The organism is Cupriavidus sp. 01T418, assembly GCF_056398885.1.
The window spans coordinates 110,175-167,845 of sequence record NZ_JBFTQG010000012.1 but is presented as its reverse complement, the minus strand read 5'-3'; the positions used below and the strand labels follow the sequence as shown (position 1 = coordinate 167,845).

Here is a 57,671-nt window from a genome sequence, read left to right as displayed (position 1 = left end):
CCCAGGCATGCTCGATTCCAATCCATCTGGCCACGCTGATCCCGGCGGTGAGGGCGATGCTGGACACCTATCCGCTCGAGAGCATGCAGGAGGGTGACACCTATATCCTCAACGATCCCTATTGCGGCGGCACGCACCTGCCCGATATCGCGATCATGTCGCCGGTCGTGCATCGCGGCCAAGTGATTGCGCTTGCCGCTGCCATGACGCACCACGGAGACGTGGGCGGCATGTCGGCCGGGTCGGTGCCGACCAACGCGACCGAAATCTACCAGGAGGGCGTGCGCATTCCACCGCTCAAGCTGCGCGAGGCAGGAGTTTACAACGACACCCTGGTGCGGCTTCTGCGCCAGAATGTGCGCATGCCCGACACCTTTATGGGGGACATCAACGCGCAGATTGCCGCGTGCACTGTCGGGGCCCGGCGTCTGGTGGAACTGGCGGATGGGTATGGTAAAGCGATGCTTGCGGCGATTTTCCACGATTTGCTGACGCGCTCCGAGATCATGACACGCAAGGCGCTCGAGGCGATTCCGAGCGGCACCTATCGTTACGTCGATTATCTGGATAACGACGGAATCGAACTGGACAAGCCCATCCGTATTGAGGTTGCAGTCACCATCAAAGATGGTGGCATCGAGTTCGACTTTGAGGGTACCAGCCCGCAAGTGAAAGGGCCACTGAACTGCGTACGCTCGGGAACGCTAGCGGCCGCGTGCTTTGCGGTACGCGCACTCACTGACCCATCCATTCCCAGCAACGGCGGGTGCTTCCGGCCACTGTCGCTGCGTCTGCCCGAGGGAACCATCGTCAACCCGGTTGAGCCGGCACCCGTCAATGCGCGCACCGCGACCATCAAACGCATCACAGGATGCATGATCGGCGCGCTGGCGCAGGTGATGCCGCAGAACGTCCCGGCCGCGTCGGCAGGGGAACTGCTGGTGATGGCGTTTGGCGGCCGCAAGTTGTCGGGCGAAAAGTTCATCGTCGGCGAGCTGATCGCGGGCGGCAGCGGCGCATACGCCGGCGGCGACGGGGTGGACGTGATTGAGACCGATGCGACCAACTGCATGAACCTGCCTGCCGAGGCGATGGAAATGGAGGCGCCGATCCGCATACATCGCGTCGCGCTGCGCCGCGATTCGGGTGGGCCTGGCACGTTCCGCGGCGGCCTGGGGGTGGTGCGCGAGTATGAGGTTCTGGATGGCGAGATGTCCTTCTCGCATCGAGGCGAACGTCACTTCAGTGCGCCCGCAGGCATCGCCGGCGGTGGCGACGGCGCCATGGCGTGCTCGATCATCCGGCGCGTCGATGGCTCGGAGGAAACCATCCCGTCGAAGATCGCGACGGTACTGCGCAAAGGCGACCGGCTGACGGTCGAAACCGCGGGTGGCGGCGGCTACGGCGATCCCAAACAACGTGCTCGGGAGCGGGTTCTGGCCGATGTCAGCGATGGCAAGGTCAGTGCCGAGGCGGCGCGGGAGAGATACGGCTTCACCGGACCGCTGAATCCGGCATGACACCAGCCACCACTGGCCTGGCAAATCCGTTCACATCACTGAACACGGCGTTATGAAACCACTGGATCATCCTCCATCCGTCTGGGCAGCGACCGCCAACCCGCGGCCCGCATTCCCCGCACTAAAGGGAGACATCGACACCGAAGTCGCGATCATCGGCTGCGGCTTCAGCGGTTTGTCAACCGCACACCATCTGCATCAGGCGGGGAGCGATTGCGTCATCCTCGAAGCCAATGACGCCGGCTGGGGCGCCAGCGGGCGCAACGGCGGCATGGCTGTGCTGCGGTACAAGGACGCGTATTCGACCATCGCCGCGACGCATGGCAACCAGGTGGCACTGCACCTGTATCGGTTGGTGCAGGAGGCCGTCAATACGCTCGAAGCAATTGTCACTGAATACCACATCGACTGTGATTTCAAGCGCTGCGGCCACATCACGGCGGCCAATAGTCGTAATGCAATCCGGACGCTGGAGGCCGATATTCGCTGGTTGTCCGAGCAAGCGAATGACATGACGCCGTCACTGCTAGACGGCATAAAAATGCGCGAACTGGTTGGCACAGACGTCTATCCAGGCGGCTACCTTGATCCGCGCTCGGCCGGTATTCATCCACTCAACTATTCGCGCGGGTTCGCTGCGGGGCTGGCGAGGAAGGGTATTCGGATCTTTGTCGGCAGTCCGGTCATCGACATGCGTCAGGATGCGAACGGCGTCACGCTGCAGACGCCGAACGGGAAGGCCCGCGCCAAACGGGTTGTGATTACCACCAATGCCTATACGGATCTGGCCAAGCTCGGGGTCAATCTGGAGAGGCGCGTGGTGCCAGTTTCCACGTCGGTCATTGCCACCGTACCGCTACCCGACGAGATTGCCGCGACCATCTTGCCGCAGCGGCATCTGGTGACAGATACCCGGCATCTCGTCAATTACTTTCGGGTACTGCCGGATAAGCGGGTGCTGTTTGGCGGACGCGGCGACATCACCGGCTATGAATCGCCGGAAATTTACCTTGGTCTCGAACAACAGCTGGTGGAGACGTTTCCGGCGCTTGCCCATGTACCGATCGAGTTCAGGTGGTCGGGCAAAGTAGCGGTGACGCTCGATGATTTCCCGCATCTCGGGCGCGTTGGCGACCGCATCTGCTACGCCATGGGCTGCGGCGGCCGCGGCGTCGCGCTGACCAATCTGTTCGGCAAGCTGGTGGCGCGGATGGTGCAGGGCGGGGAGGTGGACGCGGGACCGATGAATCACAATCGTTTCGCGCCGATCCCATTTCATGGGTTGCGTGTGCCGGTGATGCAAATGGTGGCCGGCTGGTACAAGCTGCTCGACCATTTGGCGCGCTAACCGTGGCCGCATTACCAGCCACGCTGCAATCGGCAGGCAAGGTGCCGCCGCCTGGCAGGACCTATTTGTTGCTGGCAGTCATGATCTTTGCCTGGGGCAGCAACTATCCCCTGATGAAACTGGCAATCGCCGACATGCCGCCGCTTGCATTCACCGCGGTGCGGCTGGTGGGTGCCGCCGGGGTGCTCATTGCCATTCTCCTAGTCTCCCGACGCAGATCGTTGTTGCCGGCACCCGGGGAGCGCGTGCCGCTGGCAGTGGTCGGGCTTTTCCAGATCGCGGCGATGCTCGGCTTTACCATCATCGGCCTCACCGTCGTGCCGCCCGGACGAGCAGGATTGCTGGTGTACACCATGCAACTGTGGTCGGTGCCCTTGGGGCTGTGGTTGCTGCGTGAGAGGCCCGGTCCTGGCGCGCTGGCCGGAAGTGCGGTGGGATTCGCCGGCATCCTGGTGTTCTTCAATCCCGCCGCGTTCAATTGGCATGACCACCATACCCTGGTGGGGAGCGGCCTGATCCTGCTCGCTGCAATCTCATGGGCATTCGGCTCCTGCCTGTACCGCAAGCGCGCGTGGCGGTCCGGTTTCATGGAGCAAACCTTGTGGCAAATGGGATGTTCGGCATTGCCCATCGCCGCGCTTAGTCTCCTGTTCGAACGCGATGCCGCGTTGCATTTGACCGCACGGCTGGTAGCGATCGTCATATTCAACTGGCTCGTTCCGACCGCGCTGGCGCTATGGTGCTGGGGCAAGGTGCTGTCTGTGATGCCGGTATCGACCGCCGGTCAATGGCTGTTATTGACGCCGATGGTCGGTTTTGCGCTCAGCGCGCTATTCATGAACGAGCCGGTGACAGCGCCGCTGATTGCAAGCGCCGCACTCATCGCGGCTGGCATTTTTCTCACGATGCGAAGGGAAGCTGCGGTATCCCAGCAACGAGGTCCGGCAAGAGCGCCTGACTGATTCCCAGCCAAGATGTCGTGTGCTGGATTGTGGGGGCCCGCAACGCTTCGGAAGGCGCACTGAGTTGTGTGCTAATCTGCCCTTTAATGAACCAAGAGCTTTTCCATGTCTACCGTGAATTCGCCCTTATTCATCCAGTCGCTTTCCACCGGCCTGGAGGTGCTGCTAGCGTTCGATGCCGAGCGTACTTCAATGAATCTCCGGGAGATTGCAGAGGCGGCGGGCATCACCAAGAGCGCCGCCCAGCGGTTTGCTTTCACCCTTGAGATCCTGGGGTTTCTCCGCAAGGATCCCGTCACCAAGCGCTACTCGCTAGCACCGAAGTCGCTCAATTTCGCCTACCGGTATTTGCTATCCAGCCCGCTGATCGACCGCGCCAATCCATACCTGCTTGAGCTCAATCGCCGTTCCAAGGAAACCGTCAACCTGTCCGAACCCGACGGACTGGAGATGGTTTTCATCGCGCGGTTCCCAAGCCCAACGCACAGTATTGTTCATATGCCACTGGGCCGAAGATTGCCAATATTTTGCACCGCGTCCGGTCGCGCCTATCTGTCCTCGCTCGGCGAAGACGAGGCGAGGGCGATCCTGGAGGCATCCGACCGCGTCAAATACACGCCGACGACGGAAACCGATATCGGGAAAATCATGGCCATGCTGGACGACGTCAGGGAAAACGGCTACGCCTATGCGTATGAAGAGTACTACCGGGGAGACCTCAATCTGGCAGTGCCGCTGCTCAACGTCTCCGGACGTCCGGTGGCGGCGATCAACATCTCCGCGGCTGCCAGCCGTTGGGCGCGAGAAAAGCTGCGCGAGGAAGTGGCGCCGCTGCTCATCGAAACCGCCCGCCTGATTTCAACCACACCCGCGACACCTACTGCATTGGAGCCTTTCCGGCGCGGTTACGGCGTGGGCGAACCTCACAACAATCGGAAGGTGAAAAGGCCGGCGGCATGAATTTGCGGCCGTGGGCCGGCCTGGCTTGGAGAGCGCGCCAAAGCGGAGGCTGGGATCAGTCTTTCCTCAAGAGGATAAAGAGCCACCTACAATGTGCTCAAGGCCCGCACAGGTGGCGCGGCGRCACCGTGGTCGTATCGTATCAAGGGCACTTCGGACCGGTTGTAGACCAGGACGGCAGCTTTTGCGAGTCTGCCAACATGGCCGGCCTGATCAAGGCGGTCGAATCGGGCATGCCGTTCCACGCTCACGGCGATCACGGCTGAGCCCCGCCGCAGGCCAACTCAGCCGTGATCGCTCCGACGCGCTTTTTCCAACGGGTGCTGCACTCCTCTCCGACACCGCGCAAGATCGTCACTGACCAGTTACGTCGTGCCGCCAACCGATGCACGGATTGTGGCCGCGATCATGGAAACGATGCTGGATCTTGCGGCGCATTTGGTCGCACCGATCCAAGCGCTGGCGTTGCAGGGGCTGGAAACAGCTACCAGAACGACGTCTTTATAGCGAGATGGGTCTGATACCTTCACTCAATCTGCGATGAAGGCGCATCTTTGTGAAAGCCGTGTGCGGGAGAACTGCACGCACGGTTTGAGCGGCGGACGGAGGCCAGCGCGCAAGCGCGCCTCCTCCGACCCGACACTGTCGATGGGCGTGCAGCAAAACGCGCCCGGAGGGAAGGGCCCGGACCGGTGAGTATTCCGTCCAACAATGTGAGGCAGGGATGAAATGACAAAGGCATCCGGCAGTCTGCAGGAACTGAGAAGGCGGATATATCGCAAGGCGAAGTCTGACAAGACCCATCGCTTCTGGGGGCTTTTCGTGCATATTGCGAAGAGTGAAACCCTAGACGAGGCCTACCGTATCGCCAAGAGGAACGGCGGTGCACCGGGAATCGATGGTCTGATTTTTAATGACATCGAGGCATCGGGACGCATTGTATTCCTTGCGGAGATTCAGGCAGACCTCAAAACAGGCAGGTATGAACCCAAGCCGAACCGCAGGGTAGAGATCCCGAAGAGCAAGACCGAAGCGGTCCCCACACCGCGCGCTGGCGGAAGTCAGACGCAGTGTGCTGCGGCGCATGTCGACGGTGGTTGACGTGGATTTGTCGCGTTACTTTGACACAATCCAACACTCAACCCTGTTGGGCAAGATCGCGAAGCGCATCAGGATCCTCAGGTCATGGGTCCGAACTCTGCTAACGCGGCGCAAGAAGAGGAGCGTCGGGTGGCGACGATGGAGTAACGAGTACCTCTACGGAGTCCTGGGACTGTATTGGGACTGGAAAATGCGCCCGCTGTCGGGCGCGGAGGAGTTCGCGTGAAAGTGGCCGCCATACGACAGGACACATAACCCTTGCGATGAATCTCACTGGGTGAGCTGCTTGAGGGAAAACCTCACGATCAGTTCTTATGGGGAGGGGCTGGAAACGGGCCGGGTTCGCCGCGCACCGCGCCAGTTCCTTACCCGACAAGTCTTCTTCCATGTGCTCAAGAATGGCTGCCGGATTGAAGCCCTGCAACTGTCGGCCATCGATCGACTGGAGCGTGCGCTGGCGTTGTTCATGATTGTGGCCTGGCGCATCGCCTACCTGATGCGGCTTGGCAGGACCTGCCCGGATCTAGATGCAGCGTTGTTCCTCGATCTGGATGAAATCCGCGGTGCTTATCTGCTGACGAAAAAGCGCGTCCCTGATCGGTCCCCACGGCTTAACGAGGTGTTGCGACTGATTGCGCGACTCGGCGGCTTCCTGGCTCGCACGGGCGACGGCGAGCCAGGAGCAAAGGCTATCTGGACCGGGCTGCAGCAAGTAATGATCGCCGCTCACACTTTACAGGCGCTTCGGGATCGAAGACCTGTCGTTCTGTTCTGTATAAGGAGATGGGCCAAGCTTGGTAAGGCTTTGGGCGAGATTTTCTATTTTCGGGGGATGGGCAAAAATATCCAAGATGATCTTCCAAGCCCCCCTCGTAGTCCTGCCACGTCAGGCCGTCCACCCCAGGCGCCGCCTTGCGCTTGAGCGCGAAGAATGCCTCCCGAAGCAACTGACGTGGTGCAGAAGCGCGGTGACCAGCCGTCCCCTGCAACTTCGTTTCGCTGGTTCGTTGTGCTGGCAATGGACGATGCAGCCGGGGGCCAGGCGATCCATCGAACATCCGTACCGGATACGCGAAAATCAATCTCGAGTTCCACGGGAACCGAGCGGCCTGCAGTCTCTCAATGCGAACGTACGGCCTTGGTAATTGCGCCCGCGCATTCCAGGACCATCGGCCCGAGCTTGCCGAGCAAGTCTTCACGCGTCCAACGGCTGGTCGGCGCCACCACATGCACGGCCGCTATCGCGCGTCCGTTGTTGTTGTAGACCGGGGCACCAACATTCATATGCCCCAGGTAGTACTCCTCGAAGTTCGAGGCGAATCCGCGCGCGCGCGCCTCCGTCACGCAACACATGATCTCGTCGACCTCAGTCAGCGTGTTGACCGTATACGAGGTGTGTTCAGTGCGCTCAAGCAGTGCCTGGACTTCGTTGTCCGGCAGTCCCGACAGATACGCGCGGCCGGCCGATGTGCAATACATTGGCATGCGGCTGCCGATGGCCATGTGGGCGACGATGGGCTTGCGGCTGGTGAAGGAGGCCACATAGACCATATTGGTGCCACACGGCTCCGTCAGAGAAACCGTCTCGTCGCACGCACTGTTCATCGCCGAAAGGAAGGGGTTGGCGCTGTCGATCAGTGAGTTGGTCTCCAGGTAGTTGCAGCCGATCTCCATCACCTTGTTGACTAGCTCATAGCGGCGGGTGAAGGGATCCTTGGCCAAGTAGCCGAGCGCTTCCAGCGTAAAGACGATGCGCTGCGCGGAACTGCGCGTGATACCCACGGCGACCGCGATCTCGCTCAGGCTCATGCGGCGGCTCCGGGAGCCAAATGCGGCAAGAATCGCCAGCCCTTTCTCCACCGACTGGTTGAACATCGGGGCGTCCCTTGCAGCCTCTTTCATGTTGTCTCTTCGCATCTTTTTTGTTACAAATTGATCGTATATCGATTGTAGATGATCATTTACCGATTGTGCTAATCGTTCTAGACTTATTTCACTCAGTAAACGTTAAGAACGTATCGCATATCGATTTTTATTTGCGGATTTTCTGAGTGGTTGCATCGAAACTGCACTCCGCGCACCACCGCGGGTCGGCTCGCATCTTCCTTGGGACGCGAGCACTGAATCAGGGAGAATCATTGTGAAAGTTGGTGTAGAAGTCGGCGGGACATTTACAGACCTCGTCGCGCTCAGCCAGGGCGACGTCCGTGTCGTCAAGGTACCGAGTACGCCGGCATCGCCTGAACTCGGGGTGCTCAATGCCCTACGTGCCGCTCAAATCGATTTCGCTTCCATCGAGGATTTCGCGCACGGCTCTACGGTGGCGACGAACGCCGTGCTGGAGCGCAAGGGCGGCCGGGTTGCCTTTATCGCGACCGAGGGGTTTCGCGACATCCTTTTCCTGCAGCGGCACGACCGCAAGCGCATCTACGATCTCTTCTATAAAAAGCCGGAGCCGCCCGTAAAGCGCCGGGACTGTTATGAAGCGAACGAGCGGGTGCTGGCCAGCGGTGCGGTGGAAACGGCGCTGGATGAAGACAAATTCCGCGCCGAGGTGCTTCCGCAACTCGAAGCCGGCACCTACGATGCGGTTGCCATCTGCCTGCTCAACGCCTACAAGTCCCCCGAGCATGAACTGCGCCTGGCAGCCATCATCCGCGCCGCGCTGCCCCGCATCGTGGTGACGTGCTCCCATCAGGTGGCGCGTGAATTCCGCGAGTACGAACGCGCCAGCACGGCCACCTTGTCGGCCTTCGTGCAGCCGGTGATCGCGGGCTACCTTGGCCGCCTGACGGAGTCTCTGACCCGTGACGGCTTCAAGGGCCGCTTCTCCGTGATGCAGTCCAACGGCGGGCGCCTGCCGGCCGATGCGATGCGAGAGAACGCCATCAGCGCCTTGTTCTCCGGGCCGGCCGCCGGTGTGGTCGGCGCAGTGCGCCAGGTCCTGCGCTCGGGCTACGCCAATATCATTACCTTCGACATGGGTGGCACCAGTTCGGATGTCTGCCTGGTGCAGGACGGCAAGCCGACGCTTGCCGCCGAGACCGAGATCGATGGCTTGCCGGTGCGCACGCCCGTGCTGGATATCGTCACCGTCGGCGCCGGCGGCGGCAGCCTGATCTGGCTCGACGACGGCGGCATGCTGCGCGTGGGTCCGGAAAGCGCCGGCGCGCAGCCAGGTCCCGCCTGCTACGGCCGCGGCGGCACGCTGCCGACGATCACCGACGCCCATGTGGTGCTCGGCACCGTGCGGCCGGAGGCCTTTCTCGGTGGCCAAATGGCCCTGGACGTGTCGGCCGCGCATCGCGCCTTCGATGCGCTGGCCGCGCATTTCAAGCTGCCTGTGGAGGCGGTAGCCTACAACGCCGTGCGCCTGGCCAATGCCAATATCGTGCGCGCCATCCAGCTGGTGTCCACCCAGCGCGGACGCGACCCGCGTGACTACGTGCTGGTGCCGTTCGGCGGTGCCGGCCCCATGCAGGCCGCGCAGATTGCGGAAGAACTCGGCATCGAGAAGGTGGTGGCGCCGCCCAACCCCGGCGTCACCTCCGCCTATGGCCTGCTTGCGTCGGACTTCATCAAGTACGAGACCCTGACCAACCGTGCGCAAGTGAACGGCGATACCTGCGGCGACCTGCGCACGCGCTTCGAAGGCATGCGATCGGATCTGGAAGCGCAGTTCCGGGACATGCAGTTCAGCGAGGCGCTGGACTTCAGCTACACGCTGGAGATGCGCTATGTGGGCCAGGCCTTCGAGGTGCCGCTGGAGATGGACCAGCAAGCGCTGTCCACGCTGGACGAGGCGGATCTGCAAGCGCGCTTCGTGGATGCGCATCACCGCATCTATTTCCACAGCGACAAGAGCGGACGTCCGATCGAGGTGGTGGCGCTGCGGGTAGGCGCGACCCTGTCCACCGACTATGTGCCGGCCGTTTCGTCATCGGCCGCGAGCCAGCAAGCGGCGCCGGGCCAGCCGGCGCTGTACGACGGCTCGGCATGGTCGGCCTGCCGCAGGAAAACCATTGCCGCGCTGGAAGCCGGGCAAGCTTCGCTCACCGGCCCGGCTGTCCTGGAGGACTACACCACCACGGTGCTGGTCCCCGCCAACTGGAGCGCCAGTGTCGACGCCCAATCCAATCTGATTCTTGCCAAGGAAGGTGCAGCATGCCGGTAAATCCGTTTGACAACGCCATCATCAGCCAGAGCATTCTTGCTGCTGCAAGGGAAATGGGGATCAAGCTGATCCGGTCGGCGTACTCCACTATCCTGCGCGAAGCCAGCGACGGCTCCGCCGCCATCGCCAATGTGCACGGCGATATCGTGGCGCAGGCGGAGCTGATCCCGATCCAGCTCGGACCGATCGGCATCACGCTCAAAAGCTGCCTGGAGCGCCATCCGGTCGAGACGATCGGCCCCGACGATTTCATGATCACCAATGATCCGTATTCCGGCGGCCAGCATCTTCCCGACGTCTATATTTTCTGCCCGATCTTCTACCAGGGCGCGCTGATCGGCTTCTCCGCGAGCGTTGCGCACCAGATCGACTTTGGTGGCGGTGCGCCCGGGCTGGACCCCGGCGCCACGGATATCTACCAGGAAGGCCTGCGCCTGCCGCCGACCCGCTGGTCGCGATCCCGCGACTGGGATGGCGGGCCGCTCGAGCAACTGGTGCGGGCCAACATCCGCGTGCCGGACCTGACCATCGGCGACATGAACGCGATGTTCGCCGCCAACGCCATCGCCGCTGCCCGCCTGGTGCAGCTGTGCGACAAGTACGGCAGCTGCATCGTCGCTGAAGTCATGGCGGAGATGGTTGACTATTCCGAGCGGCGTTTCCGTGCCGCGATCGCGCAGTTGCCGGACGGCGTGTACTACGGCGAGGACATGATCGACGACGATGGCGTCACCGACGAGCCACTGCTGATCAAGGTCAAGGTGAGCGTGGCGGGCGACACCATCGACATCGACTTCGCCGGCAGCAGCCCTCAGGTCCGGCGCAACCTCAACTCGCCGTTCTCGTGCACGGTGTCCGCCGCCGTGACCTGCGTGAAATCGGTGCTGACCTCTCCGGATATTCCGTTCAACGACGGCATCCTGCGCGCCGTCCGTATCACGGCGCCTTACGGGTCGATCCTGAACCCCGCGCCACCCTCGCCGGTGCGTGCGCGGCTGGAGGCGAACTACCGCATCTACAACGCGATCATGCGCGCACTGTCCGACGTCGTGCCCGAGAAGGTCATCGCAACGGGGTTCGATACCTTGACCGCCGCCTGCTTCTCGCTGCAGCGCGACGAGGGCTATAGCGTGTACCTGGAGATCTTCGGGGGCGGCTATGGCGCGTCGCATCGCGGCGACGGCTGCGACGCGGTCGATTCGCCGTTGTCCAATTGCGCCAATACGCCCATCGAGGCGCTGGATATGGAATATGACTTCTTCCGGCTGGAGCGCTATGCGCTGGAAGCCGATTCCTTCGGGCAGGGCAAGTTCCGGGGCGGCGCAGGGTTCAGCCGCGAGTACTCCGTACTGCAGGACGGGGTGGTCTTTGCGATCTATGCCGACCGGCATCGCTACGCGCCAAAGGGACTGTTTGGCGGCGAGGAGGGCAAGCGCGGCTACTGCGAAGTCACGCGAGGTGGGGTGACGGAGCGGCTGCCCTCCAAGTCCATGGTGACCATGAACCGGGGCGATCGCGTGAAGGTCTTCATGGGCGGCGGCGGCGGCTACGGCGCTGCGAGCGAACGCGCCACGGCGCTGCTGCAGGCTGACGAAAGCGACGGCATGGTGGCGCGGGCCGCGTTGGCCAACTGACTACGACTTGACTATCACGGAGGAAAAGCATGTATTCCACTTTCAAAAGCGCGACTTTCAAAAGCGTTCTGCGTCGTTCACTTCCGGCGCTGGCTGCAGCGCTTGCGGTCACCGGCGCGCACGCGGAGATCTCCGATGGCGTGGTCAGGATCGGGCTGCTGACCGACATGAGCGGCGCGTTCTCGCAGTTCTCCGGCCAGGGTTCGGTCGTGGCCGCGCAGCTTGCCATCGATGACTGCCTGGCCCGCGAGTGCAAGGGGATGAAGATCGAGCTGCTGTCGGCGGACCACCAGAACAAGACGGACATCGCGCTAGCCAAGGCGCGCGAATGGGCCGACGTCAACAAGGTGGATGCCTACGCGGACATGGTCAACTCGGCGGTGGCGCTGGCCATGCAGACCCTGGCGGTGCAGAAGGACAAGGTGGCATTGTTCGCCGGCGGGCCGCTGCGCCTGACCAACGAGGATTGCCAGCCGGAGCGCACTGTGCAATGGATGTGGGACACCTACTCGCAGACCGCCGCCGCCATCAAGGGTCTGGCCAAGCCAAAGCAGAGCTGGTACTTCGTCACCGTCGACTACGCCTATGGCAATGCCGCAGTGGCCGAAGCCAGGAAGCAGCTCGATGCCATCGGCGCGCGCACCGTGGGCGAATCCAAGCATCCGCTCAACAGCAGCGACATGTCTTCCCAGATCATTGCCGCGCAGCAGTCCAAGGCGGACGTGGTTGCCTTTGCCAATTCTGGCGCGGACTCTGCCAACGCGATCAAGACGGCACAGGAGTTCCAGGTGGGCGCCAAGCAGATGCAGGCGGCGTTCTTCCCCACGGTGTATGAAATCAAGGGCATCGGCCTGGCCCAGGCCAAGGGGCTGCGCTTCCCGGAGAGTTTCTACTGGGATATCGACGATGGCACCCGCAGGTTCAGCAAGCGGTTCATGGACGTCTATAAGAAGGGGCCGCCGTCCCTGACCCATGCCGGGGTGTATTCGTCGGTCTATCACTACCTGAAGGCCGTGGCCGCCAGCCAGTCGGACGACGCCAGGACGGTGGTCAAGAAGATGCACGAGCTGCCGATCAAGGATGACGTCGTGCGCAACGCCAAGCTGCGCCCGGATGGCCGGATGGTCCACGACTACTACTACTTCCGCGTCAAGTCGCCGGAAGAGTCGAAGGGCCCGTGGGACCTGTACACGCTGGAGAAGACGCTGCCGGGCGACCAGGTGTTCCTGCCCGTGAGCGAGAGCCAGTGCCGGGTCTTCAAGACTGTCTCGCGCTGATCGATGCGCGGTGGCGGCAGCCAGCCGCCACCGCCGTGATCCGTCTCCCTGCGTTGTTCACTTCGTTTCTAATCCATGTGGAACTGTATGAGCGGTGACGACACATTGATTCTCCAGACCGAGTCGCTGACGAAATCCTTCAAGGGATTCACCGCGGTCAGCGACGTCAACCTGCGCGTGCGCCGAGGATCGGCCCCAACGGCGCGGGCAAGACCACGTGCTTCAATTTGCTGACCAAGTTCCTGGAGCCCACAGCGGGCAGGATCCTCTTCAACGGCATCGATGTCACGGGCGAGGCGCCGGCGCAGATCGCGCGGCGCGGCGTGATCCGCTCGTTCCAGATCTCAGCGGTGTTCCCGCACCTGACGGTGATGGAGAACGTGCAGATCGGCCTGCAGCGCCAGCTCGGCACCACCTATGACTTCTGGCGCAGCGCGCGCACGCTCGATGCGCTGAACGGTCGCGCCATGGCGTTACTGGACCAGGTTGGGCTGGCCGAACTCGCGGATACGGTAACGGTGAACCTGCCCTATGGCCGCAAGCGCGCGCTGGAGATTGCCACCACGCTGGCGATGGACCCGGAGTTGATGCTGCTGGACGAGCCCACCCAGGGCATGGGCCACGAGGACGTGTATCGCGTCACGAAACTGATCCGTAAGGTGTCGGCGGGACGGACCATCCTGATGGTCGAGCACAACATGAACGTGGTGTCGTCGATCGCGGACAGGATCACGGTGCTGCAGCGCGGCCTGATCCTGGCGGAGGGGCCTTACGCCAAGGTGTCGAAGGACCCGCGGGTCATGGAGGCATACATGGGCACTGTGGAAGACGGCGAGCCATTGGGCGAGCGCGGCATCTTCTCCTGCCTGTCTTGCGAGGAAAACCTGCTGGTGCCGCCCGTGCTCAAACGCGCGGGTGCGGGCAATGCGATGAGCGAGGCCGAGATCTACCAGATGTTCCCGAACCTGGCCGAGCGCCGGCAGAGCCAGGGCACGCGCCTGTCGGGCGGCGAGCAGCAGATGCTGGCGGTCGGGCGCATCCTGCGCACCGGGGCCAATCTGCTATTGCTGGATGAGATCTCGGAGGGCCTTGCACCGGTGATCGTGCAGGCGCTGGCGCGCATGATCCTGATGCTCAAGAAGAAGGGCTACACCGTAGTGATGGTGGAACAGAACTTCTGTTTTGCCGCGCCGCTGGCGGACCGCTTCTATGTGATGGAGCACGGCGCGATCGTCGAAACCTTCGGTGCCGCCGAGTTGAAATCCAAGATGCCGCTGCTCAATGCACTGCTTGGCGTGTAGGGGAGGGCCGCCATGAACGTGAACCTGAACTTTGGCGTGCCGCTGCCTGCGCTGCTGTCGCAACTGCTGCTCGGGCTGGTGAACGGCTCGTTCTACGCCATGCTGAGCCTTGGCCTTGCCGTCATCTTCGGCCTGCTCAACGTCATCAATTTCGCGCACGGCGCGCTCTTCATGCTCGGCGCGGTGCTGGCTTGGATGGGGATGGACTACTTCGGGCTGAGCTACTGGATGATGCTGGTGCTCTCGCCGCTGATCGTCGCGGTGCTCGGCGTGGTTATCGAGAAGACCATGCTGCGCTGGATCTACAAGCTCGACCACCTGTACGGCATGTTGCTGACGCTTGGCATCACGCTGGTGATCGAGGGCGTGTTCCGCTCGGTCTATGGCGTGTCCGGTCTGCCCTATTCGGCGCCGGAGCAGCTGTCCGGGGCGACGGATGTGGGCTTCATGGCGTTGCCAAACTACCGCGCCTGGGTGGTGATGGCATCGTTGACGGTGTGCTTTTCCACCTGGTTCCTAATCGAGGAGACGAAGCTGGGCGCGTATTTGCGGGCGGGCACCGAGAACCCGAAGCTGGTCGAGGCGTTCGGGGTCAATGTGCCACGGATGGTGACTCTGACTTACGGCTTTGGCGTGGCGCTGGCGGCCTTTGCCGGCGTGCTCGCGGCGCCGGTGATCCAGATATCGCCGCTGATGGGGCAAAACCTCATCATCACCGTGTTCGCCGTGGTGGTGATCGGCGGGATGGGATCCATCCTCGGGTCGATCGTCACCGGTCTCGGGCTGGGCGTGATCGAAGGCTTCACCAAGGTTTTTTATCCCGAGGCCTCGTCGACGGTGGTCTTCTTCGTCATGGTGATCGTGCTGCTGCTGCGTCCCGCAGGGCTCTTCGGCAAGGAAAAATAGGAGATCGATGTGGAAAGAATGCTGCTGCCCGCGCTCGCGCTGGTTTGCCTGGCGTTGGCCCCGTTTGCCGGAGCCTACCCGGTGTTCATCCTGAAGGTGCTGTGCTTCGCTCTGTTTGCCAGCGCGTTCAACCTGCTGATCGGCTATGTGGGCTTGTTGTCGTTCGGTCATGCCGCCTTGTTTGGCGGCGCGGGCTACGTGGCCGGCTATGCCATGAAAGCCTGGGGCGTCACGCCCGAGCTTGGCCTGCTGCTCGGCACGGTGACCGGGGCTGCGCTAGGCGCGGGCATGGGCGCGCTGGCCATCCGGCGGCACGGCATCTATTTCGCCATGATTACGCTGGCGCTGGCGCAGATGCTTTACTTCGTGTTCCTGCAGGCGCCCTTCACCAATGGCGAGGACGGCCTGCAAGCCGTGCCGCGCGGCAAGTTGCTCGGCCTGCTGCCGCTCGACAACGACCTCACGCTCTACTACGTCGTCCTTGCGATCGTTGCCGCCGCGTTTGCGCTGATCGTACGGATCGTGCGTTCGCCCTTCGGGCAGATTCTTGCGGCGATCAAGGAAAACGAGGCAAGGGCGGTTTCGCTCGGCTATGACACCAACCGCTTCAAGCTGCTGGCCTTTACGCTATCGGCCGCGCTGTCCGGGCTGGCCGGCGCATTGAAGGTGCTGGTGCTGGGGTTCGAGACCCTGACGGACGTCCATTGGTCGATGTCCGGCACGGTGATCCTGATGACGCTGGTCGGCGGGCTCGCCACGCGCTCGGGTCCCATCCTGGGGGCGCTGGTCATCGTCATGCTGGAGAACAAGCTGGGCGATATCGGCGCTGTCCTGACGTCGCTCACCGGCGTCGCGTGGTTTCAGTCGCTGGGAGACTCCGTCACCGTGGTGACCGGTGTGCTGTTCGTGTTCACGGTCCTGTTCCTGCGCGATGGCCTGGCCGGTGCGCTGGGCATGGCGGGCAGGTGGCTGCGGCTGTCGCGCCTGCCGGCGCAGCGGCGTGCGCAGCGTGCCGTGTAGAAGCCGCGAGTGAATACGATGACGGATCTACAGCAGGTTGCGGATCGAGTTGCTGACCGAGCGGGCGCACTCGATGACCATCGACGCCAGGCGTTGTTCGGCTTCTTCCAGGCTCCATCGGCTGGTTGGGACCACCAGGTGGACTGCCGCCACGGCCTTGCGCTGGTTATTGAGGACGGGCGCGGCAATGGCGCAATCGCCAAGGAACAGTTCCTCGCGGTTGCTCGCGTAGCCACGCTGGCGCGCCTGCGCCAGCAGTTCCTGCACCTTGTCCGAACTGGTGACTGTGTGCGGCGTATGCGGGTCCATCTGCGTGCGCGCGAGGATGGCGGCGACTTCCTCCGGCGGCAGGGCGCTCAGGTAGGCGCGGCCCGATGCCGAGCAGTACATCGGGATGCGGCTGCCGATCGGCATATGGATCGGGATGAACTTGGGGCTGGAGAACCGCGCGACGTACACCATCGAGGTGCCATCCGGTTCGGTCAGGTTGCAGGTCTCGCCGGTGATATTGGTCAATTCGGACAGGAAGGGGTTGGCGGCATCGATCACCCTGTCCACCGCAAGATAGTTATAGCCCACCTGCATCACGCCCAGCGCGAGCTGGTAGCGCCGTGTTTGCGGTTGGCGCGTGATGTAGCCCAGCTTTTCCAGCGTGTACACCATGCGCTGGGCGGAGCTTTTCGTGATGCCGACCGCTTCGGCAATCTCTGGCAGCGTCATGGTGCGGCGCTCGGCATTGAATGCCCGCAGCACGCCAAGCCCCTTTTCCAGCGACTGGTTGAACAGGGGCGACATCTCCGGTTCCGTTCCCGCTTCCAATCCCGGTCCCGTTCCCGATCCCTTGTCCCCGATCATGTTTTTCACCCATGAAAATAGCGAGCAGCGAGCATAACATGCAGCAATTTTGTTCCGTCGAGGCGCCGATAGAAGGGGCGCGCCATGGCCGCATGAGCACGCAGGGCCAGGCACTGCCACCATCGCTCTGGGCGGCTACCGCAAGTCCGGCGATCGAGACGCCGCCCCTGGCCGCCTCCTGCGAAGTCGACGTGGCTATCGTGGGCGCCGGCTACACGGGCCTTTCCACCGCGTTGCACCTCACGGAGCGCGGGGTCGACGTTTGCGTGTTGGAGGCGTCCGAGCTCGGTTGGGGCGCATCCGGCCGCAATGGCGGCCAGGTGATTCCCGGCCTGAAATACGATCCGGACGAACTGATCCGCATGTTCGGCCCGGAGCGTGCCGAGCCGCTGATCGACATGGTGGCGAAGGCTGCCGACAATGTGTTCGACCTGATCCGGCGCTATGGCATCGACTGCGATGCCCGGCGCAGTGGCTGGATCCAGCCGGCGCATTCGCCAACCATGCTGGAGGCGCAGCTGCGCCGCGTGCGCCAATGGCAGGCGCGCGGTGCCCATGTCGAAATGCTGGATCGCAGCGAAGTCGCCAGGCGCATCGGCACCGAGGCGTATATCGGCGGCTGGATCGACCACCGCGCCGGCAGTATCCACCCCTTGAACTACGTGCGCGGCATGGCACGGGCTGCGGCGGCCAATGGCGTGCGGATCCACGGCAATACCGGCGTCACCGGACTGGCGCGGAAAGGCAGCCGCTGGCGGCTTGTCACGGCAGGCGGCGCCACCGTCACCGCGCAACGGGTGGTGATTGCAACCAACGGCTACACCGGCGACCTGTGGCCGGGGCTCAAGCGCACCATCATCGCGGCAAACAGCTTTATCGTGGCGACCCGCCCGTTGCCGGCCGGGGCAGGCGACACGATCCTGCCGGGCGGCGTGGTCGGATCCGATTCGCGGCGGCTGCTGCTGTACTTTCGCAAGGACACGCAAGGGCGTCTCTTGCTGGGCGGCCGGGGCTCGTTCGCGGAGCCGACTTCGCCGCAGGCATGGCGCCATCTCGAGCGCTCCGTCGACTTTCTCTTTCCACAGGTGAAAGGCATTGGCTATGAGTATCGCTGGGCAGGTCGCGTGGCGGTGACGCCGGACTTCATGCCGCATGTCCATGAACCAGCGCCCGGAATGACGATCGCGCTGGGCTACAACGGCAGGGGCATCGGCATGGCGACCACGCTGGGATGCGCTCTGGCGGAGCACTTGGCCAGCGACTCGCCATCGCCGTTCGTTTATCCGCTTAGCGCGATCAAGCCGATTCCCGGACACTCGCTGCAGCGGCTTTATCTTGCTGCTGCCGTGGCTTACTTCCGGCTGCTAGACAAGCTGATGTAGTGCGCGGACCGGAGTCGGGGAGGCAGATCTGCCTGTAAATCCTGCCCCGCCGACTGAGGCGCCAGATCCACGCGCGGTGTGGGCGTCACACTTCGCGCTTCCACCCAATCCTGTGGCGCTCCTGCGTGGCCTCATGCCGCGCGTCGTCTTCCGTATGCAGGTAGGCGCTGGTCGTGGCAATCGATGCATGCCCGAAATTGTCCCGCACGAACCGCAGGTCCACCTGCTGGTCCGTCATGTGCGAGCCCGCGGTATGGCGCAGCCAGTGCGCCGAGGCGCTGGCCAGCACCGCGGCCCGGCTTTCCCAATCCGGTCCGCGCGCGCGCAGGCGCGCGGCCGCCAGCGCGAAGATCTCCTTGAGCACCAGGTGCAGCGCGCCGCGCGACAAGGGTTTTTCCTTGCCAATGACCGGTAGCACGATGGGGCGGTCCTCGCCTGGCAATGGCATCGGCGGCAGGCTGTGGGCGCTGCGATAGCGCGCCAGCTCCACCATCATTTCGTCCGTGGCCGGCACCAGCCGCGTCTTGTCCCCCTTGCCCGTCACCTCCAGCCACCAACGCTCCAGGCCCTGGCTGTCACGGCGGCAGAAAAACGCCCCCATACGCGTACTGGCCACCTCCGCCGCGCGCAAGCCACCGAGATACAGCACGGTCAGCAGCCAACGGCAACGCGCCGCGTGCAGGCGCTCGCGCGCGGTCGCACGTTCGGTCGCACTGTCGATCGTGCCCGGCATCGCGTCGATGGTGTCCTTGACCGCCTGCCACAGGTCGTGGCTGAGGTAGCGCGTGACCCGCGGCTTGGACTGGCCGCGCCGGTTGCGTGCCAGGGAGAGCGGGTTGCCGGCCAGGTAGCCGGCGTCGACCAGCCACGCAAACAACGTGTTGAGGATGACCATCGCATGGCGCGCACTGGCCGGGGAGAGCGGCCCGGCAAACGGGCGCCACCCTGGCGCGCCACGCGCGAGCTTCTTGCGCGACGCCATCACCCAGCGGGAGGCCGGTTGCGGATCGGCCAGGAAACGCTCGTACACCAGTAAATCCTCATGGGTCAGCGACGACAGCGGCTTGCCATGCTGCATCACGGCCCATAGCAGTAGCCGCTCTACCTCGCGCCGATAGCTTTGCAGGGTAGTGGGGGTGTCGGCATAGCGCGCCAGCCAGGCCGTCACCGCGGCGAGGTCGTCGGCGGCCGAGATCTGCGGGGTGCCGCCGCGCGCCCGGTTGCTGCCGGCGGTGCCGCTCAGTTCGGCGGGCAGGCGCAGGCGCTCGAGCGGGGTGGCGGGCAGGGCGGCGAGGGAGAGGGCTTCCATGGGTGGAGCGGGAGTCACGAGGTGGATGTGGCCGCTATTATAGACAGAAGCGTACTTATGTCTAAAGAGTTGACAATTTATTCAATAAAATAACGTATTACGTAGTAATATAATAGAAAACTCCACGAACGTTCCACGTAGAACATGACCGCCAGCCCGCTCGATCACCCGCCGCCCCTGCCCAGCGACGCCGCCGCCGAGGCCCAGCTCGCCGCCGACATCGCCGCGCTGCGCACGCAGTTCCCCGAAACCCGCGCGCTCTACCGCGAGGTCTGCGCCTTGCTGTTCTTCCGCTACGGCATCACGCCTACCGCCAACAAGCTCTATCAGTTGGTACGAAAGGGCAGCATGGGCACGCCCACCGAGGTGCTGGCGCAGTTCTGGCAAGACCTGCGCGGCAAGATGCACGTGACCATCGCGCACCCCGAGCTGCCGGACGCGCTCAAGGCGATCGCCGCCAATGCCGTGCAATCGATCTGGCAGGCCGCCAACGAGGCGGCCACCGGCGAACTGGCCACGCTGCGGGCCGAAGCGCGGCTGCAGGCGAGCGAGGCGGAGGCCCAGCGCGACCAGGCGCGGGCCGCGGTGGTGGTGGCCGAGCAGAAGACGGCGGCAGCGCAGGCTGAACTCGACGCGACAGAGCAAGCGCGTGCGGCGCTACAGGGGGAGCTGGACGCCGAGCGCCAGGCCCACGCGGCCGCGCAGGCGCGCCAGGAGGAGGGCCGGCGTCAGATCGAGGCGCTGGAGCGGCAACTGGGCGAGATGCATACGCAGTTCTCGGCGGACCTGGAGCGCACCCGCGAGCAGGTGGTGGTGGCGCAGGAGCGCGCCAGCGCCACCGAGCGCCGCGCGCTGCGCGAGATCGACCAGGAACGCACGTTGCGCCAGAAGGGCGAGCAGGCGGTGGCGGATCTGCGCGCCGAACTGGCGGCCGGGCAGGCGAGGGCGCAGGAGGCCGCCGTGGCTGGCGCGGAGCAGCGGGCGCGGCTGCAGGCCGAGCGCGATACGCTTAGCCGGCAACTGGAGGAGGCAGAGCAGGCGCTCGGACGAGGGCAGGCGGCGCAAGAAGGGCTGCGGGCCGAACTGGCAGCGGCGCTGCGGCGCGCCGAGCGCACCCAGGCGGAGGCCGCCGCAGCGCGCCGCCTGGCGCCGGCCCGGCGTCGGGCGCCGGCGATCAAAACCAAGTTCAGGCCGGGGCCGGCTTGAGGCGGGGCGGCAGAGGTGTCGGATGGCATTTATCCACCGCGCAAGGGGACAAGCCTGTGGACAAGGCGCGCGGGGGCCGAGTGCCGACGGCGTCAGCCGATTTGATTATAATTTAAGCAAAGAGCGCGAGCCACGCCTTCCCTGCGGCGCGAATTTCCACGGCAGCAGTCACTCGGGACAACCTTGGAGCCCCAGCACGCCTGGAAGGACGGTGCCACGCCGGATCGCTCGCCTCCCTAAATCTGTTCACCAACACCATGTCGATTGAAATCGAGCGCGCCGAAGCAATTACCTGGATCCGCATCCAGATGGCCCAGCACGGCCTGACCCTGACCCAGCTGCAGGCCGCCGGCTGTTTTACGGAGCCGGCACCGGCGACGTTGCCCGGGGCGGTGCGCTATCGCAATGCGCACGGGCAGGGCTGGGACGGCCACGGCACCATGCCGGACTGGTTGCAGCGGGCGGTCAACGCCGGGCAGAGCGTGAAGCATTTCCGGGTTGGATAACTTTTCACTATCCCTGGAGACCCCACTTAAGCGCGGGCACGCGAGGGCGGATCATCATGTATATTTGCGCCCACAGATGAAGAAACACACAATGCATTGAGTGAGGCGATGAAAGCTGCCGGGGACATCGACGCCGTAGACCATATCAGTCGAGAGGCTGGCGACAAGACAAAGGGCTTTAGATTTCAGAAGCTACGCGGTGCTATCCGATTCCTACAACGAGTAGAGGCAAATCGCGACGGCCAGGTGCAGTGTGCGCTGGAGTTTCTTGAAGACTCAGTACTATTTGATAGCAGCGATAGCTCTTCAATTAGCGGTGAAGAGAACAAGTACTACGGATCCCGGGTCAGCTTTAATTCCCCAGCCATACGAAATACGGTTGTAGCATTCCTTGATCTCCATTTTCAATATTCAAAAAGTAGTGAGCTAAAACTCGGTGTCTATGCTTCCGCGGAACTTGCACAAGAGCGGATCTCAGCTCAATTGCGAGAAGCACTGGGCTATGAATCGAAGCAGAAAAACTACGACATTCTGGAGAAACTTGTTTCTGGCGACGAGCTTACCGAAGAGGAAAAAGAGGTCGCCCTCGCTGTGACCAAAGCGGAATACTCTGCGCAATACAAGGACCCCCTCGAAGGGATATGGCGCACTCGTCGCAGGGCTCTCTGTTGGCGAGTTTACAAATTTCATAAAATCGATCGATTGGTCTATCACAAATGATTCTAATGAGACTTTGGAGCAAACGGCTTTAGATCTTGTGCGAGGGTGCAGATTTTTTAGTCATAGGCACGAGCACCTTGAAACTTATATTCTCAACAGCTTCCTCGACGAGCTGGAAAAAAGGTCCCTTCAAAATGGCACGAATCGCCTAATGACTACTGACGGTCTAAAGCTCATTTTCAATGAGATCCTTGTCGGGTCCATTGGAGATGAGCGAACTATAGATCCCGCTGCGGAGGCATGGGCGAATGTCGACCCGAGCGATTTCCGGAATTTGGCGGATAAAATTCTGGCTGTCTGCCCTGAGTTTAACCCGAAAATTCTGCAAGTATTGGCGAGAAAGTGTGGTCTGGCCCGCAGCGTAGAGCTTGGGGGGAGCGGGAAATGAAAGCTTTGCTTCGTAGGATACTGGATGTATGTGAAGATGAGCTTATCGGCATGAGCTGTCCGATTTCTAGTATGTCGCAAGACGAAGTACTTACTGCTATCCGGAAGTTGACGGAGGCTTCCGAGCGTCATTTTGTTAGCCTCCGGCAATTATACAGATATAGACCCAGGGATCACCACACGATCAAGGGTGCCGTCCTTACTCTGTTTGACGACTGCTTCCTAGCTTTTGACGAAGTGGAACATGAAAAATAACGACAAGCGCCCACTGTATTTCATCTCCGGTGAGGATTTTTATTTCATCGCATATTCGATTCTACTGGTGTTGGAGTTTCTGGGGGGGTCTGCGCGACGGGTCAAAGATCACCGTAAAATCTCATATCTGATCCAATTTATTAGTGACGAACGTTTGATCGGGATTCTTGCAAGAACACAAAATAAAACGGTGGCGAATCCAAACGACCGCGAGCTTTTGTTTTCGAGCTTTACGAATGCCGAATTGCACAAGCGAGAGGTTTACAAAATCTTATTTTCGCTGGAAAAGAAGGGATACGTTTCTCTACACCGAACCGACGTGGCCGAAATTCTCGATGTAACATTAATGGCGACAAATTTGCCTGATGGTTTCTTTTCGAGCGCTCACTTTGATAAGGAACATCGGGCGGCTAATGAGTTAAGAACGCTTGTTCCTAGAATATCGACGCTGACGCTGGATTCATTGCTCGAGCGCATGTATCAGGAAAGAGGAATTCGTGTATGGGCTTCCTAAGTATTCGAAAAGTTGAGTATTTTGGTGATAAATATTACTTTGAATCGCCTCCTCTCAGCTCGCACCTCTCAATCATCGAGGGGCCCAATGGCACCGGAAAGTCGACCTTCTTTAACCTGATTTATTACGGGTTGGGCGGAAAAGTTGAGGAATTCGATCCAACGGCTTCTGAAGTTMACAAGGAAGTAATGGAGGATACGAACAATCTAGTCCGACTGGTGGTTGGTATCGATGGGGAATTGTTTACCCTGACTAGACGCTTCAGGGATAATCACATCACCATTTTTAAGTCTGTCGCGGAGGCGGACGGAGTCGTCACGCCACTGCAGACGGAGACTCTCCCGGTGTTTCGGCGCGAAGACTCAAAGACCTTTTCGGATTGGTTGCTGGAGAATTTGAGCATTCCTGTGGTAGAAATCTTCCAAGGAGGAAGGCAATTCAAATTGAATTTCTCCGATTTGGCCCGTCTGATTTATCATAACCAGAGTCCGGATCCAAACGGAATTTATAAGCCTGCGGATAGTATTAATTTTGTTTCTGATTCATTGGAGATTCGACGGGCAATATTCCAGATTCTTGTCGGTAAGACGCTGCTCGAGCTTTATGACGCTATCGGCCATCAAAAGATCTCGGAAAGAGATGTTCAAGCTGCACGGATGGTTTGCCAAGAATATGAGGATATTGTAAGTCAGTTGCTTAAAGCCAGTGGTTTCACTGATATTCGAAACACCAAGGCACTCAATCATCAGATTGAGGTCCTGGAGCTCCAGATAGACGCATTGCTTGAAACGCGGCGAGCATATTCCACGGGAAAACTCGGAAGCGTCCAAGCACAAGCGGCGCTGCAGGCGGAGATCGCTCGGGTTCGGGAACTCGAGCTGACACGTCGCGAAATCGACGAGCAGCGTGAACAGTTGGTGCAGGAAGCCGGGCGGTTAGTCGATGTTGAGCGTAACTTGGAATCGGACATCCAACGCATTAACAAAGTGATTTACGCGCACGGCCAGCTCAGCTTGTTCTCGCGAGATACGTGTCCTTACTGTTTGAGCGATGTTATGCGAGCACCTGGCCACTGTGTATGCGGAAGCGCCGTCGACGAACATGATTATCAACGCTTCTTTTACAGTCCTGCTGAATACTTGGACATCCTAAAGAGTAAGTCAAAAACCCTTCAAACGCTGCGGCTAGCGATTCGCTCCGTGCAAGAAGAGTCTGCGCGATGGAAGGCGGAACGCGAGCAAATGGCGCAAGAGTTGTCAACTAGGCGCGAGAGAATCGAAGATGCGACGGCTGGGCCGGATAAGGTCGAACGAGCGATGGAAGAGCTAGACAGCAGCCTTCTCGAAGCTCGGGATAAGCTCGCCAAGTTGCAGGAAGCCTATCGGCTTGAGTCCAAGCTGGCTACGTTGCTCAAACGCTGGGACGAAAAAAAGAACGCGCTTGAGAGCGCGAAGGCCGAAGTACTGCGGTTGGATGGCGAATCCAAAGCCGAACTTCAGCAGCGGATTGAGGACTTCAATCGCATCTACAATGAATTTATGACGTCTGTTGTAGCAGACTGCAGGAGCGCAAGCATTGACTCCCAAACGTATCTGCCCGTAATTAATAATGGGCAGTACAGGGAGCATAGTGCGAAGGTTCCAAAGAGATTTCTCTACTACCTCGCGCTGCTACAGCTCTCTCTTGCGTCCGATGTGCCATTCCCGAGACTGCTTTTAGTGGATACGCCTGAGACAGCAGGAATTGATCTCGAAGGACTCGTGGAAATGTTGAAGCAAATCGAGTCCTTGGAAAATCCTAAGGAACGCGACTTCCAGATCCTAGTATCTACTGGCGTCGGGAAGTATCCTCCGGAATTCTCTGGCAATGTTGTTTTGCGCCTTACGAAGCAAGATCGTCTCTTGAAAGAACGAGTTGCGGCATAAGGACAATTCAGTAACGTGCCGCGGCCAGAATCCTTTCAAGTCATACTTGGAGTCATCGTACTTTCGGTGCAAAATCTGGCGCTAGCAAGCCGGGATGCCGCTTGCGGCAAGGCTTTCCAGGTTGCTTGGCGCCGCGTAACCGCCGATCTTACAGGTAACTGATTCCAAAGGGTTTTCAGGGCCGAACCGCCAGATTTCGCTTCAAAAGTACGATGACCCCAACTCGGGGTGATCGTACTTTCCGTGTAAAAAATGGCGGTAGCAGGGTGCAGAGTCGCCTGTAGCAAGGCTTTTCGCCGCACCGAGTCTCTCGCGATCGGTGCATTTGTAAGTCCTTGATATATCGGCACTTTCCGTGACAAACCGCCAGAAAATGCACGGAAAGTACGATCACCCCGAAAAGGACGATTACCCCGGGCCCGACGCAGCCCGAGAGGCGCGGGCGTACGCACGCAAACCGAAGGCATGACGCAATGACGGAACAAGTGACTCCATATCTGGACACCTGCACTACCTGCACTACCTGCACTACCTGCAAGGGTACGGGCAAGTTTCAGGCATTCGGGCGGCAGACGGTCAAGCTTCCCCATTGCAAGGACTGCAATGGCACTGGCCAGCGATATTACAAGCAGAGCCGGGAACAGCGCGCGAAGCGTAGCGCCGCCATAAAGGAGCGTGAAGAAGCCGGAAAGCGGGCAGAGGTCGAGTGGATGGAAGCCCAAAAGCAGTCGGCATTCCGAACTTTTGAGGCAGCGCATCCTGACATCGCGCAGTGGTGGACAAGCTCGCCGCTAAAATCGGCCGCGACCCTGCGCGGTGAGGCGACAGCTCACGGCAACCTGACCGAAGCGCAAGTGCAGATGGCAAGGCGCTGTATCGAAAACGAGGCCGCGATGATCCTGAAGGCAGAGGGGAGCCATCGCCGTATCGACGTTGACGCGTGGCACATCGCCGATCGCTTGCAACGGGAACCGGTCGCGCAGGTCGGCAGCTTCACCTTTCGGTCGGCGGACGACACCAGCCAGAATCCTGGGGCGATCTACGCGATTCATACCGAGACCGACCAATATCTCGGCAAGATCGTGCTGGAGCGGATTTTTCTGCCGTTAGTGGTGTCGGACTACCCCAACGAGTTACTGGCCGAACTTGTTGATCTATTGACGTAGTAACGCAATAACGTATTGACGCAATGGCAGAGATCGACGACCGACGACTGGGCCAGAGGTTGATCGACGGAATGCTGCGGGAGCGGTAATGGACCTGGATCGAATTGAAATCGAAATTGAGTGCCCAAGATGCAGTTTCTTCGCCAAGATTCTCTATCGGGATGCGCGGCTTCGGGATGTCATCATCTGCAGGGGCTGCAAGGGCAATATCCAGCTGGATGACCACATGAACGCGTGCCGGAAGGCGAAGCGGCAGGTTGCGGCGGCTTTTCAGGAACTCGAAGACGCTTTTGCGAAGCTGAACAAAGCAATAACCTTGAGATTCTAAATGGACTCTGCATACCTCCAGCGTGTTCGCTTCCAACTGCAAAAACGGGTGCGTCGACTCAACTCATGCGCGCCGCTGATCTTTCACAGTTCTCTGGTCCAGTTCTGGAACTACCTCCAATCTCAGCCGTTGACCGCAGGCATTCTCGGCAGGCTTGAGGTCCAGTCGCCGGCTTACGGTGACGAGATTGAGGCGATCACTTCCCAGCATCTCCTTGAGGAGTTCACGACGGAAGCCGAGCAGTCTGCCTTCGTGTTCCGTATCATCGAGCACTGCGCACGGCAGCCGCTGGGCAGCGGTATCGGCCCGGAAGTGAAGCTGGGCCATGCGATATCCAGTGCGTCCAAGCACGATGAGGCGCTCAATCAGTTCAGGGAGATGTTCCTCGAGCCCTTTTACGAATACCTTGACGAGGCGCTGGACCAGCAGGGAGCAGTGCTGTCGTTGCTGATCAAGTACAAACGTAAGGTGGAATGGTTCGAGCGAGACGCCCTGGTCGCGCGTGCGGCGGGGCTTGAACGAGACCTGGCTCAGCATCTCTACGCGTTTCTCTTTGATCAGGGTCTCGACTTCCACATCGAGCCTCAATCTGCATCGGGCATCGCTGATCTGGTCGCCCCGGAGCTGGTACTCGATGCGAAAGTCTTCGATGGATCGAGGCGCGGGCTGGCATACCTGGCAAGCGGGGTTCATCAGGTGCACACCTACACCCGCGACTTCAATCAGGAGGTTGGCTATCTGGTGGTGTACAAGACGTGTTCCGATACCATCGATTTCACATTCTCGCAGGAGGGACAGTTGCTGCCCTACCTGTCGCTGGGTGGCAAGATCATTTATCTGCTTGTCATCGACATCTGCGGGTACGAGGCCAGTGCTTCCAAGCGCGGAACCATGAGGATCCATGCGGTAGATCAGGAGAGCCTGGTGCGCATGGCCGACGGGATCGTCACGGAAGAACCTGACGACTCGACAGCGATCGAGCGCCAGACGCTGCCATGACAGGCGTCGCGCCCGACCGCTGCGCGGGGAGGATCGTGGCCAAAGTGCCGCATCCCCAATCCAAAATTTCCCGCGAACCAGACGGCAACCACGCACGCCACGGCTTGCCGACACAGAAGATCGCTGGCGATGACACGTTCACTTGTTCGGACAAGCTATGAATGCGAAGGAGATTGGTCGGGCCGCGGGGCGCATATTTGCGTATCGACTGCCTGCCAACTGGATTTTCCGATCCCAGGAGGATCAGGAGGACTATGGGATCGATGGCGAGATCGAGATCGCGAGTCCCGACGATAAGGCATCGGGCTTCATTTTCAAGGTTCAGATCAAAGGGCAGCAGAACGTTTCGTATGTCGATCAGGGCAACTTCGTCGCATTTAACCTGCCCGTGGCACGGCTTCGCTACTACCTGCAGCAGGTGGAGACGCCAGTCATTCTTGCGGTGGTTGATGTAACCGAGGAGAAGGTGTTCTGGAAAAGCCTGCAGGATGACACGGAGGTCTCAGACAATCTGAAACGCGCCATTGCCAACGGCCAGAACAGTATGGTGGTTCATCTGCCCACCAGCGCCACGCTTCCCGCAGGCGCCATGGTGCTGCTCGCGGCAGTCGAAAAGAACATTAACTGGTTGCGCCTCCATGCACTGAACCGGCTTGCCGGACCGATCGACGCGTTGCTTGACCGGTCGCACGACGACGTACTGGATCAGCTGCTCAACCAGCAGAAACAGTTGAGCCTCAAGATATACAACGAGAAGTTCGAGCGGCTGTATGCGGGGGAAGAGTTCCACACGCTGTCGGGCTTGGTGCACGAAGTGATCCGCTCGGCGACGGAACTGGTGGAGACGCGGATCTCGGCGGGGGTTTACCTCGAGCGGTTGATGCTGCGCGAGGTCGATAGGACGAGCGCGCAAGGCCTCAAGGCATTGGGCGCTCTGTACGCATACATGCTCGATGTCGTGCGTCGCCGGCGGGCGCCGGCCCACATTCGTCGATATGTGCTCATGCTTTTCAGAGCGCAGCATCTGCAGGGGGCGGTGCATTCCGACTATCACTATTTTCTGTCGGCCAAGCAGTTTCCGCGGGAGAGTCTGACGGGCTGGATCGTGGCGTCATCGCGATTGCAGACGGGTGAGCGTGCCGCGCGCCATGTATTGAAGACCGTCCAGATGATCAACCGGGCGGTGCTCGCCGGGCAACATAGCCTGTTGCTGGATGGCCTGCCGCGCTTCGCTGCCGCTGTGTCGCTGTTCGCATACCGATTGGCCGAGGATGGTCTGACGCAGCGAGCCGATGATCTTCTGACCTGGCTGAAGTTTTGTATCGACCTCGCCCTTGACGTGGCGAAGGCGACTAAGGATGTCGATGCTCTGGCGCAATTGATCTTGCTCAATGCGTGGTCGGAGTGTCAGGAAAGCCGGAGGCGACAGCGGATTGAAGAGTCCATTGGCCTCGTTGCGTTGATCGACGATGCCGAGATGGCGGAGCGATTGCGCACGGCGTTGAACTCGCTGACCGACGACGTCGCATCTAGGTTGGGGCAGAGGCCGCCGGACGACGAAATCGCATGTTTCCGACGGCGTGCGCTGGGATTAGGCATCGACGTTGACAATCCGGAGGACAAGGTCGCTCGGATCATCCATCAGGGGCTGCTCGACTACAACCCAGAGCGGGTGGTCAAGGACTGTGAATCACTTGTCATGGTGCCTGGGCGCGCACTCGGGGTACCTGCTCAATTAGTTGGGTTGCCGTCGGCTGGTACAAAGCTGCTGCATTGTCTGAAAAAGGGACATACGGCGGGAGGGTGGAGGCTCGACGAGATTTATAGCTCGCCAATCCCTGGGGCGGGCTTCAGGGACAGCTTCTGCGAGGGTTGCGAGTCCCGTCGGGCCCGCGGCCCGGACTGGCGCTGGTCCAGTCAGTGGCAACATGAACTGGCGGTCAAACACAAGGCACTTTTTGCGCAACTCGCGACCTTCTAGTCCTCGCGCACCAAACAGCCTGCAGCGTCGGTATTGCCTATAGTTACGGCGGGCAAAAAGGAGCATGACGCCCAAGTTTGTCGACTGGCATGCCGGACACATCGTCCGCCTGCCAGCAACTACGCGTGAGCGCCACTGTTCAGAGTCAGCGGCGGCATGGATAACCAACCACTGTCAGATTTAGTCTAGGCTATTAAATATAACCGCACTTCGCTTAACACTAGATAATCTTCATCATCGCATCGTAGTGATTCTTGTCGTTCGCCTGGATGAGTTCGAGCAAGTCTGTGAGCACGCCAGGAGCCTCCGATAGCACCGAAAGGTCGTGGTCAGGCTCTACTTGTTCCATATGCGAGTGAGTATGAAGAAACCTCACAATTCTCGCTTTTGCCGCTGCGTCCCCCTCAAGCGCCTCGAGCTGTTGAGCCAGATTCCCTGCACGACCAGGCACCCGGAAAGCCAGAAATGACTCCAACAGCCGTCGAGCAATATTGGGTAGTCCGTACACTTCCGCGAGGCTTTTTGGCGCGGCGGCCTTGGCTCCTTCATTGATGCACCGGAATAGATAGTGATACTCCGACTCGTATTCGTGCAAGAGTGGGTCCAACGTGCGAAGGGTCGCGCTCCGCAGACCGTCCTCAATCGTTGGCGCCAGCATGTAGAAGTGCGTCGTCTTGGATTTGGACGGGTCGTAAGGGTTGCTTCGTAGATTGCCTGCATAGTTGAACCAATTCTTCACCTGTCTGAAGAAGCCAAAATTGTGAGTCAGGATGAAGAGTTGTTTAGCGTCCTTGGTACGCGTCTTCATGTACCCAAAGGCACAGTACAGCGAATTGGCGTCCAGGCTCGATACTGGGTCGTCGATGACCACGATCCCGTTCTGAATGTCGAATGTCGTATCGCTCAGTGTCTTCAGGAAGTACATGAAGGCGATGGCCGTACGTTCGCCATCGCTTAAGTGCATGGCTGGATTGGGCCCGCGCATGATGGTGTAGCCGGTATCCTTCACCTCGAAATGAAGTTCGTCTCTGCCCAGATAGGCAGCCATCTCACGATTCAGCTCCTCGGCGGGCTTGAGATGCTGTCGGATCTCGCTCTGCAGCTCCTTGACCTGTTCAGGGATGGGAGCAATCCGTTCACGCGCCATATCCAGTGCGGCTGTTGCGCCTGCGACGACTTCTGAACGTGAGCGCCACTCCGTCAGGGCCTTCGCGCCTTCATCGAGTTCAAGGGCTTCGCGAGCAGAAGCTGCGGTGGCATCGAATCTATCGGTGTGGTCATTGTGCGCCTGGACCAGATTTAGCAGCTGCTGACCAGCAGAAAACCCAGTGGATGCACCCATTGCCGAGACGCCATTGAAGAGCACCTCGAAGAATTTCACGAACCCCGAGTCGCTCTGGAAGTCGATTCGCGGAAGGTAGCGCAGCAAATCCAAGGACTGGAAAGGCTCCTTAAGCTTCTCTTCCAGGCCTCGTTGAAGGCCTGTCAAATACCCTTCGACGTACGTGGTCTGCTTGTTGAGCTGCGCCATGGCAGCATCGAACTGCGAGTGCAGATGTGGGTAGAGAGCGGATCTTTCCGGGATAGTCTTCGCGAGAGCTTCCTTGCGAAGGGAGCCCACAGTGTCGAGGAGAGCCCGCAGTCGGTCCTGATGCGCCTTGAAGTGGTCGTTGAAATGCGCTGCGAGGGTTTCTACCCGAAGGAGTGGCAGCGGCTGATCACAGAACTGGCAGTTCGTCTCGGCCTCGCCATGTAGATGCATGCCCTTCTCGACCCAATCCGCCAAGTCTGGGGACCGGACAAGCTTCTCGATGGAACTCGATACCACCGTGACCCGAAGCTCCCCGCTGACAGCGTTCGTAAGCTCGTGGAGTTGGATATTGCCCGAAGTCGGCTGCAGCAGCTTGGGCATCGGCTTGCCCTGGATTGCGTCCTCCAGTTGTTTTCGTTCGTCTTCCGGCAAGAGTGCTGTCGGAGCGCTGGCACTAGCCAATCGGCGCATCAGCTCCTTGAACTTCGGAGCTTCATAGTTGTTGTAGCGCGCATCTCCGAGTAGCAGATTGCGGATAATCCGTGCTTGGCTAGTACAGAAATTATTGAAATTGGCCGTTGCTTCTTCAAGCTCTGTCTGAGCCGACCCACGCTGCTTCGTGAGCTCGTCCTGAAGCGACAACAGTTGGGCGACCAGCTTCTGCTTCACCGAACTGTCTTCACCGAGATAGAAGACCGGAGGCAGCTCATGACCCGGTACCTCGAAGATGTTTCGATCGACGAAATCTCGGTTGAAAACTCGGATGGGAGGAGAAGCGGCCGTGCCGAAGTCGCTGCCCTTCAGCGGGCCCCCTTCCAACAGCAGCTCCACCGCAGTTGCATCTGGCGCTTCCCGGCGCTGCAGGAACCGGAATAGGGTGGATAGGGACGTTTTCCCTGCACCGTTCCATCCGTAGATGAGGTTGTATCGCCCGAAATCAGGCAGGCCGTCCCACTTGAAATTCCTGAAGATTCGGTAACCCTGGAGCTTTGTGATCTGTTTGAGTGCCACTTTACACTGCCTATTTTCTTAGGATATGCCGGCCCGGTAAGGCGGCACAGGATTGTGGAGGCCGAGGGGATTTTACACTTGCCACCTCGCCGCAGCGCCGGTCAGTCGGCCCCATGAGGCCAGGAACACAATTCTGCAAAGTCTGGGAACAAATTTGTGCAAACCGACGAGTCCCGAAAGGGGCGCTCATTTGACATAACGTCCGTGCGGCGAATTTTCACTGTAGCGGCAAAGTTGTAATGTCCGGTTTCAGCAAAGTTGAAATGTCCACCTGAGGCGCCCTTCATGGTATTCAGCCTACCCGGTTGAATGCATAAAAGGACGCCCGGCGATGGCTGGAACCGAGATCATTACAGTAAGCATGCGTGAGTTAGATAGGCTCAAGACCGTCCAGGCGGTCGTGGATGGTCAATTGCGGCCCGGGGTAGCTGCCGAACGGCTGGAGATCACGGATCGGCAATTCGGGCGGCTGCTGGAGCGCTACAGGCGGGAAGGCGCATCCGGGCTGGTTTCTCGCCGGCGCGGTCGACCCAGCAACAATCGGATGCCAGCGGACCGCGAATCCGAAGCCCTCAGCCTGATTCGGGAACACTACGCCGATTTCGGTCCAACTCTGGCGGCCGAGAAGCTGCGAGAGCGCCATGGACTGACGTTGTCCAAAGAATCGATCCGCCGACTGTTGACGGCAGCCGGCCTGTGGGTGCCGCGCAAACAGCGGCCGCCGAAGGTCTACCAGCCTCGTAATCGGCGTGCCTGCTATGGCGAACTGATTCAGATTGATGGCTGCGATCACCGCTGGTTCGAGGACCGAGCGCCGGCGTGCACGCTGCTGGTCTACGTGGATGACGCCACCAGCCGGATCATGGGGCTGCGCTTTACCCATACGGAGTCTACGTTCAGTTATTTCGCCGCGACGCGGAGATATTTGGAGCGCCACGGCAAGCCGGTGGCGTTCTACAGCGACAAGGCCAGCGTCTTCCGAGTCAACCATCCCAACGCCACCGGGGGCGACGGTCATACTCAGTTTTCCCGGGCCTTATTTGAGCTCAACATTGAAGGCATCTGCGCCAACAGCAGCCAGGCCAAGGAACGCGTTGAGCGGGCGCACCTGACGCTGCAAGACCGGCTGGTAAAGGAACTACGTCTGCGAGGCATCAACTCGATGGAGGCTGCCAACGCGTTTGCGCGTGAATTCATCGACGACTACAACGAGCGCTTTGCTAAGCTGCCGCGTAACAACCACAACGCCCATCGGCCGCTGCGATCTGATGAGAATCTGGATCTGATCTTTGCGTGGCGAGAGCCCCGTCGAGTGTCAAAGAGCCTGACATTCCAGTTCGACAAAATGCTCTATCTGTTGGCCGATACGCCGGAACATCGCAAGCTTGCCGGTCGCTACATTGATGTCTATCACTACCCTGATGGGCGGATAGAACCGCGGACGAACGGCGTTGCTTTAACCTTCACGACCTATGACAAGTTGTCGGAAGTGAATCAGGGCGCGATCGTGGACAACAAGCGCCTCGGACATGTGCTGCAGTTGGCCCAATACGTTCAGGAAAAGCGCGACAACACACGATCTCTCTCTTTGCCTGCCATTGAAGGGCCTCCCCGCAAGCGTGGGCGGCCACCTGGCAAAAAGTCCCAGCGCTCGCTGGATCAGAGCGATATGTTGGAAGGGCTAAAGCGCTTGCAGAAGCAGCCGTGGTCGCTTAACGGAACGGAGAACTGATCTCAACTTATTACTGGAACACAAACTCGCTCCACTGGCATGATATCCCTCACCCTGAGCTGGACTCATTCGTGTCAGGCCAGCACCACCGCCCTACGGGAAACCCAAAAACTGACCAAGAAAGTTGAAGACTCACCGGACATTTCAACTTTGCTGGCGACCGGACATTTCAACTTTGCCTGGACATTTGCTGTTGTCGAGGCATGGCTGGGCGCGAAGGGCACCCCAGGTAGCCCTTGGAACGTTGGAAACCTCTAGCGCCTGTCGACGAGCCGCTGTTCGGAACGGATTCACTCCGTCGCCGGAAAAGAAGGCCAGCGCATCGCCGCTTAGTCAGCCCCCGCTCTTGCGTGGTCTCCCATTACTGCCGGCGATCTCGAGGCTCCGAAGCGCCGGCCCTGCGGGAGTCTATGCCGCCTTGAGCTCGTCGAAGGCTTCGAGGGCGCGCAAGGAATAGATATAGGCGGCCCCCGCATTCATCGCGATTGCGACCCCAAGCGCATCCGCCAACTCTTCCTTGGTGGCGCCCGCCTTGGCGGCCGCGGCGGCATGCGAAGCGATGCAACCATCGCAACGCGTGGTGACAGCTACCGCCAGTGAAATCAGCTCGCGTGTCTTGGAATCCAGGGCTTCATTAGCGCCCTGGGCCGCAGCTAGCCCACGGTAGGCTTCCAGCATTTTTGAGTGCGGTGTCTCCAGGCGGGTATTGGAGCGTTTCAGGCTGCCGAGCAATTCGCGCCAGTTCATGAACATGGCGATCTCCAAAGGGATGGGTTAAGGGAAGGGCGGGAATCCGACGTCATGTCGAATCGCAGCAGGTCGGCCTGACCGCGTTCGGGCCAGGCTGCGGCGATGCCGTGACGTGCGCATCGCCAGTACTACTCCAGACGGATGTTGCCGTCCTTGATCAGCTGGCGATAGAAGGCGTCATCGACGGCCAGCTGCCTGCTGAATTCGTCGGGGCCTTCAAAAGTCGGGTACTGGCTGTATTTCATCAGCTGCGCCTTGACTTCAGGTGCCTTCAGTACGCGTTCCGCTGCGGCTGCGTACTGGCTGACCAGTGCGGGTGGCGTGCCCTTGGGCGCGTACAGTCCATACCAGCTTGGCAGCGAGTAATCCAGGTTCAACTCGCGCAGGGTCGGCACATCGGGCAAATCCGGATGGCGCTCGGCGCCGGTCGAGGCCAGCGCCTTGAGCTTTCCCGCCTTGATCTGCTGCAAGGCCACAGGGTCGTACAGGACGTCGATGCGGCCCGCCAGCAGGTCGTTCAGGGCTTCGGCCGAGCCCTTGTAAGGCACGTGCAGCATCTTGGCGCCGGTCTTGATGCTGACCACTTCACCTTGTAGGTGGGTGAGGGTGCCCAAGCCGGCGGATCCGAAGCTGGACTTGCCTCCGCTGGCTTTCGCGTAAGTGATGAAATCGCGCATGTCCTTCGCCGGCAGGTCGCGCCGCGCAGCCACGATGCCGATGGTGGATGTCAGCTTGGCGATCGGCACGAAGTCCTTGAACGGATCGTAGGGCACCTGGCGCAGGTGCGGCGTGATCACGTGCACGCCGGTCGGCGCCAGGAGCAGCGTGGTGCCGTCGCCGGCTGCCGCCGCCACGGCTTGCGCGCCGATGCTGCCGCCGGCGCCGCCCCGGTTCTCGACGACAAAGGTGGTGCCGGTATCGCGCGTCATGCGCTCGGCGAAAAGCCGCGCCAGGTTGTCGGCGTTGCCGCCCGCGGGATAGGGCACTACCACGCGCACCGGTCCCTTGGGCAGCGCGGCGGCTGCCCCGGCTGCCCCGGCCGGGGTGGAGGCGATCATGGTGCCCGCGAGGCCGAGCGCGGCCAATACTGTCTTGTATCTGCTTGTCATTTTCTGTCTCCTCACACGCCCCCGCGGATGCCGGGTCGGTTCAACGGCCGCTGTAGCTGGCGGCTCTCTTTTCGCGGAAGGAGCGCATCCCTTCCTGCGTGTCGTCGCTGTCTCGCACCACGTTGAGTTCGCGCAGGGCGTCCGCCATCAGCTCCGACGGTCCCTTCGGCATCACCGATTGCGCCACGAAGCGCTTGAGTGTCCTGAGCACCAGCGGCGCCGAGCGCGACAACTCGTCCGCCATCGCCATGGCGGCCTCCACCTGTTGCCCGACCGGCACCACATCGTTGACCAAGCCGGCATCGCGCGCGCGCTGCGCATCGACGGTTCGGCCCAGTAACATGATCTCCATGGCGACCTTGTGTGGAATCCGCGAGGCCAGGCCGGCGATCATCCCGCCGGTAAAGCCCAGCCGCGCCTCCGGATAGGAGAATTTGGTGTTGTCCGCGGCGACGGCTAGGTCGCACATCATGTGCAGCACCATGGCGCCACCGACCACCCAACCGGCGGTCGCCGCGATGATGGGCTTGTCCGTGACGAAACCTGAGCCGGGAATGCAGCGCCATAGCTCCGGCAGGTTGGTGACATCCGCGCCGGCCGAGAACGCATCATTGCCGGCGCCGGTGATCACCGCGATGCGCTGGTCGGATGCGTCGAATTCCTGGAAGCCCTGCTGCAGCAGTTCCGCCGACTCTTTGCAGATGACATTGCGCTTTTCCGGGCGGTTCAGCGTGAACAGCGTGACCTTGCCGTGCTGCTCGATCGTGACGATGCTCATTTCTTGTGTCTCCGTTCTTGATGCGATTAACAGGGAATTGCCGGTTCAATCCACGCGCACGCGCGCGTCCACGGCCACGCAGCCTTGCCCTTGCACGCGGACCTTGAGCGGATTGATCTCGATCTCGAAATCGCCCCCGCGCAGGGCGTCGGCCAGCCAGCCCATGCGTACCATGACGTCGGCCACGGCCTCGATATCGAGCGGGGGGCGACCGCGATAGGCCTGCAGCAGCGGTGCCACCTTGAGGCCCCGCAGCGCGGTCAGCGCCGTCTCTCGCGCCAGCGGTGCCGGCAGCACCGCGATATCACGCAGCAACTCGACCAGCACGCCGCCGCTGCCCACCAGCACCTGCGGCCCGAACTGCGGATCGCGTCTTACGCCGACGATCAGCTCCAGCTCGCCCGCTTCCTGCGCCTGCAGGTAGAAGCCCGCAACGCGGGCCTGCGGCAGGCTCGCGCCGATGCGCTGACGCATCGCCTGAAGGCCTTCGCGCAGGGCGTCGGCATCGGCCACATTTAGCAGCACGCCGCCCACGTCGGACTTGTGTACGATGTCAGGCGACACCACCTTGGCCACCATCGGGAAGGCGATCGCATGGCTGCCCGTCACTGCGGCCTCGATGTCGGAAAACACCTGGCCACGGTTCACCGGCACGCCGATCGCCTGCAGCAGCGCCTTGGATTCGGACTCGCCAAGCGCGCCGCGGACGTCTGGCAGGCTGGCGGGTTCGAATCCTGCCGGCTGCGGCGCCGGTGTCGCCTGCCACACGGACCAGCGGCGCCAGCCCTCGACCGCCGCCACCGCTTCGCCCAAGCTGTTGGTGAACGGCACGCCGCATCCGATCAGCGCCTTGCGCGCGGCCGTGGCGGCCGCGCCCGGCTGCATCACGAACAGCAGCGGCTTGCCGCTGTCCTGGCCGCCGGCGGCGAGCTGGCTGGTGATGGTGACCAGGTCCGGCGCGGTGGTCATCACCGCGAGGCCCAGGTCGGTGTGCGGGTCGGCCATGGCGATCTCGGTGGTCTTGAACCCTACGTCCACCGCCTCCGCGGCTTCCTCATACCGGCGCCCGCCCAGGTCGACCGGGTTGTCCGCCTGGCCGGGGGAGTAATAGACCGACAGCGCGTCGCGAGTGGGCTTGGAGAATCGCGTCAGCGGAATGCCGGCTTCCGCCAGCCTGTCGGCGCTGAGCGCGCCGCCACCGCCGGAGGTGGTGACGATCAGCGCCTGGTCGACCGTCCTGCCCGGATAGCGCGCCATCGCCGCCGCGAGCACCAGCATGGCGGCCGGGTCATCCAGCAGCACGACGTTTTCCTGCCGGCAGACGGCCTGCAGGCTGGCGAAGTCGCCGGCCATGCTGGCGGTATGCGAAAACGCGGCGCGGCTGCCGTCGGCGGTCTTGCCCGCCTTGACCGCCAGCCAGGGCTTGCCTGCGGCGCGGGCGCGGCGTGCCAGCTGCACGAAGCGCTCCGGCGACTTGATGCCTTCGATATAGGTGCAGATCACTCGCGTGCGCGGGTCGGCGATCAGGAACTCGACAAAGTCGCACAGCTCCAGGTCGGCCTGATTGCCGACGGAGACGCAGTGCGTAAAGCCGATGCCGATCTCGTAGGCGCGATCGAATAGCGTCGCCATCAGCGCGCCGCTCTGGCTGACAAGGCCGATCGGGCTCTCGATCAGGCTCTCGACTTCCAGCGCGGGCGAGGAACACAGCACCAGCTTGTTGGCCGGGCTGATCAGGCCCAGGCAGTTCGGCCCGATCAGGCGCATGCCGCTGGCATTGGCGATCTCTACGATCTCGCGCTCGAGCGCGGCGCCCTCGGCGCCGGCGTCGGAGAACTTGGCCGTGATGATGATGCCGGCGCGTGCGCCGCGCGTGGCGCATGCAGCGATCTGTTCCTTTACCTTTGCCTGCGGCACGGCCATGATGACCATGTCCGGCGCGGCCGGGGTGGCGTCGATGCTGGGATAGGTCTTGAGGCCGAACAGCGTTTCGCGTGCCGGGTTGATCGGATAGACGGCTCCGTCGAAGTTGTGCTTGAGCAGCATGCGGTACAGGCGTCCGCCGAACTTGCCTTGGTCTTCGGACGCGCCGATCACCGCGACCGAGCGCGGATTCAGCAGCGCGGCCAGGTTGTCGGCGGACGTGGTGGGTAGGTTCATCTCCTGTCTCCTTCGCGATATTCGCGTTGTCTTGTTGTGTCGTGTCTTGCGGCGCCGTCCCTGGTTTGCCGCCGCGTCAGCGCTTCATTGACGCGCGGTAGGCCGCGATGCGCGCCTTTAGTCCTGGTCTGGCCGCCGAACGCACCAGCTCGGCCAGTTGCGATGCCTGGGCCAGCGCGAGCGCGCCATGCCCGTCCAGCGTGGCCGCCTGGATGGCGGCGTGAGTGGAACGGTCCGGCCGGCGCGCGCGTGCAGCCAGTGCCGCCAGCGCCGCAGCGCGGTCCTCCTGCGCGACGAGCGTCGCGAATCCGGCGGCAACGGCGGGTTCAGCACCGATCACGGCGCCGCCAGCAATCCACTCGCGCGCCCGCGCCGGGCCTACCAGCGCAGCCAGCCGGGCGCTGCCCAGCACCAGCCCGAACGCCGCACCCGGAAAGGCAATGCTGCTGCCAGGCGCTATCCAGCGTTGTTCGCACGCAGCAACCAGGTCCGCGCCGGCGCCCATGGCGCGGCCCCGCACCAGCGCCACTGTGCTGAAAGGCGCGGCATGCACGGCCTGCAGCAGCAGCTCGACACGGACGAAGCGCGCCAGCAGCGAATCGTCGCTATCGCTGTCGAGGTCGCCGAGGTCGACGCCGGTGCAGAAATGCGGGCCGTTCCCGGCGAGCACAAGCAGGCGGGTGCCGTCATCGTGGCAGGCCTGCACGGCGTCGGCCAGTGCCGCGACCAGGCCAGCGGAAAGCGCGTTGCCACGCTCGGGCCGGTCCAGCGTCAGCTTGGTCACGTCATCCTGCTTTTCAACCAGCAGCCCTTCCGGATTCCCCGGGAGGGGCGTCGCCTGATCCTGCGTCATGCTGTCGGCGCGGTCCAGAGATTGGGCACGAACGCATTGGCATAGCCGGAGACAAAGGGCTTTACGGCACCGGTGGCGACGTCGAAGACATGACGCCGGATGCGGCCGATATTGCCGCCATACAGATGGATGCTGATCGAGACGCGGTCGTCATAGGCATTGCGCACGCGATGCACATCGCCAAGCGTGGGAGAGACCGCTGCCACCTGGCCCGCCGACAGGCGTTCCGGCTCCCCGTCGGGTACCATCCGGCCGCCTTCGTGGCGATAGCGCTGATCAATCTCGGCGCCGCGCAGTACGCCGATCAGGCCCCATACGGTATGGTCATGCACCGGCGTTTGCTGGCCCGGGCCCCAGACGAAACTGACGAGCGAGAACCGGTCGAGCGGATCGCAGTAGAGCAGGTGCTGCTGGTAGTAATCGGGATGTGGCTGCGCCATCTCCGCCGGCAGCCAGTCGTCATACGCGACCAGCGCCTGCAGCGGTGCGGTGGCGGCGGCCAGCAACTCGGCTTCGTCTTGGCCTCGGGTGCCGGCCTGTTCCGTCAGCCGGCTGACGGTGGCGACGAATTCCCGCAGCCGTTCGATGTTGTGCGTCACGATGCCTCCGTCGGGGAGATCGGGGTGTTGTCGGATTCCTGGTAGCGCGCGCGCACGTCCTCACTGTGCTCGCCAAGGGCGGGCGGATCGCGGCGGATCGGCAAGCCCATGCCATCGAACCGCAGCGGCGAGGCAAAGGTACGCGTCCGGGTGCCGCCAGGCAGGGTCAGCGGACGCACCCATTCCATGTGTTCGACCTGAGGGTCGGCCAGCGCGGCCGCGTAGTCGTTGATGCGCGCATGCGGCACGCCGGCCGCATTGAATGCGGCAATCCAGTGCGCGACGCCGGCGCCTGTGAAGTGCGCTTCCAGCAGTGCCTTGAGTTCCTTCTGGTTGGCGGCCCGGTCGCTGGTGGTGGCAAAGCGCGGATCCTGCGCAAGTTCCGGCATCTCCACCACTTCCAGCACCGCCAGCCAGAGCTTGTGGTTGCCTGCCGCGATGGCGAAGTGGCCGTCGGCGGCGCGGTAGGCCTGGTAAGGCGCATTGCGCGGATGGGCCGAGCCCAGCTTGACCGGGCTCTTGCCGCTGCCGAAGTACTCGCTGGTCTGCAGCGCTGCGATGCCCAGCGTGCAGCCATACATCGGCACGTCGATATGCGTGCCTGCGCCACCGGCCCGCACGCGCGTCAGCGCGCTGGCGATGGCGAAGGCGGCATAGAGGCCGGAGGCGAAATCGGCCAGCGGCACGCCGCACTTGACGGGCTCGCCGTCGGGCTCGCCGGTCACGCTCATCACGCCGGCCGCGGCCTGGATGGTCAGGTCGAAGCCGCCTTCGCCGGCGCGCGGCCCGCTCTGGCCATACGCAGAGATCGAGCAGTACACCAGCGTTGGCTTGTGCTCGCGCATGCTGGCAAAGCCAAGGCCAAGGCGGTCCATGACGCCAGGGCGGTTGTTCTCGACCACGACGTCGGCGTCAAGGATCAGTTGGCGCGCCAGCGCCGCATCGGCGGGATCCTTCAGGTTGAGCGCGACCGACTGCTTGTTGCGGTTCAGCGAGGCGAAGTTCTCGGAGAAGCCGTTGGAGAGCGGCGGCCACTGGCGCAAGGTATCGCCCTCGGGAGACTCCACCTTGACCACGTCGGCGCCCATGTCCGCGAGAAGCATGCCGCAAAACGGGCCGGCCGCTACCGTACAGAATTCCACTACCCTGACCCCTTTCAGGGGCAGGTCCTTCTCGTTGAGATCATCCATTGCCATGCCTTGGGACGGAGTTGCGGGCCCGAAGGATTCCGAAGTCTTCCACATTCCAGCGGCGGTTATCCCGGGATGGAGTCCAGTGTAGGGACGTCCCAATACTGGGTACAACAGTTCCGCATTTGAGAACACGTGCGCGCCGGGAGTACGATGTCGCCATCCGCTTCAACCAGGAGGGACCGCGCATGAACAACACCTTGATCAAGGGGCTGCATGTCATCGAGCTGCTGGCCCATAGCGATCGCCCACTCGGTCTCACCGAGATCGCCAGGCACCTGGGGGTGGCCAAGAGCAATGTGCATCGCCTGCTGCAGGCGCTGGTCGAACTGCATTACGTGATCCGCGACGAAGAGGGCATGGGCTACAGCGCCTCGATCAAGCTATGGGAACTCGGTTCCGCCGTGTTGTCCCGCCTGGACCTACGGCGCCACGCAGAGGCATGGATGGAGCGACTGATGCAGGCCACCGAGGAAAGCGTCCACCTGTCCGTGTTGGATCGGGGCGAGGTGGTGTATGTGCACAAGGTCGACAGTCCGAATCCCGTGCGGGCCTATACACAGATCGGCGGGAGGGCGCTGGCGCATTGCGTGGCGACCGGGAAGGCGATGCTTGCATTCCAGCCTGACGTCACACTGCAGCGCATGGCCACCTCGCTTGTCGCGGCCACGTCGGACAGCATCGTCGACCCGAGGCGCTTCCTGCAGGGGATGGAGAAAGTGCGCAGGCAGGGGTATGCGCTCAACCGGGGCGAGTGGCGGGAGTCGGTCTGCGGGGTCGCCGCGCCAATCAGCGACGGCAATGGGCACGTGATCGCCGCCGTCGGGTTGTCGGGGCCGGCGGCACGCTTCAAGCCCCAAAAGATCAAGATTTTTTCCGAGCTTGTGCGCGAAGCGGCCAATGAAATCGCGATAGGTTTGGGTGGGGGCGACAGGCACAATGCGCTGTCGCTGGCCACCCGGAGCATGGTCGCGGTCGGCCGTTGAAAAGGGCGCTCCTGGCGGGCGCCTCGCAGCTTCAGCCGACGTGCCGCGGCTGCAGTGCCGGCGGCTTGAACGCCGTCACCGCCGGCGGTTCGCCTTCGAAGCGCGCGACATCGACCAGGCACGTCTGTGCAATGCAACCCTGAGACAGGCCCGATGCCGGCCGGTCCAGCGTCAGCGCATTCGGGTTGCCATGCTTCTCGATGCCGGTGCTGCCGTCCGATGCCGACAGGTCTGGGTCGAACCAGGCGCCCGTTGACAACTTGATCACACCCTGGCGGATGGCCGCGCTGATAACCGCGCCTGCCAGGCAAGTGCCGCGTTCATTCGAGACGTGCACCACGTCGCCCGCACATATGCCGCGAGCGGCGGCATCCGTCGGATGGATCATCACGGGCTCGCGGCCCGCAACTTTAGTGGCACGGCTGTAGGGACTATGGTCAAGCTGGCTGTGGAGGCGGCTGGCGGGCTGGTCCGACAGCATGTGCAGCGGCCAGCGCGCGGCGAGGTCAGCGCCAAGCCATTCCACCGGGGCAAACCATTGCGGGTGCCCAGGGCAGTCTGGCAGCCTGAAGTCCGCGATGGTCTGGCTGAAGATCTCGATCTTGCCTGACGGAGTGCGCAGCGGGTTGGCCTGCGGATCGCGGCGGAAACTGTCCAGCATGACGACTGACTGGCCGGGCAGGGCCATGTCGACCAGGCCCGCTTCCCAGAACGCATCGAACGCGGGCAGCGGCACGTCAGCCTGCGCGGCGCGCCCGATGCTTTCGCTATAGAGCCTGCGCAGCCAGCCTTGCGTATCCAGGCCTTCCGTGTAGCGCGCCTCCGCGCCGAGACCGCGCGCCAGGTCCGTGAAAATGTCGTAGTCATCGCGCGCTTCGCCGACGGGCTGCATCGCCTGGCGCATCGCCACCATGAAGCGCTCGCGCGTCGAATAGCCGATGTCATCGCGTTCCAGCGTCGTGGTCGCGGGCAGCACAATGTCGGCCAGTTTCGCGGTCGCGGTCCAGAACGGCTCGTGCACGACGATCGTTTCCGGCTTGCGCCACGCACGCAGCAACCGGTTCAGGTCCTGATGGTGATGGAAGGGGTTGCCCCCGGCCCAGTACACCATCCGGATGTCTGGATAGGCCAGCGTGCGGCCGTTGTACGTGAACGGTTCACCTGGCTTCTCCAGCATGTCGGCGATGCGCGCCACGGGGATAAACGCCTTCACGCCGTTTTCTCCCTGAGGCAGGGTCGGCCCGGAGAAGCGGGGATTGGCATTGCCGATCATATTGACCGCGCCGTAGCCGACGCCGAAGCCGCCGCCCGGGAGGCCGATCTGGCCCAGCATCGCCGCGAGCGTTACCAGCATCCAGAATGGCTGCTCGCCATGGTCGGAGCGCTGCAGCGACCAGGCGATATTGAGCATGGTCCGCGCCGCCGCCATCTCGCGTGCAAGCGCCGCGATGCGCGCGGCGGGCAAGCCGGTGATGCCGGCTGCCCAATGGGCGTCCTTGGCCTGTCCGTCCTGCTCGCCGCGCAGGTAGGCAGCGAAGCGGTCGAAGCCTACGCAATAGCGGTCGAGGAAGGCGGGGTCATGCAACCCTTCGGCGAGCAGCGTATGGGCTAGGCCGAGCATCAGCGCGGTATCGGTGTTGGGCCGGATGGCCAGCCACTCGAAATCGGCGCCGGTGTCCAGGTCGTCGCGCACCGGGCTGATGTTGACGAAGCGGGTACGCGCCGCTGCCATCCGCCGCAACGCACCAGGCACGTCGTGCTGGCCGGGGCCGCCGGCGCTGACCTGCGCATTCTTGGCCGGCACGCCGCCAAAGGTGACGAACATGCCGGTATGCCGGGCAAGCACATCCCAGGAGGTGTGGACCGCCATCAGTTCATCCATCGGGGCAACGATATGCGGCATCAGCACGCGTGCGGCACCCAGGCTGTAGGAGTCGGCATGGCGCACATAGCCGCCGATGGCGTTGAGGAAGCGATGGATCTGGCTCTGGGCATGATGAAAGCGCCCGGCGCTGGACCAGCCATAAGATCCGCCAAAAATCGCTTCGTTGCCCCAGGTGCCGATGACGCGCTTCAGTTCGCCCGACACCAGCGTCAGCGCCTCATCCCAGCCGATCTCGACAAACGGCTCCTGCCCGCGGCGCTCCGGCCGGCTTCCCGGACCGTCATCGAGCCAGCTCTTGCGCACAGCCGGGCGCTTGACGCGCACCTGCGTGTCGCGGCAGGCTTCGAGCATACCGGACCCGATGCCGGAGGGCTGTGGGTCGGCCGGGATCGGCGTCAGCCTTGTCGCCTCGTTCCCATTGCTTTCGACTTCATAAATGCCCCAGTGGGCCGCGGTATAGGTGCGCATTTGAAATTTGCCGGGATCGGTGAGGTAGCTTGTTGAGGGATTATTCGCCCTTGATGCCGATTGCCGGCAAGAGCTGCCTGTAGAACTTCTGGTCGGCCAGCAGCCCGCGGCGGAACTCTTCGGGCGACTGCCAGGAGGCAACCGAGTTGGCTTTCAGCATGACGGCCTGGATGTCCTTCTCGCCCAAAACCTGCCGCAGCGCCTGCGCGAGGCGATCCGTGATGTCTTTCGGCGTATCTTTCGGGACCAGGATGCCCCAGCCCGAGCCGCTTGCGGTGGTGATCTCCACACCCACTTCCTTCAGCGTGGGAACAGACGGCAGTTCCGGATGGCGGCTGCGGTAGAAGGTCGCGAGCGGCTTGAGCCTGTCCGCCTTGATCATGGCGACCGCCGCTCCGTCGATCACAAAATCGACATCGCCGGCCACCGCTGCATTGACCGCCAGCGCGGAACCGCGATATGGCACGTGCATCAGCTTCAGTCCAGCTTCCTGCGCCAGCGTGCCGGCGTAGACGTGGCCCGCGGAGGCCTCGCCGGCGGAGCCGAACGTCAGCTTGTCCGGATGTTGCCTGGCGTACGCAATGAACTCCGCCAGCGTGTTGACCGGCAGTTCCTTCCTGACCGCCATGACGGCGATATAGTCGGCAACGCCGCCGATCGGCTGGAAGCTGTCCAGCGTGAATGGCAGCTTGCGCAGATTGGGCAATACGGTAAAGGCGGATGCTGCGCCGAGCAGCATGGTGTAGCCGTCTGGCGCCGCATTGGCGACGAACTCGGTGCCGACCTGCGTGGTGCCGCCAGGCTTGTCCTCGACCACGATATTGGCTTTCAGCACCCTCGCCATCCGCTCCGCGATCAAGCGCCCCAGGATGTCGGAGGACCCGCCAGGCGGAAACGGTACGACCATCCGGATCGGCCGGTTAGGCCACTGCGCCTGCGCCGACAATGGCGGCGACCACCACAGGAACGGCACCATCATTGCTGCAAGGGCAAGCGTTCGGCGCAGGCGGATCATGGGGCGACTCCGTTCTTGAGATCCCATCGCTGGGGGCAGGGAGATCATAGGGTCGTTCCACAATGCGTAGATAATGTTCCCATATGTGGACCCGAGTGCAACATCCCACATATCGCTTGGCCGCGGGCCTCGAAGGCATTCACATCCATGCGCTGTCGCTCGAACAATGTGAGCAGGCGGTCCGTTACATCGAGGACTTCCAGGCATTTCGCCCGCCGCGATCCGCCGGCATCCTAGCGTCATTGCAATCCGCGTCGAAGTTGGAGAGCGCGCCAAAGCGGGGGCTGAGATCAGGCATCGCTCAAGAGCAGATGTTCATCGTCCGGCCCATGACAACCTAGCTGGCATTGTGAAGTTACCCGTGCGCCATGTGCTCGGGGGATCGAGTACGCACGGCCAAACCGGCGAGTTCAAGCCCCGTAGGCTGAAGTTGAAGCTGTAGACGGAGGAGGGACGATCTCAGCCCACGCTTTGGCGCGGTCTCCTTGCCAGGCGACGTGCGCTCTCGAGCGTCGTGCTTCGTCAATAATTGGAGCAAGTACTGAACAGAGTTAGCCGGCCGCGTGCCGGATTTTTCCTTGCTCAGAGGGCCGCAAATTCGAACTTGTCGCCCCCACGATTGCAATATCGCAGGCAAGTTCGAGCCTATCGCTCCCTTTCCCTTGTTCACAGCGAGGGATCGAACAGCGCGCTCACGGCGATACACAAGCGTCTTATTGAGGTTCACCGCCGACGCGTTGGTGCCTTTCGGATCAACGTCGCGTGCGTGAGGACCGAGAGCCTGTAACTCGTCCGCGGAGTTTCCAGCGTTTAGTAAAACTTAACGTTGCTAAGTTTTACTGGAAGACTAAGATGTCGTTGCTCCTTGCCGAAGCACAGAACCAATCGGGAGTGAGACCGCGTGGGAGGCAAGGAACAAGGTTGGCGCAGTTCCCCAGCCAGAGCTGGCTTGTGAAAAACCTACGTCCCCATTGGGGTGTCTCCCCCTCTCCGAGCGACCGGTGCCGGGGCGGTGCGCTACCGCGGCACAGACGGGCAAAGCTGGGACGGGGAGCGCGCCATGCCGGAATTGCTGCGGCGGGCGGTCAACGCCAGGCAGTCGCTGGAGCATTTCCGCGTTGGTGTCAGCGCTCGTCGTCTACCCAAGCGTGGCCATTCCCAAAATGAGGAGGGCCGATGAGAACCATGAGTGCTAGCCCGGTCGACATGCCGATCGCCGAGACCTGCCCAGGCGAGTACGCCGCGCTGCGCGAAGCAAATGCGCGCTGGCGCTGCGCTTCCTCGATGGCGATGCCACCGTGACCGAGGCCGACTGCCTGGTGGCCAAGGATGACGCGGACCGCGCCGAGACCGCCGCGGGTGCGGCCTTTCGGCTCACGCTCCAGACCCTGGTCAATCAAATTGAAGGAGGGAGATCACGTGGTACGAAGGGCAATTGCCGAGCCGCTGCCGGCTGGCCAGTACCTGGCCACTTGCCGGGAGACCAGCCACATGCTGGCCATTGTGAATGGCCACGAGGAAGTGTTTCCGCGGGCCCGTTGTGTCAGTGATGGCCGCTGGTGCACTTTCTTCCGCGACGGCAAGGAAGTCTGGGACTGCAACGCCAGCTACGCCGCCGCGAATTTCATCTTCGAACCGGCGCCATCGGAGAAGACGGCATGAGCGTCTCACCCCGAATCCCGGCCAAGCCTCGAGCTTGACCCAGTCGGCGATCCGGTTCCGAATGCAAGCGCCCCATCAAGCCGGAGTTGGCTAGCAGCCGAAGCCGCGCCGAACGCCACTCGGCCTAACAACGCAGTCGCTCCTGCTGTGCCTCTGCCAAGGAGGATCGCGTGCTCAAGCGTTCAAGAATGTCCGCGGCGCCCTTGGACGGGCCGCCAACTAGCTTTTTCAGTGGCCGGTGCTATCTTGTAGTATCGGCGCCCCGGCGAGCCGCGGCGTCAGTTTGCCCACCCACCGCCAGCGACAACGTTAAAGCGGCAGGAGCGCCTGAGGCAAAAGTCTGGCTACCGGGCAGCGACTATGTAAGGAAAAGGTGGATCATGAAGATGCTACTCACAGTCGAATTTCCTCATGAGCCCTTCAACGTTCTCGTCAGGGGCGGGAAGGTGGGCGAGGTCATTGAGCGTATCCTGGAAACGATCAAGCCGGAGGCAGCGTACTTTACCGAGCAAGACGGAATGCGCTGCGGGGTATTCCTGATCAACGTCGAAAATCCATCTGACGTTCCCGCTTTTGCTGAGCCCTTCTTCCTCAACTTCCAGGCCAACTGCAAGTTCCGCATTGTGATGAGCCAGGAGGACCTGCAAAAGGCTGGTCTGGAGGCGCTAGGGAAGAAGTGGGCGTGATGAGTGGTCGGCGAAATCGGTAATGAACGGCCTCCCGACCGCCCCGTCCGAGAATGCACCACTATCTTCCGCATAAGCCCCGGCATGAGCAGGTGAGGTTGGCGAAAGGAAGGGACCGCTACCGCGAACGTCAAGGGCAACCCATGGGCGATTGTTAATTTCATGATCATGAAACTATGCTGTTGGGCGCGTAGAGACCAACAGCACCGACGATGGGCACTGATACAAAGAGGTCCAGAGGCAAGTCTTCCTGAATGAGGGCGGTCACTTTTGTTTTGTTCTACGGCGGCGGCAATGGCAGGGCGAGCCAACCAGACGCCTCGACCGCGCCAAAGTCATAGGCGCTATAGATGCACACCGCTGCGATGACATAGTGGGCCTCAGATCAAGGAATGTGCAGATGCCGGTAACGGCCAATCAGCCGTTTTCCGGCTGGAATGATGTCTTCCCGGACCCAGGCATGACGGCGGCCGCCAATGACCGGCTCGTCCATCACTCGACGAGCTTCGAGTTGAATGTTGAAAGCTATCGGCGTCGCAAAGCCAGCGACAAGCAGAAGGAGCGTCGCCGTCAATTGCCCACTGACAGCCCGAATGGAGCGACAACCACCTCGGTCTACCGGTCAAGATGTCTGTCGGTAAGCCGGACATCCTGCTTGACGCTATCCAGCACCGGACCGGCGAATTCGATCCGAGGCGCGCGATGTACATCTATCCGGAGGACTCCAAGCGGATGATCGTGATGGAACATGTCGTCATCGCTTGCGGCCTCTGCCACGACCAGGACGCCGAAAACCCCCTCGACTCGTATGGCGAAGGCAAGATCCATCACAGCGGCAACCGCCGCGGTGATGCCACACAGTGCGACGCGTTCTTTCGCGCGCTGGGCTGCGACAGTTACTGTGCTCTTTAGTCGCGTTGCTTTCGCGTCGTTCCTGGTGACCAGAACAGGGGCATGGCGGTGGCTCATGAGGCGGTTCCCGAGCCAGCCGATCGACGAGCGGCCGGGACGGCTAGTATGGCGAGACGGTAAGCTTGTGGCCGGGCGGATCGTGTTCTACTTGGCGCCACCCGGACCGGAACTGCGCTAGGCCGGGCCTTGCGCCGGATCGTCCGTGTCCTCCTCATCGTCTTCGAGGGTCTCGCGCACCGCCTCCTCGATGATCCCGAAATAGGTCTCCGGGACCTTGTTAGCGTACCGCTTCCGTTTTTTGTTGGAGATGGTCCCACCCGCGTCGAGGCAGATGACGATCAGGGTGCTTAGATCGTTGCCGATCATGTCCACCTGCTCGTTCACGCGCCTCACGACCTTGTCGTAGCGGGCGAGGAAAATCGTCTCCGTCCTCAACTCCACGTCCAGTGCCTGCGCGGCCATCTTGAACCCGAATTCCACGCACGGGGTGGCATCCCAGTACCTGAAGATCGCGTCATCGGCCTTGAAGTCGAACTTGTATTCGCCCTCGCCGATCCAGGTGACCTTCACCCGCTCGCGCGCCGGCAGAGAGTAGGACTGCAGCGCCGCCAGATACTCGGCTTCATGGCGCTTCATGGCAACAGACACTGGCAGGAGCAGGCCTTTTTCCAGCTTGCCTGACGTGCAGAGTGCCTTGTGGAACATGAAGCGAGACAGCCTCCCGTTGCCATCCCAGAAGGGGTGGATGAACACGAAACCGAATGAAGCGACGCTCGCGGCGACGATCGGATCGATCTGGCTCGGCGCATCGCTAGCGAAGTGCATCCATTCGTCCATGAGCGGCTCTACGAGCTCCGGCCAGGGCGGTACGTAGGTGACGCCGCTAGCTCCGCGCCCAGGGCCTCGCAGCCAGTTCTGCGCCGCCCGGAATTGATCGGCCTGCAGGCGGGGATTGGACACCGTCGACGACTGGAGCTCGCAGAGGTAGTCCTCGGTGAGCCGGCGGCCGTCGTGGGCCTGATGGAGCAACTGCACGAAGAGCTTCGCTTTGTCCTCGCTCGGCGTCTCGTTTTCGATGGCGTAGGAATCCTCGGTCTCATGCAGATACGCCCATGCCAGCGCGCGGTCGCGCATCTCGGGGCCAAGGCTATCCAAGAATTCTGCCGTCCGTTCGAGGATCTTGCTCTCGATCCCCGCAGTGATCGCGGGGGTTCGCTCGACCGTCGCGCAGTAGGCGAGGGTGCCGAGCCCGTTGAAATTGACTCTCCAACGGGGATCTCGCCGGGAAGGGCCGGTGACGTATCGGTCGCGGTCGAAGATCTCCACATAGGCAGCCGTGGTTTCCAGTCGCCCCTCCAGCCGCTGGCCCGAGAAATGTTCCCACAGGTAGCCGGCAATGCGCACATACACGCCATTCGGCGTGGCGCGTGCCACCTCCAGTATCCGGTCCGCGGGAATCTTCGGGAGGGCCTGTGCGAGCACCTGCAGGTTCACGCCTTCGTGCTTCAGTGCAAATAGCACGTGATCCAGGCTGTCGTCCGTCTGGGGTGCCACCTGTGCCGGGACCGCAATCAGCCCGTTCTCCATGAGAACGCGGGTGACAGGCCGGACTTCCGCCTGACGCTTGAGCGGGAAAGCGGATAGCCCGCCAGCCCGCCGAAGGAACTCGTAACCGACCACGCTCATGATTTTCTTCACCGAACAAGGATTTTCTTCAGAAACGTAGTGTACGTCAGGATTTTCCTCAGTTGTGCGCAGACGGGCACCTAGTGAAAGCCCGCGTGGTGGACTGGCTATTGCTGTTCATGCGCTTCCGCTCAAACATCAGCCCTAGATTCCCGGGAAAAACACCAGGCATACACAAATTTGACGATGCGTGATGCCGCGGCGTGACCAATACCGATCTTCACGCACACCGGGAGCGCAGCATGAACAAGCGAAGCTTTCTCCTCACCGCGCCAGCCGCACCGCTGGCATCGGCATCGCCGGCGTTCGGCGACCAGGCCTGGCATGCCAACCGCGACTCACGGATCACGCTGATTTATCTCGGCCAGGTAACCTGCCCCGCCTGCAGCGGCTACGAGGCGGAGTACTCCGGACGCATGGACCGGATGAGTGTCAGCTTCCCCATGTTCAAGGAGATCGACTACCAAGTTGAGCATGGGCAGCGGCAAGGGCACGCTGAGATCAGGCCAGCTTCCAGACCACCTGAAGTGGATGGCAACGGAGACGCGCAACGGTGGATCTGTCGTCAAGAATGACTACGGCACACCCGTCTTCCTCGGCATGGTCGATCGCGGAGTCTGGGCGCAAGGGCCAGGGGTCAGCGCGCTCGAAGGAGACGTGCTCCCGGCACTGCGCCGCGCAGTCATGGAGCGTCGTGGAATGGCGTAAGCCGCTTGGTCGGCGAAAGAGCGGCAAGTTGGCAAAGGAAATCCCTCAGTCGGCAAGGATTTCCTTCAGAAAGGCATATCTCGCCCGGATTTCTATCAGCCAGACTGCCGCGTGCGCCGCTGCTGGGCTTGCGAACCGTCGTAAATTACCGAAATCAAAGCTACCCGCTCTGGCAGGACCTGCGCGACAAGATGCACGTGACCATCGCGCACCCCGAGCTGCCGGACGCGCTCAAGGCGATCGCCGCCAATGCCATGCAGTCGATCTGGCAGGCCGCAAACGAAGCGGCCACCGGCGAACTGGCCGCCTTCCGGGCCGAAGCCCGGCTGCAGGCGAGCGCGGCCGAGGCGCAGCGCGACCAGGCGCGCGCCGCGGTGGTGGCCGCCGAGCAGGAGACAGCAGCCGTGCAGGCCGAGCCGGGCAGCCGTCGCGAGCCACCTGGCTTTCAGTATCCGCTTGGTTGCCGCAGCCGGCATCCAAGCGCAGACACCACCACCACCGGCCGTTCTCACGCATTTGCGAGATGCGGGCGCCGTGCCACAGAGCGAGGCATCCGCGCCCGTCGCGGGCGGCTGTAGGCAACCGGTGGCTGTGGTCTGGCTGCTGGTAGCAACCAGTGCACCACTGCCGGGGCGGCTAGCCTGCGGCTCGTGCGGTGCACAGCAGAATTCTAATAACGCGTCAACTGAAACTGCCGCAGACGAACTTGCGGCGCCGCGCGCGGAGGTCCGCTAGCAAGTAAGCGAAACGGAGGCCCGGGCGACCAGGGCGGTCCGCTAATCTGGTTGGGTGGCGTTCCTTATTTTCCCTGTTCTTGAGAGGAAAGATTATCAAGAATAGAGAAAAGTGATGCAAGGTGTACTAGACAGAAGCGTTCAGCGAATTTGTGATGCAAGCGCAACTGTCACTGTCACGTCTCAAAGTTAGTGGGTTTTGTCTCACAGTTAGCGGGGTGAATTCTCAAAGTTAATCGGCGAAAGGAACGGACATGGCGAAGGAGCGGCAACTCGCGCCTTTCTGCAGAACGTGCTGATCGTTCCGACGATGAGTGAGTTGCTTTTTGGTTAAGCCCCGTGTTGACCAATGCTCTTGAAAGCTCGAGCGATGGCAAAGCGACGACTGGTGGGTAATGCCACGGATGCGCTAGGATCATGGAACGACACTCGGCGAGATCCAGATGAACGAACAAGACAAGGCTGCGGGCCAGGTCATTCAAGGCTTTAACCCCGCCGAGCTATTCGGCAAAGGCTTCAACCTAGGTTGCGCCGACCTGATTCAAGGTGGCTCGTTCGGGGAGGTGGTGGGCCGAAGCGTTTCCGCTTTGCTTCTGCATGCGGTGGACAAGGATGGGCGCGGCGTCTTCAAGGGGGCGACGATAGTCCTGCCGCCGATGACCGTGACCAAGCACACGGAAGAGTCCGTGTTCATTGCATTGGCCCGAGCGGTAAACGAACTGCGTGGCTTCGACCTTGAGGATCAGGAAAAGCAGATTCTTAGCCGGCTTGTAAGGGTCGTGAATAGCCCATCACTCGAAATCGCCGACATGCTGCGCCTCGTCCAGGAGCAGGGAGAGCGGCGCCTTGTTGCGGTCGCAGACGCTAGCCAGTATCGAGACCCGTCGCTCGACCTACCCGCGATCTTCGGGGTCTCGGCAGTTCGGGTTGAAGAAGACCGGTGGGTGCCACACGTAACCTCAATTTGCCGGCAGATCGTTCCTATCGTGAAAGGACTAGAGGGCTACGGACTGGTTCACGTCCCGCAAGTCCCCGCTCAGAAACAAACTAATGTGGAGCTGCTGCTTTCTATTGACGACTGCTATGTCGCGACCTTGCAGCATGAGGCTGACCCTGAGGAGGTGTTCAATTCGCGCGCTCAACAATGGAGATCCATGGTCCTCCAAGATCGACTATCGGATGCGATGGCAGAAATCGAGGGCCTGGGATTGCCAGACGGTGCACGACTCCACGCTCTCGCGCAGTTGCTACGTGGAACTGGCCGTGATAGCGAGATGCTCGGCATCATCGCTCAGCTACGTCCACATCTCGCGACGCTCAAGGCTGAGGCGGCTATCCAAGTAGCTCAACTTGCGCGCCAGGCTGGCGACGATGAACTGGCTTACGAGATCCTACCAGACGGGCCGGATGGCGTTGGCGACCAACTTTGGCTCGAGGAAGCTCTCGAACTCGCTACGTACTTTGAAGATAACGAGCGAATCGCTCGGTTTGACGCACGACTTGCAGAGCTGTTCCCCCATTCGGAGCGACTGCGCGAGAACCGCGATCGCCGGCTGCTCATGAACTCCCGGGAGGCAAAATCAGGCCAGTCGCATTTGTTCACCACTGCGGGGTTCACTGACCACCACTTGAAGCTGCTACAACGGTTGTCGGCCGAAGAACCCGACTATCAACTGGCTATCGAGGAAGCGCGTGCGTGGGGGCATGACTGGCTGGAGCTGGYCGTCGTCTGTAGCGCGATGCATGCCCGAAGCGTCGGCAAGCCAAGGGAAGCTGCCGACGTTGCGAGCCTCATCGCATCGTCGGAACTCTATGGCCGTCAGGCGATCCAGATTGTCCTCTCGTCCGTCAAGTCAATGATGCTTATGGAGCTCGTGCCTGAAGACGAGCGTGACGACTACCGTAACCTCTTCCAGACGGCCTTCCGATTTCTTGCGCGCTACCCCGAAGACAGTGGCGTTCGATCCGGACTCACCATGCTGCTTTCGGTCGAGTCGTGCGGTGACATGGCCATTCCCCTAGTGGCACTCACAACGTTAGACCTTGCCCAGCAGGGCGCGCGTCTAACGCTGCCGAGTGCCAATACCGACGAAGACCGCTCCTTGAATCCCGATGAGGCGATTCAAACTTCCATGAAGAACGGTTTCACCTGGCTGGCTGACCTCGGTGGAGGTGAACCTGGCGTGACGGTGGTACCTCGTGAGCTGTTGGTTGCCGATCCAGACGACGTCGTGCGCGCCATCGAGCGTATGGTCCACTTCACGAGTGATCGGAGCGGCGAGGATGTTGACCTGGAGCTTATGAGGAAGTTCGTACTTCTCGCATGCGCCATCTGCCCTCATGCCACGCAGGAACGTGACGAAGACATTCGACTGATGAGACATCTGGCCGGCCATCTCGCCATGGAGGGACAATTCCAGCAGGCGCGCAACCTTGCGGAGGCGATCCTGCTGATGGGGCAGCCCAGTGCATATCGCCGTCGCTTGGCATGGCAAGCGTTCGGTGACGTTTATCATCGATGTCGCAATCATGTCGTTGCGCTCATCGGCTTGGCCTGCGCCCTGGCCGTGGACGTTGCAGTCGAAAAGGCAGATCTTTGGCACGAGGTCTACGGCATCCATCGCGTCCTGCGGGATCTAGGACTATTCGAGCTCTCGCGCTCGTTCCTTCCGACGATGAAGATGCTTCTGCTTGACCTCGGGTTCGACGCAGACAGGGACCCGCGTTACGTCAGCGCCGAGCTGGGCCTGCGGCTCATGGAAATCGACGGTGCCGCGGTCGGGCCGCTTGGCGAAATCGTGGCCGAAGTCGCCGATGCCTGTCGAAGCGAGCTTGGTAACCGGAATCGCCTGGTTCCTCTCGCATTGCTGCTTGGGCAGGCTGCCCTCAAGGCGGAAGGCGCAGGCGTAAGCGTCTCGCCGGAGGTGCGAACAGTATTGGACGCGGCGCTTAGACAAGTCGGCGCTGGCATGGCAGATATGGTCCGTACTGTCTCGGCGGCAAAACCTACCGCTAAGGACGTGTTGGTGATGTTCAACGACGTGGAGCCTGCAACGTTCGCCTCGGACGTCGCGCGTGACTTCACTGTCGTTGAGCTAGCGGCGAGGCGCTTGTTGGACTCTGGGCCTCAACGCGAGCAGGCCCCCAACGAGAACGCATTTGCTATTGAGCTCCTTGCCGACCACACAGTTGCACTGGTGGGCGATGCTCCGGCGATGACGTTGGAATGGCCGACTCGATATGCTGCTGAGCTGAATCAAGCTGGCCTGGATGTCGCGTTCCTCGCCTTGGACAGCCAAGGTGAGCTGACAGTCACCCATGTTCATAACGGACTAGTCTGCTTCGTCGAACAGCCTAAGTCTGAACAAAGCTTCCGGCGCCGCTTCCGTGAATGGCTGCAGGACTACCCGAAGGACTACGGTCGTGTCGATCGTAGCGAAGGGAACAATATCTTCTACATGACGATGGAGAAGCTCAATGTCCGCTTGCCCCAGGCCGAGAGGCTCATTCTGGTGGCTGAGCCGTTCCTGCAGCAGCTAACTGCCAACCTCGTTGTTGTGCAACCCGAGGATGGAGTATTTGGCTACTTCGCCGGTACGGCGGCTGCCATTGGCATCACCCCGTCCCTGAGCTGGCTTTCGACGGCCATTGCCGCCAAGCACAGTGGTCGAGCCGTCTATAGGGCTTGGATCTCGGCGGAGACGAGTTCGGATCTCGTAGGCGGAGATGTGTTGGAGGCCGCTGTTGAAGGCGGTGCCGACCATGAAGAACCTGAGCGCGTATCCACACTTGATATCGCGCTCAGGCGCCTCAACGGATGCTTCGAGGACTTCGGTTTCGAGGTCGATACCGGACGTCGACTTCCGAACAGCATGAAAGATGCCGGCCTGGCCGTGGTGACGGCGCACGGAGGCCTGAACAGGGAGGGCCGCTACCTGCACAGTATTCGCGACGACGAGAATCTCATCGAGACGCCGTCGGCTCTTGCCACTGCATTGGCTGGAGTCGAGCTGGTCATCTTGTTTGTCTGCAGCGGAGGCCGCATTGACAAGAACCCGTGGGACAACTCGACGACCAGCCTTCCTAAGCAATTGCTGAACAAAGGCTGTCGCGCTGTTATTGCGTCGCCGTGGCCCCTGAATGTGATGGTGACCTACAATTGGCTCGAACCTTTCCTCCGAGAGTGGGAAGCTGGCGCCACGGTCCTTGACGCAACGAAGAGGGCCAATGACGCGGTCGCTCGGCATCTGGGCGAGGTTCCGCAGTACTCCCTGGCGATGCGTGTCTATGGGAACGTCTTACTCACCAACCCTGCGGTGGGAAAGGAAACGTCCACCTGATCTGATAGAAGCAGGGACCGTTTCGATAAGGCACCCCCAATAGACCAATAGACCGATAGACAATCGTCGTATGGGGTAGCCGAAGTTGGAGTTCGCTCTCGAGCGGCAACGCCGGTCTGAACGTCCGTGTACCCATTAACTGTGAGACGGCTCGCACCGTAAGCCCACTTATTGTGAGAATTTGGCCCAGTTTGTTCGGAACAGTGCAGCTGAACCTCTTGATTCGCCTACAGTTGGCTATCCATTAACTCTGAGACGGGACAGTCACTGTCACTGTCACTGTCACGTCTCAAAGTTAGTGGGTTTTGTCTCACAGTTCCTGGGTCCAGTTCTGGCGAACCAGGGACCCGTGCGATCCGAGCCGTGTGAAAAGGCGTACCATCAGAAAGTGGTCGAACGCTAGGTTTGTCCGTGCCTGAGCGTGTAACGTCGCCCCAGCCAAGTGGTCCTGCCATGATCCTGTATCACACTGACGCCGATTCCCCGGTTGTCGAGATTTCCGTCGAAGGCAAAATCACCGATCGCGATCTGCGCGAAGCCATCGAGCGCATGCGAGAGGATCTCGAACTGAACGGCAAGACCCGCGTGCTCGAACGCATCGAGCATTTCACCGGCATCGAGCCAAAGGCGCTGTGGACCGACTTGACGCTCGGCGTTTCCTTGGCCCGCAAAATCACGCGTGCCGCCGTGGTCGCCGACGCGGGATGGATCCACGCCTCGATGCATCTGGCGCGGTTCTTTACGAAGGCCGAAGTCAAGGCGTTCCACGTCAACGAACTGGATCAGGCGCGCGCCTGGATCAACGCCTGAGCGCCGCCCGGCGAATCTCGTGTCGTCCTGGCCATGCCGAGTAGGGCCAGCCCGCATTGGCACTGCGCCGCCTCCATGTGCCCACTAACTGTGAGACAGGTCGCACCATTTGCCCACTTACTGTGAGAATTCAGCCCAGTTAGTTTGGAAGAGTGCTGCGTCACCCCTTGAATCGTCAGTGACTGGCTTCCCACTAGCTTTGAGACGGGGCAGCTGGCTAGGCTGGCAGATTGGCGCGGTGGCTCCTTCTATACAGAAGGGCCGTGGGCCGGCCAGCGCGCCAGAAACGAGCTGGGTAGCCGGGCGCGTCGCTGGGCATCGCGCGGCCGC

45 protein-coding genes and 4 pseudogenes (1 of these 49 only partly in view) are annotated in these 57,671 nt (G+C 61.6%); 34 read left to right on the top strand and 15 right to left on the bottom strand.

All coding sequences use genetic code 11. The features are described 5' to 3' along the window. The 7 genes and pseudogenes from AC1DQ3_RS15300 to AC1DQ3_RS15270 all read left to right on the top strand — a co-directional run. Positions 1 to 1,520, top strand: the 3' portion of a protein-coding gene (locus tag AC1DQ3_RS15300; RefSeq protein ID WP_477121013.1) for a hydantoinase B/oxoprolinase family protein. 205 nt of this gene lie to the left of the window's left edge; the window shows 1,520 of its 1,725 coding nt (coding positions 206-1,725); its start codon lies beyond the left edge, outside the window; it ends in the stop codon at positions 1,518 to 1,520. 52 nt (positions 1,521 to 1,572) lie between these two features. After that, complete coding sequence (locus AC1DQ3_RS15295; RefSeq protein ID WP_477121012.1) at positions 1,573 to 2,868, top strand: NAD(P)/FAD-dependent oxidoreductase; 1,296 nt, start codon at positions 1,573 to 1,575, stop codon at positions 2,866 to 2,868. A gap of 68 nt (positions 2,869 to 2,936) precedes the next feature. Further along, positions 2,937 to 3,830 carry a DMT family transporter gene (locus AC1DQ3_RS15290; RefSeq protein ID WP_477121011.1) on the top strand — a complete coding sequence of 298 codons (894 nt, stop codon included), beginning with the start codon at positions 2,937 to 2,939 and terminating at the stop codon, positions 3,828 to 3,830. Between the two features lie 105 nt (positions 3,831 to 3,935). Next, the gene (locus AC1DQ3_RS15285) at positions 3,936 to 4,790 is read left to right on the top strand and encodes an IclR family transcriptional regulator (protein ID WP_477121010.1); all 855 of its coding nucleotides are present in this window, start codon (positions 3,936 to 3,938) and stop codon (positions 4,788 to 4,790) included. Positions 4,791 to 5,086: 296 nt separating this feature from the next. After that, positions 5,087 to 5,161, top strand: a pseudogene (locus AC1DQ3_RS15280) (IS6 family transposase); the annotation flags it as partial. Between the two features lie 358 nt (positions 5,162 to 5,519). Beyond that, complete coding sequence (locus AC1DQ3_RS15275; RefSeq protein WP_477121009.1) at positions 5,520 to 5,891, top strand: hypothetical protein; 372 nt, start codon at positions 5,520 to 5,522, stop codon at positions 5,889 to 5,891. Between the two features lie 379 nt (positions 5,892 to 6,270). Continuing rightward, positions 6,271 to 6,606 (top strand): annotated as a pseudogene (locus tag AC1DQ3_RS15270) (IS4 family transposase); the annotation flags it as partial. Positions 6,607 to 7,010: 404 nt separating this feature from the next. Here the strand turns inward: AC1DQ3_RS15270 and AC1DQ3_RS15265 are convergent. Further along, positions 7,011 to 7,793, bottom strand: coding sequence for an IclR family transcriptional regulator (locus tag AC1DQ3_RS15265; protein WP_477121008.1), 783 nt, complete (start codon positions 7,791 to 7,793; stop codon positions 7,011 to 7,013). Between the two features lie 238 nt (positions 7,794 to 8,031). Between AC1DQ3_RS15265 and AC1DQ3_RS15260 the strand changes: the two genes are divergently transcribed. The 7 genes and pseudogenes from AC1DQ3_RS15260 (at position 8,032) to AC1DQ3_RS15230 (ending at position 16,203) form a co-directional block, all read left to right on the top strand. Beyond that, a complete protein-coding gene (locus AC1DQ3_RS15260) occupies positions 8,032 to 10,065 on the top strand; it encodes a hydantoinase/oxoprolinase family protein (RefSeq protein WP_477121007.1) in 2,034 nt (677 codons plus the stop codon). After that, a complete protein-coding gene (locus AC1DQ3_RS15255; RefSeq protein WP_477121006.1) occupies positions 10,056 to 11,699 on the top strand; it encodes a hydantoinase B/oxoprolinase family protein in 1,644 nt (547 codons plus the stop codon). Before AC1DQ3_RS15260 ends, AC1DQ3_RS15255 begins: the two co-directional genes overlap by 10 nt. Before the next feature lie 29 nt (positions 11,700 to 11,728). After that, positions 11,729 to 12,976, top strand: a complete 1,248-nt coding sequence (locus AC1DQ3_RS15250; RefSeq protein WP_477121005.1) for an ABC transporter substrate-binding protein — start codon at positions 11,729 to 11,731, stop codon at positions 12,974 to 12,976. 87 nt (positions 12,977 to 13,063) lie between these two features. After that, positions 13,064 to 13,803: pseudogene (locus tag AC1DQ3_RS15245) on the top strand (ABC transporter ATP-binding protein); the annotation flags it as partial. After that, positions 13,777 to 14,277 (top strand): ATP-binding cassette domain-containing protein, encoded by a 501-nt coding sequence (locus tag AC1DQ3_RS15240; RefSeq protein WP_477121028.1) that lies wholly within the window; start codon positions 13,777 to 13,779, stop codon positions 14,275 to 14,277. The pseudogene AC1DQ3_RS15245 and the gene AC1DQ3_RS15240, both read left to right, overlap by 27 nt. A gap of 12 nt (positions 14,278 to 14,289) precedes the next feature. Next, the gene (locus AC1DQ3_RS15235; protein ID WP_477121004.1) at positions 14,290 to 15,183 is read left to right on the top strand and encodes a branched-chain amino acid ABC transporter permease; all 894 of its coding nucleotides are present in this window, start codon (positions 14,290 to 14,292) and stop codon (positions 15,181 to 15,183) included. 18 nt (positions 15,184 to 15,201) lie between these two features. Beyond that, entirely contained in the window at positions 15,202 to 16,203 is a 1,002-nt protein-coding gene (locus AC1DQ3_RS15230) for a branched-chain amino acid ABC transporter permease (RefSeq protein WP_477121027.1), read from the top strand. A gap of 27 nt (positions 16,204 to 16,230) precedes the next feature. Here AC1DQ3_RS15230 and AC1DQ3_RS15225 read toward each other — a convergent pair whose 3' ends face one another. Beyond that, positions 16,231 to 16,998, bottom strand: coding sequence for an IclR family transcriptional regulator (locus tag AC1DQ3_RS15225; protein WP_477121003.1), 768 nt, complete (start codon positions 16,996 to 16,998; stop codon positions 16,231 to 16,233). 152 nt (positions 16,999 to 17,150) lie between these two features. Between AC1DQ3_RS15225 and AC1DQ3_RS15220 the strand changes: the two genes are divergently transcribed. Beyond that, complete coding sequence (locus tag AC1DQ3_RS15220; RefSeq protein WP_477121026.1) at positions 17,151 to 18,440, top strand: NAD(P)/FAD-dependent oxidoreductase; 1,290 nt, start codon at positions 17,151 to 17,153, stop codon at positions 18,438 to 18,440. 85 nt (positions 18,441 to 18,525) lie between these two features. Here the strand turns inward: AC1DQ3_RS15220 and AC1DQ3_RS15215 are convergent, their stop codons facing one another. Continuing rightward, a complete protein-coding gene (locus AC1DQ3_RS15215; RefSeq protein WP_477121002.1) occupies positions 18,526 to 19,749 on the bottom strand; it encodes a tyrosine-type recombinase/integrase in 1,224 nt (407 codons plus the stop codon). Positions 19,750 to 19,893: 144 nt separating this feature from the next. Between AC1DQ3_RS15215 and AC1DQ3_RS15210 the strand changes: the two genes are divergently transcribed. From AC1DQ3_RS15210 to AC1DQ3_RS15170, 9 genes are all read left to right on the top strand, one after another. After that, positions 19,894 to 20,955, top strand: a complete 1,062-nt coding sequence (locus AC1DQ3_RS15210) for a DNA-binding protein (protein WP_477121001.1) — start codon at positions 19,894 to 19,896, stop codon at positions 20,953 to 20,955. A 257-nt stretch (positions 20,956 to 21,212) separates the two neighbouring features. Beyond that, positions 21,213 to 21,461: an H-NS histone family protein gene (locus tag AC1DQ3_RS15205; RefSeq protein ID WP_416047203.1), complete on the top strand. Its 249-nt coding sequence runs from the start codon at positions 21,213 to 21,215 to the stop codon at positions 21,459 to 21,461. Positions 21,462 to 21,569: 108 nt separating this feature from the next. Then, positions 21,570 to 22,181 carry a hypothetical protein gene (locus AC1DQ3_RS15200; protein WP_477121000.1) on the top strand — a complete coding sequence of 204 codons (612 nt, stop codon included), beginning with the start codon at positions 21,570 to 21,572 and terminating at the stop codon, positions 22,179 to 22,181. Between the two features lie 631 nt (positions 22,182 to 22,812). Continuing rightward, positions 22,813 to 23,337: a hypothetical protein gene (locus AC1DQ3_RS15195; RefSeq protein ID WP_477120999.1), complete on the top strand. Its 525-nt coding sequence runs from the start codon at positions 22,813 to 22,815 to the stop codon at positions 23,335 to 23,337. Beyond that, positions 23,325 to 25,262: an AAA family ATPase gene (locus AC1DQ3_RS15190; RefSeq protein WP_477120998.1), complete on the top strand. Its 1,938-nt coding sequence runs from the start codon at positions 23,325 to 23,327 to the stop codon at positions 25,260 to 25,262. The genes AC1DQ3_RS15195 and AC1DQ3_RS15190 overlap by 13 nt, the downstream gene beginning before the upstream one ends. A gap of 473 nt (positions 25,263 to 25,735) precedes the next feature. Then, a complete protein-coding gene (locus AC1DQ3_RS15185; protein ID WP_477120997.1) occupies positions 25,736 to 26,428 on the top strand; it encodes a hypothetical protein in 693 nt (230 codons plus the stop codon). An 88-nt stretch (positions 26,429 to 26,516) separates the two neighbouring features. Continuing rightward, positions 26,517 to 26,756, top strand: a complete 240-nt coding sequence (locus AC1DQ3_RS15180) for a hypothetical protein (RefSeq protein WP_416047198.1) — start codon at positions 26,517 to 26,519, stop codon at positions 26,754 to 26,756. Next, a complete protein-coding gene (locus tag AC1DQ3_RS15175) occupies positions 26,757 to 27,755 on the top strand; it encodes a hypothetical protein (RefSeq protein ID WP_477120996.1) in 999 nt (332 codons plus the stop codon). A 157-nt stretch (positions 27,756 to 27,912) separates the two neighbouring features. Then, entirely contained in the window at positions 27,913 to 29,736 is a 1,824-nt protein-coding gene (locus AC1DQ3_RS15170; protein ID WP_477120995.1) for a DUF4365 domain-containing protein, read from the top strand. Between the two features lie 220 nt (positions 29,737 to 29,956). On the opposite strand, the gene AC1DQ3_RS15165 is transcribed toward AC1DQ3_RS15170, so the two are convergent. Further along, positions 29,957 to 32,278: an ATP-binding protein gene (locus tag AC1DQ3_RS15165; RefSeq protein WP_477120994.1), complete on the bottom strand. Its 2,322-nt coding sequence runs from the start codon at positions 32,276 to 32,278 to the stop codon at positions 29,957 to 29,959. Positions 32,279 to 32,609: 331 nt separating this feature from the next. On the opposite strand from AC1DQ3_RS15165, the gene AC1DQ3_RS15160 reads away from it, so the two are divergent. Further along, positions 32,610 to 34,010 carry an ISNCY family transposase gene (locus AC1DQ3_RS15160; protein WP_477120993.1) on the top strand — a complete coding sequence of 467 codons (1,401 nt, stop codon included), beginning with the start codon at positions 32,610 to 32,612 and terminating at the stop codon, positions 34,008 to 34,010. Between the two features lie 408 nt (positions 34,011 to 34,418). On the opposite strand, the gene AC1DQ3_RS15155 is transcribed toward AC1DQ3_RS15160, so the two are convergent. The 7 genes from AC1DQ3_RS15155 to AC1DQ3_RS15125 form a co-directional block, all read right to left on the bottom strand. After that, positions 34,419 to 34,763: a carboxymuconolactone decarboxylase family protein gene (locus AC1DQ3_RS15155; protein ID WP_477120992.1), complete on the bottom strand. Its 345-nt coding sequence runs from the start codon at positions 34,761 to 34,763 to the stop codon at positions 34,419 to 34,421. A 125-nt stretch (positions 34,764 to 34,888) separates the two neighbouring features. Further along, positions 34,889 to 35,869, bottom strand: coding sequence for a Bug family tripartite tricarboxylate transporter substrate binding protein (locus AC1DQ3_RS15150; protein WP_477120991.1), 981 nt, complete (start codon positions 35,867 to 35,869; stop codon positions 34,889 to 34,891). Between the two features lie 40 nt (positions 35,870 to 35,909). Then, positions 35,910 to 36,647: an enoyl-CoA hydratase/isomerase family protein gene (locus AC1DQ3_RS15145; protein WP_477120990.1), complete on the bottom strand. Its 738-nt coding sequence runs from the start codon at positions 36,645 to 36,647 to the stop codon at positions 35,910 to 35,912. Between the two features lie 45 nt (positions 36,648 to 36,692). Beyond that, a complete protein-coding gene (locus AC1DQ3_RS15140; protein ID WP_477120989.1) occupies positions 36,693 to 38,807 on the bottom strand; it encodes an acetate--CoA ligase family protein in 2,115 nt (704 codons plus the stop codon). 76 nt (positions 38,808 to 38,883) lie between these two features. After that, positions 38,884 to 39,660 carry an enoyl-CoA hydratase/isomerase family protein gene (locus AC1DQ3_RS15135; RefSeq protein WP_477120988.1) on the bottom strand — a complete coding sequence of 259 codons (777 nt, stop codon included), beginning with the start codon at positions 39,658 to 39,660 and terminating at the stop codon, positions 38,884 to 38,886. Continuing rightward, positions 39,657 to 40,259, bottom strand: coding sequence for a cysteine dioxygenase family protein (locus tag AC1DQ3_RS15130; RefSeq protein ID WP_477120987.1), 603 nt, complete (start codon positions 40,257 to 40,259; stop codon positions 39,657 to 39,659). Before AC1DQ3_RS15130 ends, AC1DQ3_RS15135 begins: the two co-directional genes overlap by 4 nt. Next, complete coding sequence (locus tag AC1DQ3_RS15125) at positions 40,256 to 41,449, bottom strand: CaiB/BaiF CoA transferase family protein (RefSeq protein WP_477120986.1); 1,194 nt, start codon at positions 41,447 to 41,449, stop codon at positions 40,256 to 40,258. The genes AC1DQ3_RS15130 and AC1DQ3_RS15125 overlap by 4 nt, the downstream gene beginning before the upstream one ends. Positions 41,450 to 41,637: 188 nt before the next feature. Between AC1DQ3_RS15125 and AC1DQ3_RS15120 the strand changes: the two genes are divergently transcribed. Continuing rightward, positions 41,638 to 42,435: an IclR family transcriptional regulator gene (locus AC1DQ3_RS15120; RefSeq protein ID WP_477120985.1), complete on the top strand. Its 798-nt coding sequence runs from the start codon at positions 41,638 to 41,640 to the stop codon at positions 42,433 to 42,435. A 31-nt stretch (positions 42,436 to 42,466) separates the two neighbouring features. Here AC1DQ3_RS15120 and AC1DQ3_RS15115 read toward each other — a convergent pair whose 3' ends face one another. Beyond that, entirely contained in the window at positions 42,467 to 44,788 is a 2,322-nt protein-coding gene (locus tag AC1DQ3_RS15115) for a molybdopterin guanine dinucleotide-containing S/N-oxide reductase (RefSeq protein ID WP_477120984.1), read from the bottom strand. Positions 44,789 to 44,828: 40 nt separating this feature from the next. After that, entirely contained in the window at positions 44,829 to 45,803 is a 975-nt protein-coding gene (locus AC1DQ3_RS15110; RefSeq protein WP_477120983.1) for a Bug family tripartite tricarboxylate transporter substrate binding protein, read from the bottom strand. 1,176 nt (positions 45,804 to 46,979) lie between these two features. Here AC1DQ3_RS15110 and AC1DQ3_RS15105 point away from each other — a divergent pair. From AC1DQ3_RS15105 to AC1DQ3_RS15090, 4 genes and pseudogenes are all read left to right on the top strand, one after another. Continuing rightward, a complete protein-coding gene (locus tag AC1DQ3_RS15105; RefSeq protein WP_477120982.1) occupies positions 46,980 to 47,105 on the top strand; it encodes a hypothetical protein in 126 nt (41 codons plus the stop codon). Positions 47,106 to 47,294: 189 nt separating this feature from the next. Then, complete coding sequence (locus AC1DQ3_RS15100; protein WP_267601383.1) at positions 47,295 to 47,465, top strand: hypothetical protein; 171 nt, start codon at positions 47,295 to 47,297, stop codon at positions 47,463 to 47,465. Positions 47,466 to 47,845: 380 nt separating this feature from the next. Next, complete coding sequence (locus AC1DQ3_RS15095) at positions 47,846 to 48,151, top strand: panthothenate synthetase (protein ID WP_267602716.1); 306 nt, start codon at positions 47,846 to 47,848, stop codon at positions 48,149 to 48,151. A gap of 406 nt (positions 48,152 to 48,557) precedes the next feature. Continuing rightward, positions 48,558 to 48,758, top strand: a pseudogene (locus AC1DQ3_RS15090) (ATP-binding protein); the annotation flags it as partial. Between the two features lie 8 nt (positions 48,759 to 48,766). Here AC1DQ3_RS15090 and AC1DQ3_RS15085 read toward each other — a convergent pair. Both AC1DQ3_RS15085 and AC1DQ3_RS15080 read right to left on the bottom strand, forming a co-directional pair. Next, positions 48,767 to 49,120, bottom strand: a complete 354-nt coding sequence (locus AC1DQ3_RS15085) for a hypothetical protein (RefSeq protein WP_477121030.1) — start codon at positions 49,118 to 49,120, stop codon at positions 48,767 to 48,769. Between the two features lie 117 nt (positions 49,121 to 49,237). After that, complete coding sequence (locus tag AC1DQ3_RS15080) at positions 49,238 to 50,749, bottom strand: Fic family protein (protein ID WP_477120981.1); 1,512 nt, start codon at positions 50,747 to 50,749, stop codon at positions 49,238 to 49,240. Positions 50,750 to 50,991: 242 nt separating this feature from the next. Between AC1DQ3_RS15080 and AC1DQ3_RS15075 the strand changes: the two genes are divergently transcribed. The 4 genes from AC1DQ3_RS15075 (at position 50,992) to AC1DQ3_RS15060 (ending at position 57,341) form a co-directional block, all read left to right on the top strand. Beyond that, positions 50,992 to 51,324 (top strand): hypothetical protein, encoded by a 333-nt coding sequence (locus AC1DQ3_RS15075; protein WP_477120980.1) that lies wholly within the window; start codon positions 50,992 to 50,994, stop codon positions 51,322 to 51,324. A gap of 261 nt (positions 51,325 to 51,585) precedes the next feature. Continuing rightward, positions 51,586 to 52,035 carry a DNA-binding protein gene (locus AC1DQ3_RS15070; RefSeq protein ID WP_477120979.1) on the top strand — a complete coding sequence of 150 codons (450 nt, stop codon included), beginning with the start codon at positions 51,586 to 51,588 and terminating at the stop codon, positions 52,033 to 52,035. Between the two features lie 599 nt (positions 52,036 to 52,634). Beyond that, complete coding sequence (locus AC1DQ3_RS15065; protein WP_477120978.1) at positions 52,635 to 56,531, top strand: CHAT domain-containing protein; 3,897 nt, start codon at positions 52,635 to 52,637, stop codon at positions 56,529 to 56,531. Between the two features lie 453 nt (positions 56,532 to 56,984). Further along, positions 56,985 to 57,341, top strand: a complete 357-nt coding sequence (locus AC1DQ3_RS15060) for a SpoIIAA family protein (protein ID WP_477121025.1) — start codon at positions 56,985 to 56,987, stop codon at positions 57,339 to 57,341. The last annotated feature ends 330 nt before the right edge of the window (positions 57,342 to 57,671 follow it).

Excerpts from the sequence above, each read along its gene's own strand:
- AC1DQ3_RS15175 (WP_477120996.1), top strand. The coding sequence starts at position 26,757 with ATGGACTCTGCATACCTCCAGCGTGTTCGCTTCCAACTGCAAAAACGG.
- AC1DQ3_RS15230 (WP_477121027.1), top strand. The coding sequence starts at position 15,202 with ATGCTGCTGCCCGCGCTCGCGCTGGTTTGCCTGGCGTTGGCCCCGTTT.
- AC1DQ3_RS15085 (WP_477121030.1), bottom strand. The coding sequence starts at position 49,120 with ATGAGCCACCGCCATGCCCCTGTTCTGGTCACCAGGAACGACGCGAAA.
- AC1DQ3_RS15250 (WP_477121005.1), top strand. The coding sequence starts at position 11,729 with ATGTATTCCACTTTCAAAAGCGCGACTTTCAAAAGCGTTCTGCGTCGT.
- AC1DQ3_RS15225 (WP_477121003.1), bottom strand. The coding sequence starts at position 16,998 with ATGTCGCCCCTGTTCAACCAGTCGCTGGAAAAGGGGCTTGGCGTGCTG.
- AC1DQ3_RS15095 (WP_267602716.1), top strand. The coding sequence starts at position 47,846 with ATGAAGATGCTACTCACAGTCGAATTTCCTCATGAGCCCTTCAACGTT.
- AC1DQ3_RS15125 (WP_477120986.1), bottom strand. The coding sequence starts at position 41,449 with ATGGATGATCTCAACGAGAAGGACCTGCCCCTGAAAGGGGTCAGGGTA.
- AC1DQ3_RS15100 (WP_267601383.1), top strand. The coding sequence starts at position 47,295 with ATGCTGGCCATTGTGAATGGCCACGAGGAAGTGTTTCCGCGGGCCCGT.
- AC1DQ3_RS15120 (WP_477120985.1), top strand. The coding sequence starts at position 41,638 with ATGAACAACACCTTGATCAAGGGGCTGCATGTCATCGAGCTGCTGGCC.
- AC1DQ3_RS15135 (WP_477120988.1), bottom strand. The coding sequence starts at position 39,660 with ATGACGCAGGATCAGGCGACGCCCCTCCCGGGGAATCCGGAAGGGCTG.
- AC1DQ3_RS15255 (WP_477121006.1), top strand. The coding sequence starts at position 10,056 with ATGCCGGTAAATCCGTTTGACAACGCCATCATCAGCCAGAGCATTCTT.
- AC1DQ3_RS15145 (WP_477120990.1), bottom strand. The coding sequence starts at position 36,647 with ATGAGCATCGTCACGATCGAGCAGCACGGCAAGGTCACGCTGTTCACG.
- AC1DQ3_RS15205 (WP_416047203.1), top strand. The coding sequence starts at position 21,213 with ATGTCGATTGAAATCGAGCGCGCCGAAGCAATTACCTGGATCCGCATC.
- AC1DQ3_RS15155 (WP_477120992.1), bottom strand. The coding sequence starts at position 34,763 with ATGTTCATGAACTGGCGCGAATTGCTCGGCAGCCTGAAACGCTCCAAT.
- AC1DQ3_RS15215 (WP_477121002.1), bottom strand. The coding sequence starts at position 19,749 with ATGGAAGCCCTCTCCCTCGCCGCCCTGCCCGCCACCCCGCTCGAGCGC.
- AC1DQ3_RS15220 (WP_477121026.1), top strand. The coding sequence starts at position 17,151 with ATGAGCACGCAGGGCCAGGCACTGCCACCATCGCTCTGGGCGGCTACC.
- AC1DQ3_RS15285 (WP_477121010.1), top strand. The coding sequence starts at position 3,936 with ATGTCTACCGTGAATTCGCCCTTATTCATCCAGTCGCTTTCCACCGGC.
- AC1DQ3_RS15180 (WP_416047198.1), top strand. The coding sequence starts at position 26,517 with ATGGACCTGGATCGAATTGAAATCGAAATTGAGTGCCCAAGATGCAGT.
- AC1DQ3_RS15235 (WP_477121004.1), top strand. The coding sequence starts at position 14,290 with ATGAACGTGAACCTGAACTTTGGCGTGCCGCTGCCTGCGCTGCTGTCG.
- AC1DQ3_RS15295 (WP_477121012.1), top strand. The coding sequence starts at position 1,573 with ATGAAACCACTGGATCATCCTCCATCCGTCTGGGCAGCGACCGCCAAC.
- AC1DQ3_RS15080 (WP_477120981.1), bottom strand. The coding sequence starts at position 50,749 with ATGAGCGTGGTCGGTTACGAGTTCCTTCGGCGGGCTGGCGGGCTATCC.
- AC1DQ3_RS15185 (WP_477120997.1), top strand. The coding sequence starts at position 25,736 with ATGACGGAACAAGTGACTCCATATCTGGACACCTGCACTACCTGCACT.
- AC1DQ3_RS15160 (WP_477120993.1), top strand. The coding sequence starts at position 32,610 with ATGGCTGGAACCGAGATCATTACAGTAAGCATGCGTGAGTTAGATAGG.
- AC1DQ3_RS15265 (WP_477121008.1), bottom strand. The coding sequence starts at position 7,793 with ATGAAAGAGGCTGCAAGGGACGCCCCGATGTTCAACCAGTCGGTGGAG.
- AC1DQ3_RS15140 (WP_477120989.1), bottom strand. The coding sequence starts at position 38,807 with ATGAACCTACCCACCACGTCCGCCGACAACCTGGCCGCGCTGCTGAAT.
- AC1DQ3_RS15105 (WP_477120982.1), top strand. The coding sequence starts at position 46,980 with ATGAGAACCATGAGTGCTAGCCCGGTCGACATGCCGATCGCCGAGACC.
- AC1DQ3_RS15200 (WP_477121000.1), top strand. The coding sequence starts at position 21,570 with ATGAAAGCTGCCGGGGACATCGACGCCGTAGACCATATCAGTCGAGAG.
- AC1DQ3_RS15110 (WP_477120983.1), bottom strand. The coding sequence starts at position 45,803 with ATGATCCGCCTGCGCCGAACGCTTGCCCTTGCAGCAATGATGGTGCCG.
- AC1DQ3_RS15195 (WP_477120999.1), top strand. The coding sequence starts at position 22,813 with ATGAAAAATAACGACAAGCGCCCACTGTATTTCATCTCCGGTGAGGAT.
- AC1DQ3_RS15170 (WP_477120995.1), top strand. The coding sequence starts at position 27,913 with ATGAATGCGAAGGAGATTGGTCGGGCCGCGGGGCGCATATTTGCGTAT.
- AC1DQ3_RS15075 (WP_477120980.1), top strand. The coding sequence starts at position 50,992 with ATGAACAAGCGAAGCTTTCTCCTCACCGCGCCAGCCGCACCGCTGGCA.
- AC1DQ3_RS15150 (WP_477120991.1), bottom strand. The coding sequence starts at position 35,869 with ATGACAAGCAGATACAAGACAGTATTGGCCGCGCTCGGCCTCGCGGGC.
- AC1DQ3_RS15115 (WP_477120984.1), bottom strand. The coding sequence starts at position 44,788 with ATGCGCACCTATACCGCGGCCCACTGGGGCATTTATGAAGTCGAAAGC.
- AC1DQ3_RS15060 (WP_477121025.1), top strand. The coding sequence starts at position 56,985 with ATGATCCTGTATCACACTGACGCCGATTCCCCGGTTGTCGAGATTTCC.
- AC1DQ3_RS15210 (WP_477121001.1), top strand. The coding sequence starts at position 19,894 with ATGACCGCCAGCCCGCTCGATCACCCGCCGCCCCTGCCCAGCGACGCC.
- AC1DQ3_RS15240 (WP_477121028.1), top strand. The coding sequence starts at position 13,777 with ATGGAGGCATACATGGGCACTGTGGAAGACGGCGAGCCATTGGGCGAG.
- AC1DQ3_RS15275 (WP_477121009.1), top strand. The coding sequence starts at position 5,520 with ATGACAAAGGCATCCGGCAGTCTGCAGGAACTGAGAAGGCGGATATAT.